Source organism: Allostigmatella hybrida (assembly GCF_020103775.1).
GTDB classification, from domain to species: Bacteria; Myxococcota; Myxococcia; order Myxococcales; family Myxococcaceae; genus Hyalangium; species Hyalangium aurantiaca.
Map to the genome: position 1 here is coordinate 1 of NZ_JAHXBH010000009.1, position 57,501 is coordinate 57,501.

Sequence of the window (57,501 nt, forward strand, 5' to 3'; positions counted from 1 at the left end):
CAAAGCGCGAGGCCACCAGCAGGCTCCGCTGCGACACCAGCCCTATCTTCGTGCCCGGTGTGACCGATCCGGGCTAGACTTCCTCGAACCTCGTGCCGGTGGCGCCCATGTGCTCCAAGGCCCCCTTTATCTCCGCGGAGACGATCAGCGGGCCTATCCACCCTTCGCAACGGAACACGTTGGCGCTGCCCGCCTTGGCCTTGTCGATACGCATGTCACGCACGGAGGCATAGCGACCGACCATATGAGGGGCTCCGTCCTCATGGGTCCAGAGCCGGATTCGAGACGCTGTTTCGTCGATGCAGCGGATGAGACGTGTGGCCACGAGGATGAGGTACTGATCTGGTTGGCTCTCCACATCCATGGGGATCAGTTGAACATCATCCGGGGCCAGCTCCGCAAACATAGACGCGACCCTGACATGGACCACCGGGATGCCGATGCCCGCTTGAGTGAAGTCCAGCGCCTTGCCAGCGATCTCGACAGGGACTCTCAAGCGCCCCTGCTCGTGGATGGGTACCCCGCGCATGAATAGCGCCTCGTCCACCTTCTGGCCGTGATTGGTCGTCGGCGAGGCCAAGTGCCAGCGGTGCGGGACGTTTACATCGTCGGCGAGCTCAAAGAAACGATTGGACATGGGCTCCCTTTAGCGCGGTGACTGCCGGGTGACGAGTTGGTTTAGTTCTGTTCCCGGGGTGGCAATTTCCTTCGCCAGAGCCTTGAGGGCCCGTGTCAGCCCGTCGCGGCACTCGACGACGCTATGACAGTTCACTGTTCCGTCGAGCAGCTCCTTGTAGACGAGTTGGTGATACCGCTCAGGGTGCGGTCCGTAGTGCCCCGGGAGGGGCATCTTGTTCGCCGGGTCCTCCAGCGTCATCCCAGCTCTGGCGAAGATCGCCCGGAATCTCGGCGACCACGTGCCCCCGCGCGCGGTGGACTTGTCGTTGCAGATGGTGGCGATGTGGTGCATCTCGACGCAGGGGCTATTGCCACGACTGGGCCTTGCCGTCATGGCCACCGCGTTCGCGGGAAGCGTGATGCTGACGCCCTCGGCACTGACCGCGATTTCCTCCACCGTCCCCAGCGCGGGCAGCCAGATTCCTGCCTCACCCTCGGCCTGCATGGCCACCTGCGCCGAGCCGGGTAACGTCGGCACCTTCGCCGCGAACCGGTGCGCCGTCGAGCCAATGGCCGCCACCAGCAGCATGGCGAACGCGCGCGCGGCCTCTCGCCCAATGATTTTCCCGAACCTCTCACCCGCCTCGCGGATCTCCTCGAAGGTGATTGCGACCTTCGCCGCCTCAGTCAACTCGGCCCAGCCCGTCACGAGGTTGCGGAGCGTGTCGTAGCCCACATACAGGAGCATCCCGACGCCCAAGACCGCCACCAGCGCCGGAGCCACGGGATTGAGGAGCATGATCAGCAGCATGGAACCCAACGTCCACAGGGCAGCGCTGATCAGCGCGCGGAATTCCACCATCTCTCCGAGCGCCTTCTTCATCTCGGCCAGCACCGGGCTCTTGCTCATCGCCAGCGCCCAGACGTAACGGCCTTGCATGTCCAGGTAGCGCCCTTCCACCAGCGCGCCTCCGAGACAGTCTCCATAAAAGTGGTAGGCGCTCCGGCACCAGAGCCGATAGCGTTCCGCCAGAGCAAGATCCTCTTTCGTCAATGTGCCGTCCCAGGGCTCGCCGCCTGCTGGCACCAGCTTCCTATCCCGCTGAAGGTAGAGGTAATGGCCGCTCTGCGGGTCTATCTGAAACGCATTCTCCGCCGTCTGGCGCGGCGTACCTGTCAGCCGCACCTCGCGCGCAAGGCGCCTCACGGCCTGCTGGAATTCCCCTTCCTCTAGTTTCACCGGTTGCAGGTCCGCCGTGCGGGGAACGTGGACGACGGCTTTGCCCTGGCCGGTGTCCTCCACCAGGGGGATCCGAGGGACATTGGCGCACCCCACGAGCAACGCAAGGAACAGCGCTTCGGCCTTCCAGAGCATCCGCCACGGCAGCATGTGTCAGCCCTTCTTGCGAGGAGGTGGCGAGCGGCGCCGTCCTTCAGCTTCGGATACCCTGCGGGGAGGGGCTCCTGCCCGACGCTGACGTCTGGACACTCGCAGCCTCCCTGCTCCCTCCCCAAGTGGCGCTGCGCCGCTGCGACGGTCCTGCCTGCTGGGTCTCTCGCTACGGGCGTCGAGCATTCCCATCTGCTCGGCCCACTGCGTGGAGTGCGCCCGTGCGGTGTCGACGTGCGGGTTGAGCCGAGCGGGATGGGGAACGTAGAACTCGGGCAGCTCGAACGGATGGGTGCTCATGGCGCCTCCAACAGGGGGAGAACTCATTAGACGTCCTGCCCCCGGGATTACCACCTCTTCACCTCTTCGAAGCCACGGTGAGAACGGCGGGAAGGCTCCGCGGATGACGCCGTTCTAATTCGGCCAGATCAGCGGATTGCTGCCGGTGGGATCCGAGTAGACGATCTTGCCGTTGTGCACGGTGTAGAGCACCTTCACGGTGGAGAGGTCCGTCGCAGGGTTCAGCGGGTCGGCCGAGAAGACGACGAGGTCGCCCGCATACTGATTCTGCAGCGACCCGATGGGCGTGACGCCCTTGCTCGGCGCATCACGGTTGTACAGCCACGCCGCATCGCTGGTGTAAGCCTTGAGAGCCTGCAAGCGCGAGATGAGCTGGTTGGACCGGTTCTGTTGGCACTCCGGGAGCAGGGCGGGCATCCACGCCGGTGCCTGGACGCTGCGGGACGAGGCAACCCACATGCTGAACAGCGGCGACGGCGGCGTGACAGGGGTATCCGAGTGCAGGCCCACGCGGAGGCCGGAAGAGGCAGCCCACGCCGCGGGGTACATGTTGGCGGTCCCGGACGGCTGGAGCAGCTGCTCGCAGAGCGGCTGGTAGTAGTAATAGAAGTCGTTCATCAGGAAGGTGACGCCGATGGTGCCGGCCTTCGCGACGCTCTGGACCTGCTCCTGGGTGGGCATGGTGAAGTGGACGATGACGTCGCGGATCCCGGCCTGCGAGTTCCCGGTCAGCGCGGTGAGGGAGTGCGCCTGCGCCAGATTGCCGTTCGTGTGGATGAAGACGGGCAGTCCCTTCTCGTGCGACCACTGGACGGCCTGGCTGAGGCTGTTCGCGTCCATATCGGCCTGGCCGTTGTAGGGCTGCTGCGGGAAGCACGCCGTGTCGGTGAACGGCTTGTTCACGTTGGTGTACTGGACGGGGCTCGTCATCGCGCCCGTGTAGCCTTGGTTGCTGCCATCGGCGAAGAGCTTGATGCCGGCAAGGAACATGTCGGAGTGGGCAAGGCCTTCGCGCAGGTCTGCCGCGATGGCGATCTGTTTCTGGTAGGTGGAGCCGCTGAGGGGTTGCTGGATGAAATTGAGGAACGCCATGCGCACGGGCAGCGGGGCGGCTTTGGCCACAGCGAGATAGATGGCGATCACATCGGAGCTGGCAGCGCCTTCCTGGACGGTGGTGAATCCCAGCTGGCTGTACTTCTGCGTCGACTCGGTGATCAACTGCCGGAACACCGGCAGAGGATCTTCCTGGGTCCGCATGTGTGTGTTCATCAGACCAAGGATGTAGCTGACCGCATAAACCGCGAGGTCCTCGTTCAACTGGCCTTGCTTGGCGACGCACTGCTCGGCTTGGGGACTGAAGATGGGGGCGTAGCACTTCGCTGAGCCGCTGCCCGAAAGGCAAAGGTTCAGCTGCTCGAGGCCCTTCGTATTCACATAGACAATGTGGCCGGACTCGCTGGTGACCATCATGGGAACATCGTCACGGATCGCGTCCATCTGCGCCAAGGCCGTTTGGCTGTTGGCGTTCTCGAAGTTGTTCGGGCAGAGAAAGCCGTAACTTGCGTTGTTACAGGACAGGCGCGAGGGCTCATAACTCCAGCCGAGTACCCAGCCAAGGGCGTTGGGCTTGGCATTCTTGAGGACGTTGATGACCTGGTCCTGTGTGGTCATGGGAGAGAAGCACCTGTTCGACTGCACCGTGCAGTTCTGCTGCTGCGGTGGGCAGGACGGCGGCGGGCAGAGCGGCTGCAACATCACGTTGACGCTCGCGAGATTGAGCCAGAAAGGGTTCCCGGTCGAATCGTTGATGGTGGGGACGAGGAGGCTGATCGCGTGGGAGTGGCTGTCGATGAGACCCGGGTAGATGGCCGCGCCCTCGGGAATCTGGATGGCGTTGGCCGGGGGAGTGCCGGTACCGAGCCCGGAAATGACGCCGTCGGTGATGGCGACGTAGCTGTAAGTGGTCAGGTTGGCGTCCATGCTCTGAACGCTTCCCGAGGGACCGGCGAAGGCGATGGTGCCGCTCTGCGCGCCCGGGGTGTCCTGCCCGGGCCGTGGCTTCACGGAACTACACGAGGTGAGTAGAAGGATGAAGAGTAATGCCGAGAGAGCTTGTGAACGCATTGGTCCGTCTTCGTGCCTGTTTTTCATTCCGTATGCTCCTGCGCGGATCTTCAGGGAGCGACACGCTACTACTCGACCTTGCCGCCACGCTCCACCATCACATCTAGACGGTGAATAACCTTCCGGTTCTCGCGTATTTGTCCTCCCTCGGCGCAATGGAGGGCTGTCCCGAACAAGCCCGCCATCCCTCTTGGAGGCAGCACATGCACGCGAAGTGGTGAGTCAGGGCCCGATGCGCCAGGTGCCGCCCGGGCGCCGCTCACCCAGACGATCTACGCGGCGTACGATTCACGGGACGGTTGTGAAACACTGGACGTGCGCCAGCCCCGCGGTCCTTGCCTCGTGCGCGCAGCGTCCCCAGGTTTGGCGCATGGTGGACCTCTATACGGTGCTTGGGGTGGCGGCGACGGCGGACGCGAGGGACATCCGGAGGGCCTACTTGCGCCTCGTGCAGCAGTACCACCCGGACCGGGACGCGCGCCCGGAGTCCACGGAGCGCTTCCTCCAGCTCCAAGCCGCCTACGAAGAGCTGGGGGACCCGGAGAAGCGCCAGCGCTACGACGCCCGGCGTCCGGGCTTCTCGGTACCTACGTCACCGCAGCGAAGTTCCGAGGCCTCCCGAAGCACAGCGCCAAGGCCTGCGGTGCATGGCCCCTGGGCAAGCGTGAGCGTGAAGGTGCGGATCCACTGAGGTCTCCCTACTTGGGGGAAGCAGGGGGTTCCACCAGCTTCAGGTCGAGCTCGTTCAGCTTGGAGAGCACCCGGTCGAACCGGAAGGGCGGCGGTGTCTGCGGGTACACGTATCCGGAGTAAGGGTCTCCCAGGGTACGGAAGAAGGGCTCGAACACTCCCGGCGTGAGCAAGCCGACCATGCGCGTGTAGTGGCTCGTGAGCTGGTAGGCGTGGATCGTGCGGGCAGGGGCGTGGACGAAGTCCCCTGGGGCCAACGTCAGCGTCTCGTTGTTGACCCGCATCGTCATGGAGCCATCCAGGCACAGGAAGGTCTCCGTGTGCTTCTCGTGGTAGTGCGCGGGGATCATCTTCCCGGCAGGCCCCTCGGTCATGACGACGAGGAACTTGCCGTCACTGGTGCTCGAGTCCCCCAGAAACGAGAAGAGCTGGTCCCCCGCGACCAGCCGCTGACCTTCACCCGCGGCCAGCACATAGGGAACCTTCTTGTTGGGTACCGTGCCATTGCGCACGCGCTGCGCGGGGCTCTTGCCCGGTGCCTTGCCCTTGAACTGGACGTCGGCGCGGGCCTCGGCCTGCTTCAGCAGGTCCTTGGAGATTTCGGGGTTGGCGTCCGGTGGCTGCACATAGCCCGCGTAGGGCTGGCCCAGCGCCGGGTAGAGCGCACCCGCCTCGCCGCCCAGGGTCCATGAAATCAACTGGGTCCGGTGGCTGCGCATCGTGAAGGCATGCGGCGTCCCCTCGGGGATGCTCGCGTAGTCGCCCCGGATGAGGAGGTAGTGCTCCTGCCCGAGCCAGAACTCCACCTCCCCGTCGAGGACGAAGAGGGCTTCATGGGAGCGGGCGTGGGTGTGCAGCGGAAGGTTCGCGCCGCGTCCTCCCGTGAGGACCGTGGCCTCGAAGAGTTCCTGGGTGTCCTCGCCCCGGGCAATCCGTGCCGCCACCATCCCGCCCACGAGGTACCGCTCACCCTCGCCATTGCGGATGTAATAGGGCCCGGACGTGCCTGGCAGCTTGCCCTGTGGAGTCTGCGCCTGGGCGCCCCGGCTCAAGCCGAGCACCGCCACAACGAGCGCCGCCAACGTGTGTCTCATGAATTCCTGCCTTGCCGATGGAATGAGTCCGAAAAGGACAGAGCAAGAATGCGGAGCCAGACTCATCACGTCCAATCGATTAAAAAGGCTCTTTTCATCAACGGGAGTGATGAATGGAGCTGCGACACCTTCGCTACTTCGCCGTCCTGGCCGAGGAGCTGCACTTCGCCCGAGCCGCCAAGCGGCTGCGGATCGGCCAGCCCGCGTTGAGCATGCAGCTCAAGGCCCTGGAGGAGGAGCTGGAGACACGGCTGTTGGAGCGGACCCGGCGCCATGTGGCGCTCACCGAGGCGGGAAGGCTCTTCCTGGAGCAGGCCCGCCAGCTCCTGGAGCAGGCCGAACGGGCTGCCCAGATCGCGAAGCGGGCAGGGCGGGGCGAGCTGGGGCGCATCGGGATCGGCTACTCCGTCAACGCCGCCTACTCAGGCATCCTGGCCAAGACGCTCAAGGCGTTCCGCCAACGTGCGCCGGACGTCGAGCTGCTGCTCCACGAGCTGCACCCCCACGACCAGATCGAGGCCCTGCTGGAAGGCCGCATCCAGGCGGGCTTCATCACCGCCCCCAGCCAGCGCCTTCCCCCGGAGCTGACCGCCGTGAGGGTAGGGGCCTGGCCCTTGAGGGTGGCCGTGCCCTCGGGCCATCCGCTCGCCCAGCGGGACCGGGTCTCCCCCAGCATGCTGCGGGAGGAGTCCTTCATCGACTACGCCGGCTCCAAGGACGAGCAGGGGCTTCCCGCGCTGCAGCGCATCATGGGCTTTGCCCCCCACATCCGCTACCGCGGCACCAGCATCATGGCGGTGATCAGCCTGGTGGCCGCGGGGCTCGGGGCCGCCCTGGTCCCGTCCTCCATCGTCACCCTCCACCTGGATGACAACGTTGTCTTTCTTCCGCTCACCGGCGTCACCGAAATGATGGAAATGATTGTCGCGTACCGGCGCGACGAGCGGGCTCCCGCCGTCCGGGCCTTCTGTGAAATCGTTTCCGGCGCCGCACGGGCTTGACGCACGATGTCATTGAACTGTGTACAAAACAGTTTTTCGCCCCTGACGTGATAACAAGATAAGACTTTACTTCCCGGATAACCTAATCTAAGTCTGCCATTAGGTCCGCACTTCTTGATGGAAACGCCGCGCGTCGCGCGCCCGGGCCCCTTCCCACAGCCTGAAACAGTCTCACCCTGAGTCATCCCCCAAGGAGACGCCGTATGAATAAACGTTTGTCGTCCACTCTTTCCGCGCTGACCGCAGCCGCGGGCCTGTGCGCCTTCCCGCCGGGGACGGCCGGGGCGGCCACGCCAATCTCCCAGGCGAACACCACCATCTTCGGCCCCCGCGTCTACGTCTTCGATCCCGACATGGCGGCGGCGGACGTCAACAACGTCGCCAACACCGTGTTCACCAAGCAGGAGTCCAACCAGTTCGGCACGGACCGGTACGCCCTGTTCTTCAAGCCGGGCGCCTACAACGTCACCTTCAACGTCGGCTTCTACACGCACGTCGCCGGTCTGGGGCAGAACCCCGACGACGTGAACATCAACGGCGGGGTGAACGTCAACGCCAAGTGGATGCCCGCCGCCAACTCGACCTGCAACTTCTGGCGGACGTTCGAGAACTTCGCCGTCACCCCCTCCAACGGCATCACCCGCATCGCCGTGTCCCAGGCCGCCCCGCTGCGGCGCCTGCACGTCAAGGGTGAGCTGGACCTGTTCGAGTTCGACGAGAACTGGAACGCCGGCTGGGCCAGCGGTGGATTCCTCGCGGACTCGCTCGTGGACGGCGCCGTCGTGCCCGCCTCGCAGCAGCAGTGGCTCTCGCGCAACAGCAAGTGGGCCAGCTGGTCCAACGCCGTGTGGAACATGGTGTTCGTGGGCAGCGTGAACACGCCCTCCGGCGCCACCTTCCCGGAGCCGCCCTACACGGTCATCGACCGGACGCCCATCATCCGCGAGAAGCCCTACCTCTATACGAGCGGCGGCCAGTACTACGTCTTCGTCCCGGCGCTGCAGACGAACACCCAGGGCATCAGCTGGGCCAACGGCCCCACGCCGGGCCAGTCCCTGCCCATCTCCCAGTTCCACATCGCCCGCCCGGAGACGGACACCGCCGCCACCCTCAACACCGCGCTGTCCCAGGGCAAGCACATCGTGTTCACCCCGGGCGTGTACTCACTCAATGACACCCTGCGCGTCAACAACGCCAACACCATCCTCCTGGGCTTGGGCGTCCCGTCGCTGACCCCGACGACCGGCAAGGCGGTCATCGCGGTCGCCGACGTGCCCGGTGTGAAGCTCGCCGGCCTCATCCTCGAGGCGGGCGCGGTCAACTCCCCGAGCATCCTGGAGGTCGGCCCCACGGGCAGCTCGGCCGACCACTCGGCCAACCCCACCTTCCTCTATGACTTGACGGTCCGCACCGGCGGCTCGTGGGTGGGCCGCAACGACGTGGGCATCAAGATCAACAGCAACCACGTGGTGGGTGATCAGCTCTGGCTGTGGCGCGCGGATCACGGCGAGGGCGCCGAGTGGACCACCAACCCCACGAAGAACGGCCTGGTCGTCAACGGCCGGAACGTCACCATCTACGGCCTCTTCAACGAGCACCACAACGAGTACCAGACGCTGTGGAACGGCAACGGCGGCCGCGTCTACTTCTACCAGTCGGAGATCCCCTACGACATCCCCAGCCAGGCGGCCTGGATGAACGGCTCGTCCAACGGCTACGCCTCGTACAAGGTGGCCAACAACGTCACCAGCCACGAGGCGTGGGGCGTGGGCGTGTACTCGTACTTCCGCGACGCGCCCGTCAAGCTGAGCACGGCCATCGAGGTGCCCAATGTCACGGGCGTGAAGATCCACCACATGACCACCATCTGGCTGAACGGCGTGGCCGGCAGCGAGATCACCTCCGTCATCAACGGCACGGGCGGCCGCGTCTACGGCAGCACCCCCGCCACCGCCATGCGGCAGACCGTCTCCGAGTTCGCGGGCACCGGCAACCCGGTGGTGGACACCCAGGCGCCCACCACACCGGCGAACCTGTCCGCCACGGCCAGCTCCAGCAGCCAGATCAACCTCACCTGGAGCCCCTCGTCGGACAACGTGGGCGTGACGGGCTACACCATCTACCGCGGCGGCACAGCGGTGGGCACCTCCGGCTCGGCGTCGTACAGCGACACGGGGCTGGCGGCCTCCACGGCCTACAGCTACACCGTCCGGGCGCGGGATGCGGCCGGGAACACCTCGGGCGCCAGCAACACCACCAGCGCCACCACGCAGGCGGGCGGCGGCACCAACCCCCCGGGCACCGAGTTCACCACCGGCGCGGTCAACGTGAACTCCACCCAGGCGCTCTTGTGGTTCAAGACGGCGGGCTTCACGGCCAGCTACGTCATCCTGCACTACAGCTACCCGGGCCTCGGCCAGCAGAACCTCAACGCCACGTACAACAGCGGCACGGGCCGCTGGGAGTACACCGTGCCCAACCTGAGCGCGGGCAAGGTGCTCACGTACTCGTTCACCTACAACAAGAGCGGCGCGCAGTACGACACCCCGAACTACACCTGGACCAAGCCCTGAGCGCTTGAAGGCGTCCTGAGGTGAGCGGCCCTCTCTCCCGGCGATTGGCGGGGGAGGGGGCCGTTGCCTTTTCAGGGGTGCCGCTGGGTGCCCCAAAGACAACGGGCGGGCTCCCCAAGGGAACCCGCCCGCGTCACATCCAGAGGCTTCCGGGAGGCCTAGTTGCGGTTCTCGCCCGCCCGGATCTCCGGAGCGTTGCCGTCCGCCGGGGTGGCCGGCAGCGGCGTCTGGGGCTGCTCGCCGCCCGAGGAGGAGCCCGCCGGGGTCTTGAACGGAGGCGTCTCCAGCGCGGCCTTCAGCACGTCATCCATGTGGGTGACGAAGATGAACTCCAGCTCCTTCTTGGCCTGCTCCGGCACGTCGATCAGGTCCTTGCGGCAGCGCTCGGGCAGGATGACCCGCTTGATGCCAGCGCGGTGCGCCGCGAGCACCTTCTCCTTGATGCCGCCCACCGGCAGCACCAGGCCGCGCAGCGTGGCCTCGCCCGTCATCGCCGTGTCACTGCGCACCCGGATGCCCGTCATGAGGCTGGTGAGCGCCGTGAGGATGGTGACGCCGGCCGAGGGGCCGTCCTTCGGGATGGAGCCCGCGGGGAAGTGCAGGTGCAGGTCCGTCTTCTCGAGGAAGTTCGGGCTGATGCCCAGCGCGTCCGCCTTGCTGCGCAGGTAGCTCAGGGCCGCCGCGGCGCTCTCCTTCATCACGTCGCCGAGCTGACCGGTGAGAGTCATGCCGCCCTTGCCGGCCATCTTCGTCGCCTCGATGAAGAGCAGGTCGCCACCGGCCGCCGTCCAGGCCAGACCCGTGGCCACGCCCGGAACCTCGGTGCGCTCGGCCACCTCGGAGTAGTAGGTCTCGGGCCCGAGGATCTCCTTGACGCGCTCGGCGTTGACGGTCTGCTTGTCCATCTTTCCACCGGCCACCTCCACCGCCACCGCGCGGCACAGGTCCGCGATGCGGCGCTCGAGGTTACGCACACCGGCCTCGCGGGTGTACGAGGTGGTGAGCGTGAGCAGCGCGTCGTCGGTCACCTCGATGTGGTCCGTCGACAGCCCGTGCTCCTTGAGCTGCTTGGGCACGAGGTGGATGCGCGCGATGCTCTGCTTCTCCTCGAACGTGTAGCCGGTCAGCTCGATGATCTCCATGCGGTCCCGGAGCGGCCCGGGGATGGGATCCAGCTGGTTGGCGGTGGCGATGAACATCACCTTGGACAGGTCGAACGGCACATCCAGGTAGTGGTCGCTGAACGTGTTGTTCTGCTCCGGGTCCAGCACCTCCAGCAGCGCCGCGCTCGGGTCGCCGCGGAAGTCCGCGCCCAGCTTGTCGATCTCGTCCAGCATCATGACCGGGTTCTTCATCCCGGACTTCTTCATGCTCTGGATGAAGCGGCCCGGCAGGGCGCCGACGTAGGTGCGCCGGTGGCCGCGGATCTCCGCCTCGTCACGCACGCCGCCCAGGGACAGGCGAACGAACTTGCGGCCGGTGGCCTTGGCGACGCTCTGGCCGAGCGACGTCTTACCGACACCCGGGGGGCCCACCAGACAGAGGATGGGGCCGCGCATGTCGTTCTTCAGCTTGCGGACGGCCAGGTACTCCAGGATGCGCTTCTTGACCTTCTTGATGCCGTAGTGGTCCTTGTCCAGGACCTGGCGCGCGTTCTCGATGTCGAGGTTGTCCTCGGAGATCTTCGCCCACGGCAGGTCGGCGATCCAATCGAGGTAGGTGCGCGCGACGGTGTACTCGCTGGAGGCCGCCGGAATCGTCTTCAGGCGGTTGAGCTCCTTCTGGGCCACCTTCTCGACTTCAGGGGGCAGGCCGGCCTTCTTCAGGCGCTCCTGCAGCTCGTCGAGCTCCTCCTCCTCCTCGCCCATCTCGCCGAGCTCTTCCTTGATCGCCTTGAGCTGCTGGCGCAGGTAGTACTCGCGCTGGGTCTTCGACATCTCGCCCTTCACGGCGGAGTCGATCTTGTTGGAGAGCTTGAGGATCTCGCGCTTGCGGTTGAGCAGCTCCAGCACGAGCTTCATGCGCGCCTTGAGGTCCACCGTCTCCAGGACGGCCTGCTTCTCCTCGATGGGCACGTCCACGTTGGCGGCGATGAGGTCGGCCAGGTGGCCCGGGTGGGTGATGGACTCCACCAGCTCGGTGGCCGCCGCGGGCAGCTCCGGCATCAGCTCGATGACTTCGCGCGCCAGCTTCTTCAGGTTGATGCCGAGCGCCTCGACTTCGACGTTCTCCGCCGACGTCTTGTCCTCGACCGCGTCCACGCGGGCCTTGAGGTAGGGGGCCTCCTGCACCAGCTCCAGCACGCGGAAGCGCGCCAGGCCCTGGACGACGAGCGAGTAGTTGTCCTCGCCCATCTTCAAGAGTTTCACGATCCGGGCGACGGTGCCCATCGTGTAGAGATCAGAAGAGCCCGGATCCTCTTCCTCGGCGCGGCGCTGGGTGACGACGCCGATGACCTGGTCATCGCGCACCGCGTCCTTGATGAGCGCGATGGTCTTCTGGCGGCCGACCGCCAGCGGGAGCACGCCGCCGGGGAAGAAAACGGAGTTGCGCAGGGGGAGGATGGGGAGAACCTGGGGAATGTCCTCCTTGTTGATGAGGCCCGGGGGGGCCATGGCCGTCGGCATGGCGCTGGCCGATGCGCCTTTCTTCTTGTCGTCAGACATTCGGTTCGTTCCTCAAAGCGTCCGATGGGGTATCGGACTGTTGAACACCTTAGATGTTCTTCTGTGACGGTTGACCCAACGTAGCAACCAAAACGCTCATGGCAAACGCGGCGTGCATTTTTCCACCCTGGCGTCGGGTGTCAGACGGTTGTTCGCTGCCGGATGGCAGGTGGGGCATGCTTCCGCGCCACCATCTTTCTTAATGCGGCGCGTCCATTCGCGCCGCCCTGCCGGAGGAGCCCACGTGAGGGTCCACAAGCCTGCTCGAATCGTCCTGTTGTCCGCCCTCCTGGGATGGGGGGCGGCGTGTGACTCCCCGGTGGATCGGCCCGGCTCGGGTGTTCCCGGCCGCTGCCAGGCCGAGGCACCCGTCATCCCCCCCCAGAAGACGGACATCCTCTTCGTCATCGATAACTCGGGCTCGATGTCCGAGGAGCAGGCGGCCATCGCCACCGAGCTGCCGGCCTTCCTGGAGCAGCTGCGCCAGGGCGGCGGGGTAGCCCAGGACTTCCGGGTGGGGGTCATCACCACGTCCGTGTATCTGCGGACCCGGGGAGGGGTCGACTACTTCCCGGAGGAGGGGGGGCGCCTGAGGACCGTTCCCCCCCGCCCGGGCGGTGAGCCCATGGCCGAGAAGTACATCGAGGGCACGGATCCGGAGCTGCTGGAGAAGTTCCGCCGGTTGGTGGTCCAGGGGATCAGTGGCAGCGGCCAGGAGACCCCCTTCGAGGCCGTCCGGTTGGCGGTGGCCGACCCGGCGCTGGCCGATCTCCCGCTGGAGCAGGGGGGGAACAAGGGGTTCCTGAGGGACGGAGCCCGGCTGCTCGTGGTGGTGGTGACGGACGAGGAGGACTGCAGCTCCACCCAGCGTCCGCCCCCGGTCATCCTCACGGCGGATGCTTCGAAGGACCTGTGCTCGGAGCAGGCGGATCAGCTCACGTCCGTGGGCGAGTACTTCGACATCTTCCAGTCGCTCAAGGACGGGCGGGGCGCGTCGCGGGAGGTGCTGTGGGCCACCATCGGCCCGGTGGGGCTGAGCAACAAGGAGGTCGGGCTGATCCAGGTCACCACGCCGCAAGGGGAAGCCCACGTGAGCAACGTGGACTGTCCGACCTCCTACGGGCCGGGCTTCCGTCAGCGCGCCATGGCCGAGCGCTTCAACCGCTCGCTGGCGAACCTGGACTCCATCTGCAAGCCGAACTACCGCGAGTCGCTGGTGTCCATCGCGGCGCTGGCCGCCATCTCCCAGAGCGTGGAGGTGATGAACATCCCGGATCCGATGCTGGCCCAGGTGCGGGTGACCCGGCAGGACGGCACGGTCCAGACGTGCAGCGTGGCCGGGGGAGACCTGCGCTACGACGCCTCCGGCGAGGACCGGCCCGCGCGCCTCTTCTTCCTGGGCAGCTGCCTGCGTCAGCCCGGAGACCAGGCGGTGGAAGTCAAACTTTTGTGCGCCGAATAACCGCTCCGGCGGGGTGATCCACGCCGTTTGGAGCGCAGATCCACCGTGAAAGGTTGGCCTGTGCTTCCCCCGGGCCCGTGATCCCGCACGGATCCCGTGAGCCCCCCTGGATTCTCGCAGGACCACCGCCGTGGGTCCTTCGAGGCGCTTGTCAGATCCCCGAGCATACTGAACGAGCGTGTAGGCGCTGGGTTCCAGGTTCGTGGAGGAGGGGAGATGAGCGCGGCAGCGGAGGAGCGGACGGGGGCGGTGGTGGAGCAGCTGCGCGAGCGGATCCGCCAGCTCCAAGCGGCGCCGCGGGGCTCTCTGGCCACGCTGCGCACTGGGGTCGCGGAGGTTGACGCACTCTTGCCCTCGGGGGGCTTTCCCCTGGGCCAGGCCCTGGAGCTGTGCGGGGAGATGGCTTCCGGGCGCACCAGCCTGGCGCTGCGCGCGGTGGCGGCGGCGCACCAGGAGCGCCGGTTGTGCGCCTGGGTGGATGGCCCCAAGGAACTCTATCCCCCCGCCGCGGCGGCGATGGGGGTGGACCTGTCGCGGCTGCTCATCGTGCGTCCCAAGGTACCGGCCCAGTTGGCCTGGACGGCGGTGCAGCTCGCCCGGAGCGGGGCCTTCGCCTGCGTGGTGCTGGACCTGTCCCAAGGGCTGGCGGCGGGGGGCACGGGGAAGGCGCCGGGCGTGCGCCTGTCGTTGGCGGAGGGCAAGAAGCTGGCGGACGCCGCCTTCCGGGGGGGAAGCCTCCTGCTGTTGCTGTCCTCTCCCAGCGCCCCGGCGGATGGCGTGACGCGGCTCCGGACCGAGTCCGAGGGGGCCGAGCGGCTCTCGGTGGAGGTGGTGCGCAGCCGGCAGGGGGGCCTGGGCACCCGGGCCGTGTTGCCATGGCAGGCGCTCTACCCGGCGCTGGGGACGGAGGAGGCCGCGGCCCTGCGGCTCGCGGAGGAGCTGCCCACCGGCGAGGAGGACCGCATGCCGGAGTTCTACCGGGGACGGTCCTGGGAGCGCCGCAACGGGGTATGCGGCATCCAGGGACAGCGCCCGGGGCGGGATGCGGCGATGCCTTCCTTCCGCTCGCGCCTGGGCGGAAGCCCGCCGTCGAGCTGAGGGGCTGGGCTCATGCGGTGGGGATACCTGCACTTCACGCGCTTTCCGGCACAGCGGAAGGTCATCGAGTCGCCCAGCCTGGCGGGCAAGCCCTTCGTGCTCGTGGAGGAGGTGCGCGGCCAACGCAAGGTGGCCTTCGGCTCCACGAGCGCCCTGAAGGCGGGGGTCCGGCCGGACATGACGCTGACGGCCGCCAGCGCCCTGGAGCCCTCGCTTCAGCATTTTCCCTACCGCGCCGAGGAGGAGGCGAGGGCGCTGAGCTCACTGGGGGAGGCGCTGCTGTGTGTCGCCCCGGCCTTTCAGCTCGCCTCGCCCGAGGGCCTGTGGTTCGACGCGGGCGCCGCGCACCTGTTTGGCGGAGAGGAGGGCCTGTGCGCCAGGGCCCTGGAGGTGTGCTCGGATCACGGGTACCGGGGCCGGGCGGTGGTGGCCTCGGAGCTGTTCACCGGCCAGGCCCTGGCCCATCATGGCAAGAGCCCCGTGCGGGTCATCCCCGAGGGCGGGAGTGCCGCAGCGCTGGCCCCGCTGCCCCTCCTGTCCCTGGAGGCGTCGGCTCGCGCCCCCTTCCTGGCGCTCGGCTTCAGCACCCTGGGCGAGGTGGCGGCATTGCCCGTGGGGGCGGTGACGGCGCGGGGTGGGGCCGCCAGCCTGCGCGCGCACCAGCTGTGCCAGGGCCGGGATGACACGCGCTTCGTGGCGGCGGTGCTGGAGGAGGTGCTGGAGGAGCGCATGACGCTGGAGTGGCCCGCCGAGTCCTTCGAGCCCCTTCAGTTCGCACTCAAGACGGTGCTGGACCGGCTCTGTGCGCGGCTCGCCGGGCGGCGCCGGGCGGCGGTGCAGCTCACCTTCACCTTGCAGTTGGATCCCAGGGGACACGTCGAGCTGCCGCTCACCCTGGCCCGGCCCACGGCCCGCTCGAAACTCCTGTTGGACTTGGCCCGGCACCGGCTGTCCGACTTGAAGCTGGAGAACCCGGTGGCCGCGCTCTCCATCCGGGTGGACGAGCACAGCGAGGACCGGGGGCAGCAGCTGGCCCTGGGAGATGCCCCGGAAGGAGATGCGGCCCTGGAGGTGGTGCTGTCGCGGCTGGCCACGACGCTGGGGGAGGACGCGCTCTTCTGCGCGGCCCTGGAGACCGTCCACCGGCCCGAGCAGGCCTATGCGGCCCGGGCCTTCCGGCCGCCTCCCGCCACGCGAGCCATGGCCGGGGAGCTGCTTCCACAAGAGGAGCGGGAGGTGTCCGTGGAGGAGGCGTTGCGCGAGCGGCCCTCGCGCCTCCTGGAAGCGCCCACCCCGCTGGAGGCGGAAATCACGGAGTCTGGGGAGCTGCTCGCCGCGTGGTTGCTGGGCCGCAGGCGCCGGGTGACGGCGATGGCCGGTCCCGAGCGCTTGAGCGGGGAGTGGTGGGCGGAGACACCCTTCAGCCGGGACTATTACCGGGTGCATGTCGAAGGGCTGGGCCCCGCGTGGGTCTTCCGGGATGCGCGGGATGGCCGCTTCTATCTCCAGGGGCTCTTCGACTGACCGTGTCCGCCAGGAGGCGGAGGGGCTCACGCGCCGGTGGGCTCCCCCATGGCGGCCTTCACCTTCTGCTTCAGGGCCTGGCGGCGCTGCTTGAACTGCTCCTTCTGCGCGTCGGAGAGCTGGCCTCCGCTGGCCTGGCGCTGGGCCTTCATCTCCTCGCGGAGCTGGCGGCGCTCGGCCTTGAAGGCATCCGCCTGGGCCTGGGTGAGGCGGCCCTCCTGGACCGCGCGATCCAGGTGGCGGCCCTTGTGGCCCCACCGGCCGTGGTGCTTCTTGCCGTCCTTGCCGCCGTGGCACTCGCCCGCGGGGGCCTGCGCCGAGGGCGCGGTCTCGGCGGCAAGCACCGGGGCGGAGATCAGCAGCGACGCAACGAGGGAAGCCATCAGGGAGGACTGAATGCGCATGAACGAGGTTCCTGGGTTGGGGACGAATCGCCGTCCTGCAGAGAGAACCCCGGGGCCGGAGGAAGGTTAATTCGAAGAGGAAATCTGGCCTCCTTCCACGAGCCACCGCTCCGTGGTGCACTGGCGCGCGAAGTGTGTGTCATGTGTCACCAGCACCAGGGCCCCCGGGTAGTTGGCCAGGGCAGCTTCCAGGCGTTCGATGGAGGGCAGGTCCAGGTGGTTGGTGGGCTCATCCAGCACCAGCGCCCAGGCATGCTGTCCCAGGCCCCGGGCGATGAGCAGCTTGCGCGCCTCGCCGGGCGAGGGCTGCTCCGAGGCCAGGAGCCGCTCCGGATCCACCCCCAGCGCGGAGACCAGGGACAGCACCCGCCCGCGCTCCTCCGGGGGCAGCGCCCGCACCGCTTCGAGCGCCTCCTGGCCCTCCGCTGGGCTCACGTCCTGCGGAAGGGAGAGCACCCGGTCCGGGGGGATGCGGGCATGCGCCAACAGGGCCTTGAGCAGCGTCGTCTTTCCCGCGCCGTTGGGCCCCTCGATGCGGATGCGGCTCTCCCGGCCCACGCCCAGGGTCACGGGCCCGAGCAGCGCCACCTCTCCAGCGCGCAGGGTGAAGTCCTCCAGGGTGAACAGCCACGGATTGGGCGAGCGCACGTAGTCCACGAAGACCGAGCGCCCCAGCGTCTTGTCGGCTTGGAACTCGCCGATGGCCTCAGCGGCCCGCTCCGCCTCGTCCCGAAGCACGCCCACGCGCCGGCCCGCGCGCGCCTCCGCCCAGCCCGCGACGACCTTCGCGCCCATGGAGCGCGCGTCGTTGTCGTACTTGTCCTTGATGCGCCGGCCCGTGTGGCGTGAGGCGTTGGCGGCCTGGTGCTCCCGCCGGGCCTGGTCGAGCTGCTGGCGCACCTTCCGGTGGGCCTCCTGGGCTTGCTGCCGGCCCGCGAGTTCGCCTTCGCGCTCGGCCTCCCAGGCCTGCCGGGCCGCGGCATAAGCGCCGGGCCACAGCCGGGCCTCGCCCGCGTGAACGCGCAGCGTGTGGGTGGTCAGCGTCTCCAGCAGCTCCCGGTCGTGGGACACGAGAATGCCGATGCCCCGGAACCGGTGCAGCGCGGAGATGAGCCACTGGCGTGCCTCCGCATCCAGGTGGTTGGTGGGCTCATCGAGCAGCAAGACATCGGGCTCGCTCGCCAGCGCCGCGCCCACCTGCCAGCGCTTGCGCTCCCCGGGAGACAGGGTGGGCCAGCGCTCAAGCGCGCCCGGCTCCAGGCCGAGCTGTCCGAGCACCCGCCGCGCCACCGCTTCCCAGGATTCGGCGAAGGCGGTGATGTCACCGGTCAGGGCTTCGACGCCCTGAGGACAGAAGCACACGAGGGGCGTGCGCGGCTCGAATTGCAGATGCCCCTCGGTGGGTGTCAGCGCTCCGGCCAGCAGGCGAAGGAGGGTGGACTTACCGGCGCCATTGGCACCGACGAGACCCGTCCAGCCAGGCGAGAGGTGAAACTCCACTTCGGACAGCAGGGGAACAGCGTCTGAAAAGGCGAAGGACACGCCATGGGCGCGAAGGGACGGCATGAAGCGACTCCTGAATCCGGCCGAGCAGAACTCGGCTTGAAAAGCACCGGGGCTTTGGATTTCAGGCGTTCAGCTTCACTGGCGTTTCCGACCTCGCGTCAGGGTTTAAGCGGTTCAAAGCATACGGATGGAGCCTCCCGCGCGCAACCCGGGGGCTCCCATTTTTTCACGTGCGGCGTTGCTACTCGTCCTGGGCCGGAGAGGAACCCCGGCGCACGGGTTGGGCCTGCGGGGGCTGCATCACGCTGCGTGCCAGGGACTGGGCGCTCAGGGCCGCGGCGGACGGGGCCGGCTTGCCTGCCGGGGTGGCCGCGGTGCCTTCCTTGGCGAACAGCTCCTTGAGCATGCCCACGCTGCCCAGGGCCGCGGACGCCTCGTAGGGGACGAACACCTTGTTATCCCCCTTGCCCAGCTCCTGCAGCGTCTCCAGGTAGCGCAGCGCGAGGATCTCCGGCGTGGCCCGGCCCGAGTGCACCGCCTCGAACACCAGCCGCGTGGCCTCTGCCTTCGCCTCCGCCTCCAGCACCACCGCGCGCTTGTGGCCCTCCGCGCGGGCGACCTCCGCGTCACGCTCGGCCTCGGCGCGCAGGATGCGGGAGATCTTCTCGCCCTCGGCCTGGAGAATGGCCGCCGCCTTGTCGCCCTCGGCCTTCGTCACCTCGGCGCGGCGCTCGCGCTCGGCCGTCATCTGCTTGGCCATCGCGTCCTTGATTGCCTGCGGGGGTTCAATTTCGCGCAGCTCCACGCGCGTCACCTTCACGCCCCACTTCTCCGTGGCCTCGTCCAGCACGATGCGCAGCTTGGTGTTCACCGTCTCGCGGCTGGTCAGCGTCTGATCCAGCGTCAGCCCGCCCATGATGTTGCGCAGGTTCGTCATCGTCAGCTGCTCGATGGCCAGCGCCAGGTTCTCCACCTGGTAGAGCGTCTTCGCCGGATCGGTGATCTGGTAGTAGATGACCGAGCCCACCTCCATCGTCACGTTGTCGTGGGTGATGACCTGCACGGTGTCGAAGCCCATCACCTGCTCGCGCAGGTCCACCGTGTTGCTGCGCAGGTAGCGGTTGCCCGTGCGCATCTCGATGGCGCGGGGGCTGTCCATTAAGGGGATGAGGACGTTCAGTCCACTGTGGGCCACGTGGTGGAACCGCCCCAGCCGCTCCACCACCATGACCTTCGCCTGGGGGACGATCCGCAGACCGGTCATGAGGGCCACGCCCACCACCAACGCCGCGACAACGAGCAATACGGTCAACATCAGCCTGTCCCTTCTTCTGAATGGAGAAGAACCTCGTGCCGCGCCGTTGAACGCCGCACCCACAGCTTCAACCCTTCGATCTGCTCCACGGTGACGCGCTCGCCTTCGCCCACCGGCCCCGACAGCGAGCGGGCCGCCCACAGCTCACCGTTGATCCGCACCGTACCGCCCTGCGGGTCCATGACGGCCTCGATGACCACCGCCTCCTGTCCCAGCATGGCCTCCACCCCCGTCCGCAGCGGGGTGGCCTTGCGCATGAACGCCTTCTTGAAAAGCGTGCGCGAGGAGACGAACAGGGCGCCGGCCGTGGCGGTGAACAGCAGCAACTGCCCATTAATCCCCAGCCCCAGCGCCGAGGCGAGCGCAGCCACGAGCGCCCCCAGCGCGAACCACAGCGTCACGAAGCTGGAGAGCGACATCTCCAGACCACCGAAGACGAGCGCCGCGACGAGCCAGAGCTGCCAGGCGGTGGGGGTCAGGTCCATGCGCTATTCTGTCTGTCACCCCGCTCGCGGTCATGTCAAACCACCGGCGAGCCGTCCGAAACCCGCGAATTCTCGATGATCCGACACTTTCGGCGCATTCGAGCTGACGTCTGAACGCCCGTCCAGTAGCTTGGTGGGGTGTACGCCGAGCTGGTCTGCCGCTCCAACTTCTCGTTTCTCCGAGGCGCCTCGCACCCCGAGGAGCTGGTGGCCACGGCCGCCCGGCTGGGCCTGCCCGCCCTGGCGCTGACGGACGGAGATGGGCTGTACGGGGTGGTGAAGGCCCACCTGGCCGCCCGGGAACACGGCCTGAAGCTCCTTCTCGGCACCGAGCTGACGCTGACCGACGGCCCGCCCGTGGTGGTGTACGCCATGAACGCGGGCGGCTACGCCAACATATGCCGCCTGGTGTCCGCCAGCCGGATGGCCCACCCCAAGGGCCAGACGGGGCTGCCCTGGCGGGAGGTGGCCGAGCGCTCCGAGGGACTCCTCGCGCTGCTGCCCCATCCGGCCCCCCTCGAACAGGTGGCGGGCCTCGCCGAGGCCTTCCCGGGGCGCTTCCACGTCGGGCTGTGCCGCACCCTGTCCGCGGGGGACGGCCCCCGGGAGGCCAAGGCCGAGGCCCTGGCACGGGCGCTGGATGTGCCGCTGTGCGCGCACAACGACGTCCACGTCCACCACCGGCGCCGCCAGCCGCTCCAGGACGTGCTCACCGCCATCCGGCACAAGACGACGGTGGACAAGGCGGGCACGCGGCTGATGCCCAACGCGGAGCGGACGCTGAAGTCCCCCCACGAGATGGCGCGGCTGTTCCACGACCGGCCCGAGGCGCTGGAGCGCACCCTGGAGATCGCCGGCCGGTGCCACGCCACGCTGGAGGACTTGCGCTACCACTTCTCCGAGGAGGACTTGCCCCCGGGGCTCACCGCCATGGGACACCTGCGGGGGCTCACCGAGGAGGGGCTCACCGTGCGCTACCCCTCGGGCGTGCCCCCCGAGGTGCGCAAGCAGGTGGAGCATGAGCTGAAGCTCATCGAGGCGCTGGACTTCCCCGGCTACTTCCTGGCGCTCTGGGACATCGTCCGCTTCGCGCGCTCCCGGGGCATCCTCTGCCAGGGCCGGGGCAGCGCGGCCAACTCGGTGGTCTGCTACGCGCTGCAGCTCACCGCGATTGATCCGGTGCGCATGGGGCTGCTCTTCGAGCGCTTCCTGAGCATGGAGCGCAAGGAGCCCCCGGACATCGACGTGGACTTCGAGCACGAGCGCCGCGAGGAGGTGCTCCAGTACGTCTACGAGAAGCACGGCCGGCACCGGGCCGGAATGGTGTGCGAGTTCATCTGCTACCGGGGGCGGCTGGCGCTGCGCGAGGTGGGCAAGTCCCTGGGGCTGTCGCTCGACCAGGTGGACCGGCTCTCCAAGGTGGCGGCGGCCTCCGGCTTCGACGTCACCCCGGAGGTCCTCGTCGAGGCGGGGCTGTCCGCGTTCGACCGGCGGGTGCGGCAGACGCTCACGCTCGCCAAGGAGATGGAGGGCTTTCCGCGCCACGTCTCCATCCACGTGGGCGGCTTCGTCATCACCCGCGAGCCGCTGGTGGACCTCATCCCCGTGGAGAACGCGGCGATGAAGGGCCGCACCGTCATCCAGTGGGAGAAGGACGACACCAACGCCCTGGGCGTGCTGAAGGTGGACCTGCTGGCGCTGGGCATGCTCACCGCGGTGTCCAAGTGCCTGGCGTTCATCCGCGAGCACTTCGGGCGGGAGCTGTCCCTGGCCACCATCCCCGCGGAGGACCCGAAGGTCTACGACATGCTGTGCGAGGCGGACACCGTGGGGGTGTTCCAGATCGAGAGCCGGGCGCAGATGAACATGCTGCCGCGCCTCAAGCCCCGCACCTTCTACGATCTGGTGATTGAAATCGCCCTCATCCGCCCCGGCCCCATCGTGGGCAACATGGTCCACCCCTACCTGCGGCGGCGCAACGGCGAGGAGGTGCCCACGTACCCCACGGACGAGGTGCGGGCCATCCTCGAGAAGACGCTGGGGGTGCCGCTCTTCCAGGAGCAGGCCATGAAGCTGGCCATGGTGGCCGCGGGCTTCACGGCGGGGGAGGCGGACGGGCTGCGGCGGGCCCTGGGCCACAAGCGCGCCGAGCAGCTCCTGGAGCCCTACCGCCTGCGCTTCGTGGCGGGCGGCGTGAAGCGGGGCTACCCGTCCCCTTATATGGAGGAGCTGTTCGAGCAGTTCCGGGGCTTCGCGCACTACGGCTTTCCCGAGTCGCACTCGGCCTCGTTCGCGCTCATCGCCTATGCCTCCTCGTGGCTCAAGTGCCACTACCCCCAGGCCTTCACCGCCGCGCTGCTCAACTCCCAGCCCATGGGCTTCTACGCGCCGCACACGCTGGTGGCCGACGCGCGCCGGCACGGGGTGGAGGTGCGGCCGGTGGACGTGCGCCACTCGGGGTGGGACTGCACGCTGGAGGAGGGCGGGGCGCTGCGCCTGGGGCTGCGCATGGTGCGCGGCCTGGGCGAGGCGGCGGGCCGGCGCGTGGCGGCCTCCCGGGGCGAGGGCTACACGTGCCTGGCGGACGTGGCCCGGCGCACGCGCATTCCCCGCCACGAGCTGACGCGGCTGGCGCTGGCCGGGGCCCTGGCCTCGCTGTGCGGCTCCCGGCGGCAGGCGCTGTGGGAGATTCAAGCCCTGGGGCCGCTGGACGCGGATGACTTGTTCTTCGGGCTGCCCATGGACGGCACGCAGGTGGCGCTGCCGCCCATGAGCGTGGCGGAGCGGGTAGCCGCGGACTACGAGACGGTGGGCCTGTCCTTGGAGAAACATCCGCTGGAGCTGTTACGGCCCGCGCTGCGCAAGCGGGGGGCTGTCTCCGCCGAGGGGCTCCAGCGGGTGTCCTCCGGCCGGCGCGTGGCCGTGGGCGGCATGCTCATCTGCCGGCAGCGGCCTCCCACCGCCAAGGGCATGTGCTTCCTGTCCCTGGAGGATGAGACGGGCATCGCCAACCTGGTGGTGCCACCGGACGTCTACGAGCGTTCCCGCCGGGACATCCACGGCGCGCTCTTCCTGGTGGGGGAGGGCATCCTGGAGCGCTCGGGCAAGGTGCTCAACGTCAAGACGCAGTGGATTCACGCCCTCGAAGGGGCCGTGGGTTAATCCAGACACCCGGACGCCTGGCCTGACGCGTTGCATGGCCGTTGCGGTCTGAACGATTTTTTCCGCGCAACGCGTCAATACACGTTTGATTTGTTTTCACTGGAATGGCGGTGAAGGTTGCCCTTACCCTGCGCGCCCCGATTCCAGGCAGTTCCGGAGGTAGTCCATGTCTCTTCGTCTCAACGTGCGTGATGTGTCCCTGGCGTGTGCGTTCGCGGCCAGCGTGGTGAGCGGTTCCACGTTCGCGAGCACCATCAATCAGAACACCTCGTGGACCATCACGCGCAGCGGCTCCTCCAGCACCTACCGGGTGGTGGCTTACGGCGACTCCATCTTCGCGGGCTACAACGGGAGCCTGTTCAACGTGGCCCGCCGCGCCTCGCCCTACACCAGCGGCGAGTACCTGGCCCACAAGTGGAACGCCAACGTGGAAGTGGTCCGCCGCACCAAGTCCGGCGCCAGGGCCGACGACATCTACAACAACAAGATCATCTCCGAGCGCTCGTACATGCAGGACGCGAAGACGCGCGTCGTGATGTTCGAGATGTGTGGCAATGACTACCTGCAGGCCCGCAGCGCGTTCTCCGAGCAGACCGGCACGTGTAGCTACAGCGGGCTGGACACGGCGCTGGCCAACTGCACCACGTACATGGAGCGGGGCATGCAGGCCGTCAACCAGTACGCCACCTCCGCCAAAGCCAAGATCATCATGAACATCTACTACCCGGGCTACAACGCGGACAACGTGCAGACGGCCTGCACGGACGCGTCCACCGGGACGAAGGTGAACCGCCAGCAGAAGTTCCTGCCCTATCTGGCCAAGAGCAACTGGCGCGCGTGCAACCTGGCCGAGAAGTATGGCTTCAAGTGCGCGGACGCCTTCGCCGAGATGATGGGCTCGGACTACGACTCCAACGGCGACGGCCTGAACGACGTGGACGGGCTGCGCTACAAGAGCGGCGAGTCCGAGGCGGCCTACGTCACCCGCATCACCACCACCCTGCGCTCGACGCTCCGCGACGCCAACACGCACTACGCCAACAGCAGCACGAGCTTCGACTACATCCAGTCGGACAACACGCACCCCACCTACTTCAAGTCCACCATCGGCACGGGCTCGGGCTCGGGCGCCTCGGACTTCGCTGACAGCGCCATCTCCGGCGGCAAGCACGCCGAGTGGAACAAGTGGGGCCACGAGAAGTCTGGCTGGTCCATCTCCACGTACAACCCGGCCACGCCGTAGTCCGCACGTCCGTTTTCTGGCGGACATGGTGCAATGCGTCAGTGTTTCACACGTGTGACAAGCTGGCGCATTGCGTTAATTTCAGAAAAAGAGATTTTGACCCGCTTCTCCTGGAAAGGGGATGAAGTTCGCCGGTACCCTGCGCGGCCTCATCCCCCTTCCTAGGAACACAAAGGAGTTGGTTTCATGTCTCTTCGTCTCAGCGTGCGTGACATGTCCCTGGCCTGCGTTGCCACGGCCTCTCTGGTGAGCAGCTCCGCGTTGGCGAGCACCATCAACCAGAACACCTCGTGGACCATCAAGCGCACCAACGCCACCAGCACCTACCGGGTGGTGGCTTACGGCGACTCCATCTTCGCGGGTTACAATGGCGGCCTGTTCAGCGTGGCCCGCCGCGCCTCGCCCTACACCAGCGGCGAGTATCTGGCCCATCAGTGGAACGCCAACGTGGAAGTGGTCCGCCGCACCAAGTCCGGTGCCAAGGCCGACGACATCTACAACAACAAGATCATCGGAGATCGCTCGTACATGCAGGACGCGAAGACCCGCGTCGTGATGTTCGAGATGTGTGGCAATGACTACTTGCAGGCCCGCAGCGCGTTCTCCGAGCAGACGGGGACGTGTAACTACAGCGGGCTGGACACGGCGCTGGCCAACTGCACCACGTACATGGAGCGGGGCATGCAGGCCGTCAACCAGTACGCCACCTCCGCCAAGTCCAAGATCATCATGAACATCTACTACCCGGGCTACGACGCCGACAACGTGCAGACGGCCTGCACGGACGCGTCCACCGGGACGGCGGTGAACCGCCAGCAGAAGTTCCTGCCCTATCTGGCCAAGAGCAACTGGCGCACCTGCAACCTGGCCGAGAAGTACGGCTTCAAGTGCGCGGATGCCTTCGCCGAGATGATGGGCTCGGAGTATGACTCCAACGGAGACGGCCTGAACGACGTGGACGGGCTGCGCTACAAGAGCGGCGAGTCCGAGGCGGCCTACGTCAACCGGATCACCACCGCCCTGCGCTCGACGCTCCGGGACGCCAACACGCACTACGTCAACAGCAGCACGAGCTTCGACTACATCCAGTCGGACAACACGCACCCCACCTACTTCAACTCCTCCACCATCAGCGTGAACATCTTCTCGGGCAGCGGCTCGGGCTCGGGCGCCTCGGACTTCGCCGACAGCGCCGTCTCCGGCGGCAAGCAGGCCGAGTGGAACAAGACGGGCCACGAGAAGTCCGGCTGGTCCATCTCCACGTACAACCCGGCCACGCCGTAGTCCGCTGACGCGCACTCCGCTCCGCCGCACCCGGGCGCGCCTTGGCTTCCAGGGCGCGCCCTTCTGTTGTCAGGAGAGAAAGCGCCAAGCGAGGAGCGCGGGGATGCCCACGAAGTAGACGAGCCGGCAGATCCACTCCAGCGACTGCCGCACGCCGTGCGCCCGCGAGGGCATCAGCCACGTGAGGGCGAACGCCAGACCCTCGGCGAGCAGCCGCCAGACCCCGGCATACAGCACGAGGGTGGTGGTGAAGAGCAGCCAGTAGCCCGCGAAGGTCTTCAGGTACGAGGCCAGCCCGAACATCCGGTACTGCCCGAAGGGCCCTCCGAAGGTGATGTACTGGTGCGCCCGGAACATCACCCCCGTGGGGATGAGCGGGAACAGGCCGAACTTGATGGCCACCGAGTCCCAGAACCACCGCCGCGCATCCTGCTTGGCCTGGCTGAAGCGCGAGGGAGGGTGTGCCGCCGCCTCCGCCACACCGGGGAGTCCTTCACCGAGCGCGGCGAGCAGGGGCAACGGGCGGGGGACTTCGAGGACATGCGAGAAGAAACGCCCGGAGTTCATCCGCAACCGGAGCCCCGCGCCCGGCAGGGGGAACTTCCAGGGCTGGACGCCCGCGAGGGACTCCCGGGGGATCTCGAACCGCGCATCCCGCAGGTGCAGCACGAGCTGCTCCGGGGTCACCTCGAGCGTGCCCAGCGACAGGCGGCGCAGCAGCCGGACGAGGAGGATGGGCAGGAACGAGAACGCCACGAGCTGGAGCCCCGCGCCCAGGGGCGTCGTCAGCTCCTCGCCTTGAAAGGCGCCGAGGACGAACTGCCCCACGAGCAGGAGCAGGTTCGCCGCGCTCACGGCCTGGGCGGCTGCGGTGAGCCACCGGAGGGCAGGCTTCCAGGCATGGACGGGGAAGCGGGGGGTGGCTGCGGACATGGAGCTTGGGGCTTGGGGGAGGGCGCCCGGGTGGGGCGGTTGGCCTCGGCGAGAGGGGCCGGTACTATACGAAGCCTGGAGGTCACGAGCGAGCATGTCGGCGCAGCACCCGGCTCCTGAGCGGCGCGTCGACAGCGATGGGGTTGTCCGGATCGAACACCGGCGCCCCAGCGGAGCCTCATGGGTCCTCCGGCTCGGGCTGGTGTTGACCTGCCTCTGTCTGGCCCTGAGCGCGTGGCTGGTCTTCGACCGCCCCGCGGCCGAGAGCCTGCCGGTGTTCGCCCAGGAGGAACCACCGCCGCCCCCGCTGGCCAGCCCGGCTCCTCCGGTCCGCACGGTGCGTCCCGCGGCCCGGCCCGCCGTGCCCAAGCACCTGGAGGCCGAGGTGGGGGCCATTCCCGAGGAAGTGCTGGAGCAGATCCCCGAGGGAGTCTTCGAGATGCCCAAGCCCGGCGAGGCGCCCACCGGCCTCATGTTGTTCCCCGCTCCCGGGACGGATCCCCTCAAGAAGGGCATCCTCGTTCCGGAGGACTTCGAGCTGCCCCCGGGCTACGTGCGCCACTACCAGGCCACCGATGACGGCGAGCGCGTTCCCGCCATCCTGATGTTCAGCCCGGATGGTCCGCCCCTCGATGCGAACGGCCAGCCGATGCAGGTGACGGCGAACGGGATTGTTCCCCCCGATCTGGCGCCGCCGGGCATGCCCATCCAGCTCCTGGAGGTTCCGAAGTCCGGTGGCGGAACGGGGGAGCCGGAGCCATGAGCGCGGCGCCGTCCCTGGCGCGCCGGTCCGGGGAGATGCTCCTCGGGGCCGTGGCGGTCGCGTGGATGGTCTGGATGTATGGGCGGATGGAGCCAGGCTGGGTGTGGCTGTGCTTCGTGGCGCTGGTGCCCTGGCTGGCCGTGCTCGACCGGCTTCGCACGGCCGCGCAGGCGCTCGTGGCGGGGCTGGTGCTCAGCGCCGTCTTCACCGTGGGGGTGCTGGGGTGGTTCGCCGACTCCCTGCGCGCGTACGCCCAGTCCTCCAATGCGTGGGCCTACTGGCTCGTGCTGCTGCTGTGCTCCCCGGTGCTCCAGCCGCAGTTCATCACCGCGGCCCTGGCCCGGCACCTGGCGCGGCGGGCCGCCCCTCCGGGGGCGTTCCTGCGCGTGGGGCTGACGGCGGCCCTGGTCTACGTGGGCACCGAGTGGGCCTGGCCCAAGCTGCTCGCGGACACGCTGGGCCATGGCCTGTATGCCTCCGTCTGGTGGCGGCAGGGCGCGGACCTCGCCGGGGCGCATGGGCTGACGTTCCTTCTCATCCTCATCAACGAGTGCGTGCTCGCGGCGCTGCGCGCCTTCGCGGCCCGGGGCTGGAAGTGGCCTGGCGTCACGGCCCTGCGTGCCCCGCTGGGGGTGGCGGGGGCGCTGCTGGCGGCGCTCACGGGGTATGGCGCGCTCCGGTACCGGCAGGTGAGCGCGCAGACCGGGTCCGGCCCGGAGCTGACCGTGGGCGTGGTGCAGGCCAACCTCACCAACTACGGCCAGCTCAAGGCGGAACTGGGGACATTCGATGCGCTCCGGATGATCCTCGACACGCACTACGCGCTGTCCGATGCGCTGATGAAGGATGCCCGGCCGGATCTGCTCGTCTGGCCGGAGACGGTGTACCCGACGACGTTCCGCTCGCCGAAGAGCGCGGAGGGCGAGGCGTTCGACAACGAGCTGGCCGCCTTCGTGGGCGAGCGCCAGATGCCGCTCATCTTCGGCGCCTATGAGCTGGACCAGGCGCGTGAGTTCAACGCGGCGATGTTCCTGGGGCCCGTGGGCCGCGAGGAGGAGCGCCGCCTGGGGTTCGCCTCCTACCGCAAGACGCTGTTGTTCCCGCTGACGGAGTGGATTCCCGACGTGGTGGACACCCCTTCGCTCCGGGGCTTTCTGCCCTGGCTGGGCACCTGGAAGCGGGGGCCCGGCCCGCGCACGGTGGACTTCCCGCTGCGCGGGGGACGGGTGCTCAAGGTGGCGCCGCTCATCTGCTACGAGGCCATCTTCCCGGCCTACGTGACGCAGGCGGTGGGGAAGGGCGCGGAGCTCATCGTGACGCTCTCGAATGACTCGTGGTTCGGAACGAGCGCCGGGCCGCGGCTGCACCTGACGTTGGCGGCGTTCCGGAGCATCGAGACGCGGCTGCCCCAGGTGCGGGCCACCAACTCGGGCATCTCCGCGTTCATCACCCCCACCGGCGACATCCTCCAGGAGACGGGCGTGGGCCAGCGCACCGGGGTGCTGATGCGGGTGCCTTCCACCGGGCACCTGGGCACGCTGATGGTGACGTGGGGCAATTGGTTCGGCCCCACGGCCCTGGTCCTGGGCGTGGCGCTGCTGCTGGCACAGGCGCTCCGCGCGCGGCTCACGCCAGGAGCCGGGCGTCGTCCAGATCCATCTCCGTGACGAGGTTCACCCCGTGGCGCGCGAGCCGGCGGGCCGCGGCCATCACCTTCGGGCCGTGGCCGTGGTCCAGGCACCACTGGGCGTGCTCCACCAGCAGGGCCAGCTCCATCGTGCGGCCCAGCGTGAGCGCGAAGCGCCGCGCGCCGGCCTCCAGCCCCACGGGGCTCGCCAGGGCCTTGGCCACCCAGCCCCGGGCATGCTCCAGGGCGTCCTGCGCGGCCCGCACGCACGGCTTGAGGCCGGACTCCTTCGCCGTGGCCAGCCGGGCCTCCACGTCCGCGTGGAACACATCCAGCGTGCCCTCCTTGGCCAGGGCCCGCAGCGTGTCCAGCGAGAGCACGTTCGTCGTGCCCTCCCAGATGCTCAGCACCTGGGCGTCCGCCAACATCCGCGGCAGGCCCGTGTCCTCCACGTAGCCCGCGCCGCCGAAGCTCTCCAGTGCCTCCGAAGTCAATGCCACCGTCTGCTTGCCCGTGGTCAGCTTCGCCAGCGGCGTCACCAGCCGCTGCAACTGGAGGTCCTCCTCCGTGGCCACCTTCGCCTCCATCCGGCCCAGCAGCTCCGCGGCCCGGAACGCCAGGAGGAAGGCGCCCTCGAACTCCGCCTCCATGCCCGCCAGCGTGTCCACGTGCAGCGGCTTCTCCGACAGCTTCGCGCCGAACTGCACCCGCCGCGAGGCGTAGTCGCGCGCCAGCGCCATGGCCCGCCGCATCATCCAGACCGAGGCGATCGCGTTCCACGTCCGGGTGACGTTCAGCATGGAGGACATGTTGCGGATGCCGTCCGTCAGCCCCGCCACCGGGATGGCCAGCGTCCCGTCCAGCGTCAGCTCCGCGGTGGGCACCTTGCGCGTGCCCAGCTTGTCCTTCAGCCGGTTGATGAGGATTCCGTTCAAGAATCCATCCGGCTTGCGCGTCTCCACATAGAACAGCGCCAGCCCCTTGCCGCCCGGGCCGTTGCCCTCCGGCCGCGCCAGCGTCAGCGCCATCTGGGACGTGGTCGCCGAGGTGAACCACTTCGTCCCGTACAGCCGCCAGCCCTCCGGCGTCTGCTTCGCCACCGTCTGCGTCAGCCCCACGTCCGAGCCGCCCGTGCGCTCGGTCATCCACTGGCCCGAGGTCCAGAACTGCGCCGGATCTCTCGACGTCAGGTGGGGCAGGGCGCGCTGAATGAGTTCCGGATTGCCCAGCGACAGCAGCGTCCGCGCCGCCCCGTCCGTCATCGCCAGGGGGCACGAGTAGACGTCCAGCGACGGCTGGATGACGTAGTTGAGCGCGAACTGGTGGATCCGGCTCAGCTCGGCGCTCTTCTGCTCGTAGGCCACCGCCACCAGGCCGCGCTGGGCCGTCAATACCTCGGCCTCACGCCACAGCGGCGTCACGGCGATCCGGTCAACCCGCTGGCCCCACGCATCCCACTGCGTCAGCTCCGGCTCGTTGAGCCGGTCCCGCTGCTGGAACTCATAGAAGTACCGGCCGCTCAGGTCCCCCAGCTCCCGGAACTCACCGGTGAGGGAGCGCAGGAGCTCCTCGGGCAGCTTGCGGGCCAGGTAGCCCTGCAGCAGGGCATCATCGTCATACTGGTTTCCGAGGCGGGGCGCGTCCTGGAAGAAGCTCATGCGCCTAAAGTAACACCGGAAAGGGGCGTCGGAGAAAACCGGAAGAGTGGGGTAGGCTTGCCCCCATGCCTGAGATGAAGAGGCCGGGCGCGCCCCCAGGATTCGAGCCCCCGGAACTGGATACCGATCCCAACCGCAGCATCACGCCCAAGGAAATGCCGTCGGTCGTGGTCGAGCCCCAGCTCCCCCTGACGCCCCCTCCCGCTGCCTCTCAGCGGCTCCGCCCCCCGCCCGCCGCACCGCCGGTGCCTCCTCCCAGCGAGCCAGGCGCCGAGCGCCGTGCCCCCCTGCCTCCGGGATACGTCGGCCCGGATCGCCGGGGCACGGGCACCGCCTCCTACGCGGGCCTGGAGCGCCGCACGCCGGTCCAGGTGGCCGCCGTGCCCGAGCGCCGCGTGGGTGGCACCAGCCAGCGCCGGGCTCTCGAGCCCGCCACGCCGCCTCCCAGCCACCGCTTCTGGCCCCAGCAGCCCCGGACGCTCGAGGAGTGCGGCCTGACGGTCTCCATGGTGGAGGAGCTCATCCTCAAGGCCATCTTCTTCGCCGGCGAGATGCGGGGCATGGACATCGCCAACCGCCTCAAGCTGCCCACCCAGCTCGTGGATGAGATCATCGAGGGGCTGCGCCGCCAGAAGTACCTGGACATCCGCGGCGGCGGCGCCTCGGGCGTGGGCAAGTCCACGATGATCTACCAGCTCACGTCCTACGCCACGGACATGCTGCGGCAGATCCTCGACCGCAACCGCTACAACGGCCCGGCCCCCGTCACCGTCCAGGAGTGGGTCCAGGCCGTGCGCAAGCAGACCATCCGCGGCAACCGCATCACCCGCGAGCAGATGGAGGACAAGTTCAGCGACCTCATCATCCGCGACTACATCTTCGACGGCATCGGCCCCGCGATGAACTCGGGCCGCGCCATCTTCTTCTATGGCCCCCCGGGCAACGGCAAGACGGCCATCTGCCAGCGCATGGTCAACTGCTTCGAGGGGGACATCTTCGTTCCCCACGCCATCCTCATCGACGACTTCATCGTCCGCATCTACGACAACATCCTCCACCGTGCCATCGACGATGAGCCCGGCCAGCCGCCGTATGACCGGCGCTGGGTGCGCTGCCGCCGGCCCATGGTGGTGGTGGGCGGCGAGCTGACCATGGAGATGCTGGATCTCGTCTACTCGCCGGAGGTGAAGTACTACGAGGCGTCCTTCCAGATGAAGGCCACCAACGGCATCCTGCTCATCGACGACTTCGGGCGGCAGAAGGTGTCCCCGGTGGACCTGCTCAACCGGTGGATCGTCCCGCTGGAGAGCGACACGGACAACATCACCCTGCACACGGGCAAGAAGGTGCAGGTCCCCTTCGATGTGTTCGCCGCCTTCTCCACCAACCTGGATCCCTCGGATCTGGTGGACGACGCCTTCCTGCGCCGCGTGCGCTACAAGCTCGAAGTGCAGCGCCCGGACGAGGAGCAGTTCTTCCAGATCTTCGAGGACATCTGTCTCAAGCGGGGCGTGCCCTATGACGCGGCCATGGTGGAGTACCTCATCGACAAGCACTACCGCGCCACGGGCCGCGTGTTCGCCGCCTGCCAGCCCCGCGACCTGCTGGATCAGGTCATCGACATGGCGAACTACCTGGGCATCCCGCCCCAGCTCAACCCCGTGCTGCTGGACCGCGCCGTGCGCAGCTACTTCGTCCGCTTCGACCGGGACCCGGCCGTCTAGCTCACCCGGGCGGCGGGGCGAACGGCCCCCAGGGCGAGGGCTTCAGCCACTCGCGCACCTCGTCCAGGGGCACGTTGGACAGCACGTCCACGATGGACAGCCCCACCACGAAGCGCCCCTCGCGCCCCTGGGGGTAGGCCGGGTAGCGGAAGCGCTGCCAGAGCAGCCGCACCCCCACCTCGCGGAAGAAGCGGGGCTGGATGTACAGGGAGCCCGTGGCCGAGTAGTACGCCTCGGCCCCCACCTGCGCGCAGTACGAGGCCAGGCGCCCCGTCCGGTCCGGGTGGGAGCGATCCAGCGTGGAGGCCAGCACCACCCGGGGATTCAGGCCCAGCGGGCCGTAGAAGATCGCCATGCTGGCCAGCACCGCGCGCAGCAGCGAGCCGGGCCCGTGCGCCGCGCCCCACTCCGCATAGAAGGCCTCCAGGCCGGGCAACACCTGACTGCGGAAGTAGGGCCGCCGCCCGTACAGCGTCTGGAACGTCTGCAGGTGCTTCCGGGCCCAGGGCTGCCGCGCATCCAGCGCCAGCTCCGACAGGAGGCTGTCCCGGTGGGCCCCTTCCAGCGGGAGGGTGAGCCACTGGTACCCGGGCTCGTGGGGCGCCGGGGTGGGCACATGGGGGGGCAGGGCGATGCGGGTGCGCCGCTGCCACCCCCGCCGCAGCCACTGCACGTTGTCCAGCACCACCAGCGTCTGGGCCCTCGCCACCTGCTCGTAGAAGTCCAACCACGGCAGGTAGTGAGGCTGCTCCGCCATGACGACGCCCGGGGTGCCCGACACGCCAGGGAGTATACCCTCCGACATGGAGGGGACCCCCCAGGGCGAAAAATCACATTGGCATTGGACTTTTTCACTGTGAGCTGAAATGGTGGTGACACAACCGGCGAAGGGGGGACTTCCACAGCAATGAGAATTCTTCTCGTCACCAGCGGCGCCTACCCAGAACTCGTCGGGGAAATGACCCGGCTGGGCCATCACGTCCGCGTGGAGGCGGACCGGTTGGCCGCGGCCCGGGTGCTCGCCACGGAGGACGTGGACGTGCTCGGCGTGGAGGCTTCGCTCCTGCTCCGCGATGCGCAGTGGCTGGAGCCGCTGCGGGCCAGCGCCGCCCCCGGGGTACTCCTCCTGGGCCTGGCCCCCTCGTTGGACGAGGCCGTGCTGGCGCCCTTGCTGGCCGCCGGGGTGGATGAGTTCCTGGTGGCCCCCTTCGCACCCGTGGAGGTGCGCAGCCGGCTGGCGCTGCTGGCGCACCGGCGGGCCGCGTTCGCCCGGCAGCAGGCCCTGGGGGTCTCCAGCCGCAACGAGCTGTCGCGCCTGGCGGACGTCATCCAGATCCAGAGCGACATCATGGGCGCGGGGTTGGATCTGCACCGCGTCACGGAGCGCATCTGTGGGCAGGCCCGGGCCCTGTGCGAGGCGGAGGGCGCGGGCGTCGGCCGGCTGGAAGGCGACAGCGTGCACTACCACGTCACCGTCGGGAGCATGGCGCCGTTCCGGGGCACCCGGCTCCTGGCCAGCCAGAGCCTCACGGGTTTCAGCCTCCTGCAAGGCGAAGTCACCCTCTGTGATGATACCGAGCTGGATGCCCGCGTGGACCGGGAGACGACCCGGCGGCTGGGTATCCGCTCGATGATCACCGTGCCCATGATGGCGGGTGGCCGCGTGGGCGGCGTGCTCAACATCGTCTCCTCGCGGCCCCATGCCTTTGGCGAGCAGAGCCGGCGGGCCCTGGAGCTGCTGGCGGTGATGCTCGGGGCGGCCATGGCCAACGCCGCCGAGTACGAGGCCAAGCAGAAGCTGGTGGCCGAGCACAGCGCCGCGCTCTCCGCGCTCCGGGACACGCTGCGCATGTTCACGTCCTTCATGGACAACAGCCCCGCGCTGGCCTTCGTGAAGGACGCCGAGGGCCGGCGCGTCTGGGCCAACGAGCCCTACCGGCGCTTCTACGGGCTGGACATGGAGGCGCTGCACCACGTCCGGGACGAGGAGCTGATGCCGCCGGCCATGGCCCAGCGGATGCGCCAGCAGGATCTCGAGGTGCTCCAGACGGGGCGCTCCTCCGTGACGGAGGCGATGATTCCGGGCCGGGACGGCACCGAGTGCCATTGGATCACCTACCGCTTCCTCCTGAAGGACGACGAGGGCCAGACGATGCTGGCCCACGCGGCGCTGGACATCACCGAGCACACCCGGGCCGAGGTGGCGCTGCGCAACTCCGAGGAGAGCTTCCGCTCGCTCATCGAGCGCTCGCCCGAGGCCATCTTCGTCCACCGCGGGGGCCCGCTCGTCTACGTGAACCCGTCGGCGCTGGTGTTCCTGAAGCAGCCCGCTTCCCGGGTGGAGGGCGCGTCGCTGCTGGACTTCGTGCACCCGGAGGATCGCGCCCTGGCCCAGTCGATGCTGGGGCCGCCGGGGCGGGGCCTGGCCGGCGCGCGGGAGCTGCGCTTCCTGAGCGCCAACGGCCGGGTGCTGACGGCCGAGGTGAGCTGCCTGAGCCTCTCCTTCCTGGGGCAGCCGGCCACCGTCATCAGCGCGCGGGATCTCACCGAGCGCCGGCAGATGCAGACGCGGCTGGTGCTCTCGGACCGGCTCGTGGCCATGGGCACGCTGGCGGCCGGCGTGGCGCATGAAATCAACAACCCGCTCGCCTTCGTGGTCTCCAACCTCAACTTCATGGCCTCGGAGCTGCAAGCGGTGGCGCGCGAGCTGCCCCCGGGGCGCGTGGCGGAGCTGGAGGAGGTGCTGCGCGAGGCGTCCATGGGCACCACGCGCATGCGGCAGATCGTCGGGGACTTGAAGATGCTCTCCCGCGCGGACGACGAGGCGCGGGCCCCCGTCAACCTGCAGCACGTCATCGAGTCGGCGCTCACCATCGCCCGCGCCGAGCTGCGCCCCCGGGCCCGGGTGGTGCGGGACTACGCGGACGTGGCCTTGGTGGAGGGCAGCGAGGGCCGCTTCGCGCAGGTGTTCCTCAACCTCTTCATCAACGCGGCCCAGGCCATTCCGCAGGGGCAGCCCGAGAGCAACGAGATCCGCATCACGCTGCGCGCGGCCCAGGAGCACGTCATCGCCGAGGTGAGGGACACGGGCGCCGGCATTCCTTCGGAGCTGCGGGCCCGCATCTTCGATCCGTTCTTCACCACCAAGCCGGTGGGGGAGGGCACCGGGCTGGGCCTCTTCGTCTGCCAGGGCATCGTCACGCGCTTCGGCGGGGAGATCTCCGTCGACAGCGAGGTGGGCCACGGGACGACGTTCCGGCTCATCTTCCCCGCCGCGAAGGGCGCCCGCGAGCAGCCGCCTCAGTCCTCCTTGTCCGAGCGGCCGTCGTTCGTCCCCAGCGCCTGACGGAAGACCGGAGGAAACACCCGGGGCGCCTTCTTCTTGCGCACGCAGCGCGTGCTGGCGCTCATGTAGCAGACGGAGAAGGCCCGGCGGCGCTGGCCGGGCCGCCCCCGGCCGGAGCGGTGCCAGACGTGGTTGTGCACGAGCAGCACCTCACCGGCCCGCACCGGCAGGAGCACCCGGTGCGCCTCCGCCTGCCGGGCGGCCACCTGATCCGGGGGGATGACGCCGCCCAGGGCGGTGACGAGCCCCTGATGGTGGGTGCCCGGCACCACCTCCAGGCAGCCGCCGTCCTCGGGGGCATCGTCCAGGGCGGTCCAGATCTGCAGCTCCGGCTCCTGGGTGATGCCCCACAGCTTGCCGCCATCCTGGTGCCAGGGCAGGTTGCTGCCCCCCGCCTGGCCCTTGTGAAAGAGGATGGAGCGGTAGAGGACGATGTCGCCGGGGATGCGGGCCCGGGCGATGCGCTCGAAGAGCGGGTTCTCCAGCCACGCGCGGAAGAGGGGATCCAGCTCCAGCTTCTCCAGCTTCCGGTAGTCCAGCGAGGGCCCCTGCCAGCCCAGCCCCAGGGGCGCATCCTCGTAGCGGCCCGTGGATGCATCGAGCTGGAAGAAGAGCCCCGGGTAGCTCACCTGTCCGAGCATGAGCGCATCGGCGCGCTCGCGCAGGGCGGCGAGGCCCTCCTCGCTGAGCAGTGCGCCCAGCCGCGCGTAGCCGTGCCCGGCATAGTGCGCGAGCGCCGTGTCCACGTCGAAGTGAAGCGGGTTCACGCTCAGCACGGTCACCTCGCGTAGCGCGCGTCCGTGCCGGTGAATGCCTGGAACAAGTCCTCCACGCGCGCGAGCGTGTCCGGGGACAGGACCCGTGTCTGGGCCTCCAGCGCGGCGTCCAGGTGCTCGACGGAGCCGGGCCCCACCAGCACGGAGTCCACGCCGGGCCGGGCCAGGAGCCACGCGTAGGCCAGCTCCACCCGCGTCATGCCCCCGTCCGAGGCCACGGCCCCCAGGGCCTCCACCTGCGCCAGCAGCCGCTCCGAGCCATAGCGGTTCTGGTACAGCCGGTTCGTGCCCAGCCGGGAGCCCCGGGGCGGCGCGGCGCCCAGAGCGTAGCGGCCCGTGAGCACGCCGCCCGCGAGCGGATTGTAGACGGTGGTGTGCACGGGGTAGCGGCGGGTGAAGGGCAGGTACTCCAGCTCAATCTGGCGCACGAGCAGGTTGTACATCACCTGGGAGACGGCGGGCCGGGGCATGCCACGCGCGTCGCACAGCGTGTTCAGCTCCAGCACCTGCCACGCCGCGAAGTTGGACACCCCCCAGTGCCGCGCCTTCCCCGCGCGCAGCAGCCGCTCCACGGCCCCCAGCGTCTCCTCGAGCGGCACCGCCGGGTCCGGCTGGTGGAGGTAGAAGAGGTCCACGGCATCGGTGCCCAGGCGCTCCAGGCTCTGCTCCAGCGCGCGCTCCACGGTGGCGGCGGCGAGCCCCTCGGGCTTTCCCTGCACCCGCGCCAGGCCCGCCTTGGTGGCGATGCCCACCTGCGCCCGCCGGCCCTTCAGGGCCTGTCCCAGGATGCGCTCGGATTCGCCCGAGCCGTAGGCATTGGCCGTGTCGAACCAGAGGATGCCGCGCTCCTGGGCCCGGTGGACGATGCGGTGGGCGTCGGGGGCCGGGGTGCGCGCGCCGAAGTTCATCGTCCCCAAGGACAGGACCGGGGGACGAGGGGCCCCCTCGGGACGGGGGGCCAGCCAGGGGGCAAGAGGAGAATCCGCGAGGCGCATGGGCCCACTCTGGGTGGCCCGCGCCACGGCGTCCAGGGGAACGGCAGCCCGGGATGAGCTTGCGCGCCTGGAGGGCATGCACCATGTATGGGGCGATCCCATGTCCTACCGCCGCCTCACCCGCTTCGTCGTTGCCCCGGATGGGAGCCGGATCGCCTACCACACGCACCACGGCAAGCTGCCCAGCGAGACCTTTCTGCAGGAGATGGCCGGCTGGCCGCCGGTTCTGTTGACCAACGGAATTGGTTCCTCGGAGAACTTCTGGCGCCACATCGTGGCCAACCTGGAACAGGACCACCGGGTGGTGCACTGGAACTACCGCGGCCACGGCGAGAGCGGCGACTCGCTGAGCGGGGACTACGGCATCCCCACGCATGTGGAGGACCTGGAGCGGGTGACCGAGACCATGATGGCGGAGGGCAACGGCCGGGCGCCCCACCACATCGCCTTCTCCATGGGGGTGCGCGTCGTGCTGGAGCTGTACCGCCGGCGCCCCGAACTCGTCCCCGCCATGACGCTCATCGCGGGGCCCGCGGGCGCCACCGGCGGGCAGGATGCGCGCTGGACCGGCCGGCTGGGGCAGGGGGCCCTGAAGCAGGTGCTGCGCGCGGCCACGCCCCTGGTGCCCCTGGCCTCCCCGGCCGTGCGCCTGTTCCTGGGCAGCCCCCTGGCCTATCCCATGGGCCGGCTCACCGGAGCCCTGCGTGCCCGGGCGCCCCGGGAGGACATTCAGGAGCTCTTCGTCGCGGTGCGCCAGATGAACCCCACCGCCTACTGGCGGACGCTCCAGGGGCTGCTGGAGGGGGATGCCTGGGATGTGCTGTCCACGGTAAAGGTGCCCGTGCAGCTCATCGCGGCGGCCAATGATTTGATCGTCCCCCTGCGCGAGATGGAGCGCATGCGGCGGCACCTTCCCCACGCGCACTGGCTGCTGGTGGAGGACGCGGGCCACGCGGGGCTCGTGGAGGCCGGGGACGAGATCGCCAACGCGGTCCGGACCTTCCTCGTGGACCACTGTCTGGAACCCGCCGCTGGACCCGGCCGGCCAGACGCGCCATAAGGCTCGCGGACTCCCATGAACACCCTTCTTTCCGTCTGGACGTGGTTCGAAATCGGGCTGGTGACGCTGCTGGGGTTCATCCTCCAGGTGGCGCTGGCCCTCGTGACGTGGCCGTTCGACCGGCGCCGGTACGTCACGGGACGGTGCCTGCGGCTCACGGGGTGTATGGCCGCGAAGCTGACCCCCTTCTGGCGCTTCGGCGTCCATGGCCCGCTGCCCAAGCAGCTCTCCCCGCGCACCGTGGTGGTGAGCAACCACGAGTCCAACGCCGATCCGTTCCTCATCTCCCACCTGCCGTGGGAGATGAAGTGGCTGAGCAAGGCGAGCCTCTTCAAGATTCCCGTGGTGGGTTGGGGCATGTGGCTCGCCGGGGACATTCCGGTGACGCGCGGGGACCAGGGGTCCGCCAAGGGCGCCATGGCCCGGTGCGCCCAGTGGCTCGGCCGGGGCATGCCGGTGATGATCTTCCCCGAGGGCACGCGCTCGAAGACGGAGGAGTTGCTGCCCTTCAAGGATGGGGCGTTCCGGCTGGCCATCGAGCAGGGCGCGGACATCCTGCCCCTGGCGGTGAGCGGCACGCACCGGGCCCTGCCCAAGCACTCCTGGCGGTTCGCCACCTCGCGGGGGCTGGTGACGGTGGGCACCCCCATCTCCACGAAAGGCATGACGCTGGCGGACGTGGAGCGGCTCAAGGGCATGGCCCGCGAGCAGATCCTCGCCCTGCGGAGCACCCTGGCGCCGCTCACGGCCGTGGGCGGGACCCCAGCGCTGCGCGCCCCCTGAGCCCGGAGCGGGGCGCTACTTCGTGTGCTCGTAGAGGTGGACGGTGAGCACGGGACAGTGGGCCCGGGCGACCACCTTCTGCGCCACGCTGCCCATCAGCAGGCGGGGCAGGCCCCGGCGGCCATGGGTACCCAGGATGATGAGATCGTGCTTGCCCTCCTCGGCGGCGCGCAGGATGGCCGTGGCCGTTTCCCCCACCACCACCCGGTACTGGAGCGCGCCGGGCGGCTGGCGCGCCTGTTCCGCCAGCGCTACCAGGCGCTTGTGGGCGGTGTCGACGGCCACCTTCTCCAGGGATTGGGAGTCCCACCCCGGCGCGGCCACGAGCAGATCCGGCGCCACGTACTGCGGGGGCTCCCAGACGTGGATGAGCTCCAGCGGGGCACTGAACGCCTGAGCGTAATGGAGGGCGTACTGCACGAGCGCCAGCGCCTCTTCCGAGAGATCCACGGGAACCAGGATGCGAGACAGAAAGGGCATGGGCTTTTCCTCCTTAAGAGGAAGGTGCGCAGCTTCACTGCAAGCTCACAGCCCCCACTCAGGGGGTGTCGAATGAGTCCCAGCGCCCGTGTCCTTGCCTGCTGAGTAGGGAGGGAAAGGCCATGCGAGGAGCGAGGGCGGGGGTTTAGCTTTGGGAGCCCCAGGGCCCAGGCCGGGCGGGCCCCCATTGGCTTCGGAGGAGCGCATGCGTCCCCCCATCGACTTTGGAACCATCTTGATCACCGGAGCCTGCTCGGGCCTGGGCCGGGAGCTTGCCCGCCAGCTCGCCCACCGGGCGAGGACGCTGGTGCTGGTGTGCCCTCATGCCGAGCGGCTCGGCGCGCTCTCCGAGGAGCTGCAAGCCCACAACCCCACGCTGGGGATGGTCCTTCTGCCCGCGGACCTGTCGCGGCCCGGCGAGGTGGACCGGGTCATGGCGGAGCTGTCCCAGCACTACATCACCCCCGGGGTGCTGGTGAATGCGGCCGCGGCGGGGACCCAGGCCTCCTTCACCCAGCAGTCCTGGGAGGACATCGAGCAGACCCTCCAGGCGCACCTGGTGGCCCCGCTGCGGCTCGCGCACCGGCTGCTGCCGGCGATGATCGCGCGCAAGAGCGGGGGCATCCTCCACGTGGGTTCGGGCCTGTCCCAGTTGTTCACGCCCGGCCTCGCGGCGGCGGCGGCGGCCCACCGGGGGCTGGACGGATTCTTCGAGTCGTTGCGCCTGGAAGTGGAGGGCTCGGGCGTCGTCATCACCTACGCGGCCCCGGGTCCCCTCCAGGTCCTGTCCGAGGGCACGGACGCCACCGAGGACTCCGCCCCCTTCTTCCGCATCTCCGTCCAGCGGTGCGCGCACGAGCTGCTCGCGGAGTTCGGCCGGGGAGTGCCCCTGGTGTACCCGGGCACCGGACACGCATGGGTGATGGGGCTCCTGCCCTGGCTTCCCCGGGCCCTTCGCAGGGCCCTGGGGCGGTTCGCCGCGGGCCCCCGGCCGGGGAAGGAGCCCCAGCTGGAGGCCCCCCCGGAGCAGCTCTTGCTCGCCCCGGGGTGGGTGGGGCTCAGCCGATGATCATGTCCTCGCGCTCCAACCGGCCCGAGGTGAAGCGGCGCAGGTTGAAGCGCTGGAAGAGCTCATCGCCCTCGTCCTTCGTCATCCAGGCCGCCATCCGCTCGGCGACGGCGGGGGCCATCATGAAGCCGTGGCCCACGAAGCCGGACATCTGCAGGAGGTTGTCCAGCCCCGGCGTGCGGCCCAGCACGGGGTTGTTGTCCGGCGTCACGTCGTAGCAGCCGGCCCACTGCCGCAGCACCTTCACGTGGCCCACCTGGGGCAGTTGCTCCAGGAGCGCCTGGGAGAAGCGTGCGACGAAGCGCAGGGTGGAGCCCATGTTGAGCCCAGTGGGCTCCTTGGGGTCTCCCATGCCGCCGACAATCTCTCCGCGCATGGACTGGCTGAAGTACAGGCCTGAGTCCAGCACCGACACCAGCGGCCCCAGGAAGGGCTTGAGGGGCTCGGTGCTGAGGATCTCGTGGCGGTGGGGCTCGTTGGGCAGCTTCACCCCGGCGAGCTGGGCGATCTCCGGGCTCCAGGCGCCCGCGGCGAGCACCACCTGCTCACAGGCGATGTCGCCCCGGTCCGTCTTCACCTTGCGCACCTGGCCGTCCGAGATGTCGAAGCCCGTCACGTTCGTGAAGGTCTCCACCCGGATGCCCTTCTTGAGGCAGCGCTGCGCGTACCCCCAGAGGAACGCCCAGGGGAAGATGACGCCGTCCTCCGGGTTGTACGAGGCGCTGACGATGCCCTTGAGCGTCAACCCAGGGACGATCTCCCGGGCCGCTCCCGGGGTGATGATGCGCGTGGGAACGCCGTGCTTGTTGTGGAGCGCCACGTTGCGATCCAGGCGCTTGGCCACCGCCTCGGTGCGGGTGAGGAACAGGTAGCCCCCCTGGCGCAGCCAGACGTTGATGCCCAGATCCCTGGCGAACTGCTTCATCAGGTCGATGGAGCGCTTGGCCAGCTCGATGTTGGAGGCGGTACCCCACTGCATGCGCACGCCGCCGCCGTTGCGGCCCGAGGCGCCCGCGCAGAGGTAGCCGCGCTCCAGCACCACCACGTCCGTCTCGCCGCGCAGGCTCAGGTTGTAGGCCAGCGCGAGCCCCATCACCCCGCCACCAATGATGACCACCTTGGCCTTCTGAGGCAGCTCCGTGGTGGGCCGCAGCGCGGAGGGGAAGGTGCCCAGCTCCTGGGGCACGCCCCCCACGGGCGGCTGGGACTCGTCCACCGGGACACTGGCGAACAGGGACATCTCGGTGGGGTAGAGGGGGGGCCGGGGCGTGAAGGGCAGAATCCCCGGGGACTTGAGCGGCCCCTCCTTGGCGAGCAGCGCCGCCACGGCGGACTGGCAGCTCTTACCCTGGCAGATGCCGGTGCCGAAGCCCGTGTAGCGCTTCACCGACTCGATGTCGCTGTAGCCCCGGGACAGGGCATGCCGGACATCGTCGACGGTGACGTCCTCACAGGAGCAGACGATCGACTTGCTCATGACAGACCTCCGATGAGGGCCTCGGCGGCCCGGGCGCCCGAAGCGGCTGCCTCCTGGGCACTGCCGCCGCCGGTGATGTCTCCGGCCACGAAGACCTTCGGGGAGGCCGTGCGGCCATCCGCCTGCGCCTCCACCACGAAGAGGCCCCGCTCCGGGTCGAACCGCACGTGCGCGCCGCCCTGCCGCGCCAGCTCGAAGCTGGGGCTGACAGGAATCGAGACGAGCACCGCCTCGCAGCTCACCTTCTCCCGCCGGCCCTCGCGGGTGAAGCTGAAGGCGCCCACCTGCTGGAGGCCATGCGCCTTGGGCTCCGAGCCCACGCACGCCCCAGCGGGGGCCCCGGCGGGCACCGGGCCCCGGAGATCCACCAGCGCCACCACCCGGGTGCCCCGGGATTCGAGCAGCCGCGCCAGGGCGTAGAGCTCCTCGCCCCAGCCCACCAGCGCCGCCCGCGCGGGAGCGACATCATGCTCGCGCAGGAGCTGGCTGGCGGCGCGCCCCGCGTAGACGCCGGGCAGATCATTGTTCTCGAAGGGGAGGAACGGCGGGTGCCCTCCGGTCGCCAGCAGGAAGCGCTCGGCGTACACCTTGGAGAGCTGCAGCCCCTCCGGCCCCTGCAATCCCACCACCAGGAAGGGCCCCTCCTCGTCATCGAAGAGGCCCAGCGCCTGGGCCCGGGTGAGGACACTCCCAGACGGGAAGGACGCGGCATCGGCGGCGGCAGGGTCCCCCGCCTGCGGGGCGCCCCGGACGAGCCGTCCGCCCAGGCGGGCCTCGCGCTCGATCAGGAGGAACGGGGTGCCCTGGGTGGCCAGCACGCGGGCCGCCGCGAGTCCCGCCGCGCCTCCGCCCACCACCGCCACCTTGGTGCGGACGGTGCGGGGCGGGGGACGGGCCGGGGCCTCGCGATCCGGCAGCAGGCCCAACCCCGCGAGCTGCCGGGCGACCTTGGCCATCACCTGCTCGGCGATGGGCACGCCCGCGAACATCTCGTGGTGATCCAACCCTCCAGGGAAGAACCAGTCGATGGTGGCGAACACGTCCACCTTGGTGGAGGGGAAGGCGTTCTGGCGCTCCAGCTTCATGCCGTCCCGCGCGGGGGTGCGGCAGGTGTAGATGTTGGGCTGGCCGTCCACGCGCATCAAACAGTGCGAGCAGGCGGCGGAGAAGCAGTAGGCCCCACGGGGGCGGTGGTACTTGATGGAGCGGGCAAACATGGCCTCGCCCGCGGCGATGAGGGAACAAGCCACCGGTTCGCCCTCGATGGCGGGGATGGTTTCGCCCTCGAGGTCCACGGTGATGGCCTTACCGCGGGGGGAGGCATCAGGGAGGCGTCGCATGGATGCGGCGCAACTTGGCCCAACTGCCTCGAACGGTCAAAGGGTGGAGTGCGGCGAGTACGGTTCGGGCATGCTCCGGGTCCTGCTGCCGAACCGGGTGCGGATGACCGCCCCGAAGGCCACGAGCACCGCCAAGGCCATCACCAGCCAGCCGAGCACCGGAATGGCCCCGACGCCCAGCAGCACGAGCAATCCCAGTGCCAGCACGGCCGCCTGCGTCTTCCGGCCGCGCAGGAAGGGCAGCCGCATTCCAATCTCGCTGGCCACGGCCGCCAGGCCCAGGGCAGCCGCCAGGGGGATGACGAGCCACATCAACACCAGCACCGGGATGCCCACCAGGGTGATGGCCAGAATCACGGAGATGGGGATGAGGGCCACGGCGCCCAGGAGCCCCGTCAGGCCGCTGTTGACGGGCTGCGCCTTGATTTCCGCCGCCAGTTCCTTCATGCGCGTGGGGAAGAGGAGCTGTCCCAGGAACCCCAGCCCGAAGAGCGCCGCGAACTTGAGGAGGAAGGCCGGGAAGCCGCCGCCCGAGTCGTCCTCCTCCTCGGTGGCCTCGGACCGCTCCGAGTCCGCCTCTTCCGAGCGCTTGAACTCCTTCTGGAGGCTGTCCTTGACCTCCCCGAGCACCATGCTGCCCAGGGACGTGCCCTCCATGGACTCGATGTCGCCCTCGACATGGGCGCCCTCGGCCTGGATGACCTGCCCGCCGATGGCCGAGGCCTCGCCTTCCACCCGGGCGCCCGGGTGCAGGGTGACGGTGCCCCCGAAGGCATGGACGTCCCCATCCACCGAGCCGAAGACGTCCAGGTTGCCGCCGAAGACGACCGCGTCCTTCTCGACGTGCCCCCGCACCACCATGTTGCCGCCGTAGACGACGGCGTTGTCCACGCTCTCGCCCTCTTTGACTTCGAGGGACTGGCCCCGGGCCACCACGTCCTGGTCGCCGCGGGAGCGGCGCTGGGCCTTGCGCATCTCATCCCGGATCCGCTTGCGGATCTCCCGGGGCGACGGCCCCTCGGACGGCGCCTCGGGGAGCGCGGGCGGAGAGACGGCCACGACGGGCGGCGCGGGAACCGGCAGGGGAGCGGTGTCCCCGGTGGCCTCCTCCAGCTCCTCGGCCTCCTCGGCGGCGCGCCGCTCCGCGTCCGTCATGGGCCGCAGGGTGTAGATGGAGTTGTCCTGGCGCAGGCGCAGCGAGTAGGTCCGCGCGATGGTCTTCAGAGCCTGGTCAGCGGTGATGCCCCGGAGGTGGACCTCCACGGCGGTGTCCAGGTTGCCCGTGGCGACCACGTTGAGCCCGCCCTGCTCGGCGATCTGCTTGAGCGCATCGCGGAGCGTGCCGCGGAAGTTCACGTCAATGGGCTTGGAGGCGGGCGCCTGGGCCGCGGGGGCGGCATCCGGCGCGGCCAGGGCCAGGGGGGCACCGAGCAGCAGGGAGGGCAGCAGCAGGTGGGAAGCGATCTTCATGGGGGACACTCACGCTTCGGTCAGGGAGGGAGGGGGGCCCGCGAGCCGCTTGAGCCCGAACAGGCAGACAGAGAGCACCACGAGGAGGATGGCGGTGATGGGGCCCGCCGCGATGTTCCAAAGCGCGCTTCCACCATTGGCAAGATCCAAGGCGAGCGCCTTTCCATCCGAGACCAGGGCAGCCAGGGCGAGGCCCAGCCGCGACAGGGCCCGGTCATTGGAGATCAACAGCCCCAGCCCCACCGAGAGCGAGACGGCCAGGATGCTCACCCCCGCCCAGAGCTCGCGCCGCAGGGGAGGGGGCGCGGTGGCCACCCGGGCCATCACGTTGACGACCAGAGAGGGGGGCGGCAACGGGTCCGCCAGCCGGTAGAGATCCTTCTCGAGCTGGCGGTGCTCCTCCAGCACGGCGCTGCACAGGGGACAGGCAGCGGCATGCTCCAGCGAGGGCCCTTCGCCGAGCTCCAGCTCGGTGAACAGCACTTCCAACTCAGGGCACTGGGACGTAGGAGTCATGTGAGCGCCTCCGTGGGCATCCGCTTGCGCAGCTTCTCCCGCGCCCGGAACAGGCGCGCCATGATGGTACCGGGAGCACAGCCCATGATTTGGGCGATCTCCTTCGTGGTGCGCTTCTGGACGTAGTAGAGCGCGAGCACCTCCCGGTCCTCCACGGACAGGGTGGCCATCGCCTCCTCGAGCGACTGACGCTCCTGGCGCGCGATGGCCCCCTCTTCCAGGGAGGCCTCCCCGCTGGGGAGCACTTCCTTCATGGGCTCCAGCTCCTCGGTGCGCACCTTGGTGCGCCGCCGGAGCAGGTCCAGACAGAGGTTGCGGGTGATGGCCATCACCCACACATCGAACGGGCGGGAGTCGTCGTAGCGGTGCAGGTTCTGGTAGGCGCGCAGGAAGGCCTCCTGCGCCACCTCGGCGGCCTCGGCCTCGCTGTTGAGCAGGCGCAGCGCCAGGCCATACACGGCGCGCTGGACGCCGCGCACCAGGGCCTCGAAGGCGTTGGGGTCCCCCCGGCGGGCGGCCTGCACGTCCGCCTTCCAGGGGAGCGCAGGGGCCTCCTCAGCCATCAGGGAACCGATGGCCAGGGGGATGTCGCCGAAGGGATGGAGAGCGTAAGCGGTCACGCTCTGTTCTACGTGGCCCGGAGAACCCCATTGCACCCCCACCCCGTACTACTTTTTCTTTTGTGATTTCGGGGCCTTGGCGGCCGACTCCGCCCGTGCGCGGACCTTGTTGTCCTTCTTGAGCCGCTGCCTCTCGCGGAAACCGGGGGAAGGCTCGGGCGCCGGCTCGGGCGGGCGGACGGGCGCCTCCACGACAGGCTCCGCACGCCGGGAGGAGGGCCGGGCACGCCCGGGGGCCGCGCGCTCGGAGGAGGGGCGGGACGGCGGCTCACGATCGGCGGACACCCGGGAGCGCGAGGAGGAGGCCCGGGGGCCTTCCTGGGCTTCCTGAGCCTCGATCTCGGTGAGCCGGGGGCGCTGGGAGGCGCGGATGTCCGCGGGGCTGTCCTCGCGCCAGGAGAAGTGGAACAGGCGCTTGACGACGAGGGTGGCGTAGGCGCCCGGGGGCAGGGTGAAGGCGACGTTGCTCTTGATGGACCCGCGGTTGAGCTCGTCCCGCTGCGGGCGGCCCAGCACCAGCTTGTGCGGGAAGACGAGCACGGGCCGCTCCTCGCTCTTGAAGAAGAGCAGCCGGGGCGACTCCTCGATGCGCAGGTCCTTCAGCGCGAGCTTCTCGCGGCCCAGCACCCACTGGACGGCCTCCTCCACCTGGGGATCCTTGAAGGTGGAGTCCGGCCCCAGCAGCGGGAACGAGGCCTCGCGCAGCTTGCTGAGCACCGCCGGGCTGGCGTCCCGGTGGAACAGCAGCGTGCCGGCCTGGTAGCGCAGGGGAAAGAGGTGCTCGCGCGGCAGCAGGATCTGGAGGTAGCGCCGCACCCCCTCGTTCCACAGGTAGCTCTGGTAGGTGAACAGCAGCATCGCGCGGTAGTCCGCGTCGATCTGCAGGAAGGCCCGCACGTAGTCGCCGGGGTAGTCCCGGAGCGAGCGCAGGATGCGGTGGTACTTCCTCGAGCCCTCGAAGGGCACGCGCGCGTCCCACCGGCCCCAGTTCTCCCGCCAGAACTGCTTCACCTTGGCGTCCTCGGTCCGGTCCAGCTCCGAGGGCTTGGCGAAGTAGTTGCGCAGGGCCGCTTCGAAGTCCCCGCGGATGAGATCCTTGGCGATGAAGCCCTGGCCGTGCTTGAGCGAGCCGAAGCGCTGGCTGTCGAAGTAGTTCACCACCCCCAGCCGGTTCACCTCCGCGGCGGCGCCGTTGAGCGGCCCCAGCACGGACTCGTCCAGCGAGCGCACGGTGACGGCGAAGCGGTTGGAGGTGATGTTGGCGGCCGACAGGGGCTTGCCCGCGCGGCCCAGGTACTTCAGGCGCAGGTTGGGCTCCTGCACGTCCACATCCGAGCCCTCCACGGCGATGATCTGCTCGGTGCGCCCCTGCTTGTCCTTGAGGCCGCAGAAGCTGATGGCGCCGGGCTTGAGCCCGAAGGCATCGCGGATGCGGTCCACCGCCTCGAAGGTGGACAGCTTCTGCTTGTCCATCAGGTAGACGCGGTAGAGACCGCCGGGCACTTCGTCGAAGCGGTAGGACTCCTTGACGGAGAAGTCCTCGGGCCTTTGCTTGATTCGCACCGCGCTCCCTTAGCAGCGCGAGCGCTCGGAGTGAAAGAGTTCCGTCCCTGCCGGCGCGCGGGCCCCGGAAACCGGAAATCCCAGGCCCGGCGGCTGCTCGGCCGTGCAGGCATCCGCAGGGGGGCCTCTCATGGGGTGCGTCCAGGCGTTCCCCCCGCCCAAGGGGCTCTGGTAAGGTCGCTCCGGTGAGGTCTGCCGAGTGACCCAAGTTTCTGCTTCTCCTTCCCCGCCCAAGTCCCTGAAAGGGCCGCGCCTGTCCGGCATGTTCGCCGACGGCTCGCTCGGGGAGTTCCCGCTCGGCGCCAAGACGACGCTGGGACGGCATCCGGCCAACACCCTGCGTCTGGTGGACCGGGAAGTCTCCAAGGAGCACGCCGTCATCGAGCAGCACGGCCGGGACTTCATCGTCCGGGACCTGGACTCCTCCAACGGCACCTTCGTGAACGGCCGCCGCATCAAGGAAATGCGGCTGAAGGACGGGGACGAAATCACCCTGGGGGGCTCCAAGTTCACCTTCCACGGGGGCGATGCGCCCTCCATCCCCTCGGCGCCCGCGGGCGTCACCGTGGTGGCCAACCCGCGCTCCATCCCCGCGTTCCTGGCGCAGATGGACCAGGGGCCGCAGAACTTCCGCCCCGCGGACGAGCTGGGCGACATGGAGGCGCTGCGCCGGGATTACGAGAAGCTGCGCATCGCGCACGAGTTCCACCGCCAGGTGAGCCTTGCGGGCACCCAGCAGGAGCTGTTCGATCAGATCATCCGCGTGGCCTTCCAGCTCTTGCCCGCGGACAACGGCGTCATCCTCACCCCGGGCGCGGACGGTGAGTTCACGGCCGTCACGGTGCACCACCGGCAGGGCAAGGTGATGAACGTGATGGTGTCCGACACGGTGCTGCGCCGGGTGGTGGAGACGGGCAAGGCGGTGCTCACGGCGGATGCCATCATCGACGAGCGCTTCTCGGCCGCCGAGAGCATCGTCGCCCAGGGCATCCGCTCCGCCATGGCGGTGCCGCTCACCATCAACGGCACCGTCAAGGCGGTGCTGTTCCTGGACAGCCGCCAGCGCATCAACGCCTTCTCCGAGAACGACCTGGCCATCCTGTCGGGCATCGCCGCCCAGGCGGGCATCGCCCTGGAGAACGCGGCGCTGGCCGAGCAGATCCGCACCGAGGCCGTCACCCGCGCCGAGCTCAGCCGCTTCCTGTCCAAGGCGGTGGCCGACGCGGTGATCAAGGGCGAGACGGAGGACCTGGGCCAGAGCCGGCTCACCGAGGTGTCGTGCCTGTTCGCCGACATCCGGGGCTTCACCACGCTGGCGGAGAATGACTCGCCGCAGGAAATCGTGGAGATGCTCAACGAGTTCTTCACCGCCATGGCCAACGTGGTGTTCCGCCACGAGGGCAACCTGGACAAGTTCATCGGCGACTGCGTGATGGCGGTCTGGGGGCCCCCCTTGTCTCATCCGGATGATCCCGCGCGCGCGCTGCAGGCCGCCCTGGAGATGCAGGACGCGGTGGACGACCTGAACGAGCAGCGCAAGGCCAAGGGCCGCCAGCCCATCCAGGTGGGCATCGGCGTGAACACCGGCCAGGCCGTCGTGGGCTACATGGGGAGCCTGGAGCGCCACGAGTTCACCGCCATCGGCGACACCGTCAACACGGCCTCGCGGCTGTGTGGCCTGGCGCGGGGCGGCGAGGTGCTCGCCACGGAGACGACGGTGAGCAAGGCGGGCCAGGGCTTCCTCGCGGAGGCGCTGCCCGTCGCGCAGGTGAAGGGCAAGGAGAAGGGCGTCCCGACCTTCCGGGTCACCGGTTCCGAGCGCACGATCGTCCGCGACACATGATTGCCCAGCCCTGTCCCAACTGTGGCCGCACGCATGACGTCGGCGTGTACGTGACGGGCCAGCGCATGCTGTGCCAGTGCGGCATCCGCTTCGACGTGCGCCGCGGGGATGCCGTTGCCGCCACAGCCGCGGCCGCCGCCATGCCCTACGAGGCCCGGGGAGGGGACACCACCGTGGGGCCGCCCCGGCGCGGCGTGGCCTCCCATGCCCAGCAGCCGGTGGCCGCGGACATGGTGGGGGCCACGGTGCTGCGCGGCTCCCAGCCGGACTCCGGGCGCGGCGAGGCCCCGGGGCCTCCGGGCGGCCCTCACGCCGAGCACCCGGTGGAGCTGCCGGGCTTCGAGCTGCTGCGGGTGATTGGCCGGGGGGGCATGGGCGAGGTGTGGCTCGCCCAGCAGCAGTCGCTCAAGCGCACGGTGGCGGTGAAGCTCCTGCCGCCCCGGCTGGCCAAGGACGCGGAGTTCGTCTCCCGGTTCGAGAAGGAGGCCACGGCGCTCGCGGCCCTCAGCCACCCCAACATCATCCAGATCTTCGACCGGGGCGTGGCCGGGGAGCACTACTACTTCGTGATGGAGTACGTGGAGGGCCGCTCCCTGCGCGATGCGCTGGGGCTGAGCCGGCTGCCCTTCCAGCAGAGCCTGCGCATCATCCGCCAGGTGGCGAGCGCCATCGAGTACGCGCACGACCAGGGCATCATCCACCGCGACCTGAAGCCCGAGAACATCCTCCTGGATGCGCGCGGGCACGTGAAGGTGGCGGACTTTGGCCTCGCGGGCATCCGGCGCCCCGGCTCCGAGCAGCACCTCACGGCGACCTCGGTGGCCATGGGGACGCTCAACTACATGGCCCCCGAGCAGCGCCGGGACGCGAAGAACGTGGACCGGCGCGCGGACCTGTTCTCGCTGGGGGTGATGTTCTACGAGCTGCTCACCGGCGATGTGCCCGTGGGGCGCTTCCGGCTGCCCTCCGAGCGGATCGAGGAGCTGGACCCGCGCGTGGACGCGGTGGTGGAGCGGCTGCTGGAGAACGAGCCCGAGGCGCGCTACGCCACCGCCGGCGAGGTGTGCGCCGCGCTGGATCCGCTGATCGACTCCTCCTCGGGCACCACGCCCCTTCCGGGCAACACGCCCGTGCCCTTCCGGTCCTTGCGCACCACGCGTCCCCCCCGTGGGAGCCTCCTGTCGCAGCGGCTCGACGCGGGCTGGGCCAAGGTGCGCAAGGGCGTCTCCGTGGTGGGCAGCCTCATGCTCCTGGGCTACGCGGTGCGCGCCTTCGTCGGGCCGGTAGACCTGCAAGTGGGCGGCGTCACCATCGGCACCTCGGGCATCACCTTGAAGCCGGACCCGAAGCCGTGGCCCGCGAACACCGATGACGAGCTGTTCGTCTCCTCCAAGCTGGAGCTGCTGGAGCTGCCCGGGAGCCTCTCGCGCCTGTCGATGGACTTCGTGCCGGGCACGGAGGAGCTGAACGCCTGGTCGGGCCAGTGGAAGCTGAAGGACGGAAAGCTGGAGGTGCGCCAGGGCGGCAGCGACATGGGGACCAGCGACCGCTTCCGGCCCCGCACGTACGTGGCGCAGCGCTACTTCTCCAGCAACGACTTCTCGGCCGAAGTCGACATGGCGGTGATGCCGCTGGGCCCCGAGTTCCCGGACGAGCCCGATGCGCAACACTTCGGCGAGCTGACGTTCCGCATCAAGGATCTCCAGGTGTCCGCGTTCGCCATCCCCGGGGTGGGCATGCGCCTGTCCTGGCGCTACCTGCTGGAGGACGGCCAGGAGATCGTCGGCAACAGCGCCCAGGACCTGGAGAACCTCACCGCCGATGAGATGCCCGTGCCCGCCCTGGGCTCGTTCCGCGTGCGCCTGACGATGAAGCGGCGCAAGAACGGGGTGATGGTGGAAGGCTTCGTCAACAACCGGCGCTTCGCCTACAAGATGCTGCCGGGACTGGAAGACCGGGTGGGCAAGGTGGCCCTGGGCTGCCGCAACCTGGCCTGTACCTTTGACAAGCTCTCCGTGCAGGGGCTCCTGGTGGAACGGCCGAGGAACCGGCCCCAGCAGGCCGTTGGCGCCCAGGAGTGAACGGCCGTCCGTTCCTGAACGGTCCACTCCTCGACGCACGCCTGCTGGCCGCTTCGCGCAAGCCCTTGCATGGCCATTGCAGCATCCCCACCCTCGTGGTGCTCGACGTGAGCCTGAGGCCCACGTTCCATCAGCGGCGGGGGAAGGGATGGATGTGCGGATGTTGCTGGCGCCGGTGTACGCGGCAGCCCTGAGTGCGCTGGTCGTGGCGGCCTTCTCCTTCGGGCGGAAGGACGCGCAGGCGTTCATGCCTCGCTGGCCGCTCATGTGGTTCGGCCTGCTGGCCACCGTGTGCCTGCTGTTGCTGACGGACATCGTGCCCTCGGTGGCGTTCCTCTCCGGGGCCGCGGTCAGCCAGGGCCTGGGGTTCGTCCTGCTGGCCGGGGCGGCGGCGCTCGCCTTGCTGGGCTCCCGGGCCCGGCTGCGCGCCGACACCCTCCGGGGCACCGCGCCCAAGAGCCTGGATGAGGCCATCCAGGAGCTTCGGGCCGGCGGCTCGCCCGGTTGGGGCGTCTACCGGGGCCGCCTGGGAGCAAGCGAGCAAGTGACGTCCCCCAGCGGCGTGGTGTGCGCCTTCTACGATGCCGAGCTGCGCTCGGTGGGCGACCAGGGCCGCAAGGGGGCACTGATTTCCCAGGATCGCGGCTATGCCCTCGTCATCACCCTGCGCGGGGAGCGCTCGGAAGCGGCGGTGAGCTTCGCCCCGTCCACGACGATGGCCCCGGTGCGCGTGCTGCGCTGCCAGACGGATCCCCGGCTGGTGGAGCCCGAGGCGGGGGAGCTGGCCCAGGGGCAGCCCGTGGAGGAGGTGCTCTCCTACGAGCGCGTGGGGAAGCTCGGGGAGACGTGCCTGGTGGTGGGAGAGCTGCAGCGAGGCCCGTCGCCCGGCTCCTACGTGCTGCGCGGCCGGCAGGGCGGGCCCGCCATGCTGGTGCTGGGCAACGAGACCCAGGGCACGGGCCATGAGCTGGCGCGCAAGGCCTGGAGCTTCTTCGCGGCGGCGGGGGCCGTGTCGGTGGCGGCGGCTTTCGTTCTCTCGCGCACCTTATAAGGGGACGGCCTCTCTCTGGAATTGATGGTGGGGAAGGGCGGGGCTAAGTCATCCCCCTCCCATGACCGACACATCCGGATTCGACTTGGCCAAGTTCCAGGAGCTGGTCGCTCAGCTCCGCCAGGAGGCGCAGCGTCCCGCGGCAAACCCCGTGGCGGACCTGCCCGCGCTCGCTGCCTCCGAGTTTCAGTCCATGCCCACCCCGGGCAGTGCGCTCCATGCCGAGTGTGTCCGGCTGGGCGAGGAAGCCCTGCGGCGGGGAGAAATCGCCTCCATCATCCTGGTGGGCGGCGCGGCCACCCGCTTTGGCGGGGCGGTCAAGGCGCTGGTGCCGCTGCTCGATGACCAGACCATCCTGGACTTGCGGCTGGAGGACATCCGCCAGGTGGGCGCGCGCTGTGGCAAGCCCGTCCCCGTGGCGCTGATGACCTCGCCCATGACGCACAAGGAGATCTCCGCGTACGTCTCGCAGAAGGGGCTCGAGCGGGACATCCTCCTGTTCCAGCAGCGGATGCTGCCCCGGCTGACGCCGGGCTGGGAGCTGTTCCGGGGCGCCAATGGCCAGCTGTCCGAGGCGCCATCGGGCCACGGGGACTTCTTCCGCGCCCTGCGCGAGAGCGGGGTGGGGGAGCAGCTGCGCCAGCGCGGCGTGCGCCACGTGTTCTTCTCCAACATCGACAACATGGGGGCCACGTTGGATCCGGTGGTCGTCGGGCTCCACGTGAAGCTCGGCAAGGCGATGACGGTGGAGGTCACCCCGCGCCTCAACCCCAGCGGGGCGCTGGACACGGGCGCCGCGCCGGTGCGCATCGGAGAGCACCTCCAGCTCATCGAGCACGTGGACTCCAAGAAGCACCCGCTCATCTCCACCAACAACATCGCCTTCGAGCTCGGCGCCATCCTCGACAAGGAGATCCCGGTGCCCTACCGGATCGCCCGCAAGAAGGTGGAGGGCCAGGAGGTGCTCCAGATCGAGCAGATCACCGGCGAGGCCAGCACCCTGGTGGCGCCCGGCGGGGGCCCTTTGCTGCCCGTGGCCTTCATCGAGGTGCCCCGGAAGGATGCGCTCACCTCGCGGTTCGAGCCCCTCAAGGCCCCCGAGGACATGAACTACGTCGTTCCCCGTCTCCGCGAGCGGCTCCAGGCCCGAAAGAACACCCCATGAGCACCGTCAACGCTTCCGAACTCGACGTGAAACTGGCCCGCGTCCGGGCCCTGCTGGCCCAGAAGGGGCTGGGCGCGGTGCGCCTGCGCGGGGTGGACTGGTTCGCGTGGGCCACCTGCGGCGGCTCCAACGTGGTGCTGCTCACCACCGACACGGGCGTGGCGGAGGTGCTCATCACCCGCACGGGCGCCTGGGTGCTGACGGACGCCATCGAGGCGGCCCGGCTCGAAGAGGAAGAAGTCCCAAAGGGGCTGCCCATCTGGTCCGCCCCCTGGGCGGACAAGACCCGCCGCGAGGCCTTCGTCGAGACCCAGCGCGAGGGGGCCCCGGTGGCCTCCGACCGGCCCACGGGCAGCGAGGTGCCGCTGCCCACCGAGCTGGTGCAGTCGCGCTGGGCGCTGCTGCCACAGGAGCTGGAGCGGTACCGGGCGCTGGGCCGCGAGTCGGCCGAGGCGATGACCGAGGTGATGCAGGCGGCGCGCCCGGAGTGGACCGGGTGGCAGCTCGCGGGCGCCGGGGCCGAGGCGCTCTGGGCCCGGGGCATTCACCCCGCGCTGACGCTGGTGGGCGAGGAGCGCCGCCTGCCGGTGCACCGGCACGCCACGGCGAGCCACGAGAAGCTGGGCGCGCGCGCCATGCTCGTCTTCTGCGCCCGCCGGCACGGCCTGTTCGCCAACCTCACCCGGTTCGTCTACTTCCGGGAGCCCACGGCCGCCGAGCGCAAGCTCGCCACGGACGTGGCCCACGTGGAGGCCGCGGCCTTCCGGGCCTCCCGGCCGGGCGCGTCCCTGGGCAAGGTGTACGCGGCCCTCGTCGAGGCCTACGCGGCCCAGGGGCACCCGGGCGCCGAGGCCTTCCACCACCAGGGTGGCTCCTGCGGCTACCTCTCGCGGGATCTCGTCGCCCTGCCGGGCATGGAGGCAGTGCTCCAGCCGGGCAACGCGGTGGCGTGGAACCCCTCGCTGCCCGGTGCGAAGATCGAGGACACCGTCGTGACGGGCGACGGCGGCCTGGAGATCCTCACGGCCGACCCGCGCTGGCCCACCGTCCAGGTGGACGGCCGGGCGCGGCCGGATCTGCTGGTGCGCTGAGCCTTCCCAGCTCACTGCGTTCCTGCCAGGGCGTTCGTTCCATGCGCCTCCCAGTTTGTATGCGCGGCGCATGGAAAGCCCCGCCGGCCGGGGCGCTTCGCGTTCAGCGCCCGGATGCGTCGAGTTCCTCGAACGGGCACTCGACGCAGGCGGCGTAGTCACAGAGCCGGCAGACCTTCACCGTCATACTCGCCCGCGGAACGGACTGCTCGAGCAGCTTGCTCACGAGCCGCCCCAGGAGTTCCTGCTCCCCCGGGTCCAGGACGTGGAGCGCGCGTGCCAGAGCCTCGGCGCGCCGCTCCGTCGCGGCCTCGGCGAACCCGCGGCCTCGGCGCGTCAGACACAACGCGACCGTGCGGGCATCCTCGCCCATGCGCCGCTCCACATATCCCTCTTGGGCGAGCCGGTCGACGAGCCGGACGCACCCGGAATGCGACAGCCCGAGGGGTGCCCTCAAGCCCTCGATCGAACGGCCGGGATACTTCGATAGGAACGACAAGGCGCTCACCTCGGCGAGGTTCAAACCCGCCGAGGAAACAGCGCTCTCCACCTGCCCGGTGACCCACTCCGCCAGGGCGCCAAGCACGTTACCGACGTTCTCGGAATTCATTCTCAAATTGTATGCGTGCCGCATATACACCGCAAATGGGCTGTAACCTTCTTTTTCCGGCAGGCGTATGGGGGGCATGACCCTTCCCTCGCTCCCCTCCGCGCAGTCCGTGGCCGTCCCCTCCCAGAGCAGCACCGGCCCCTTCACGCCGGCCCGCCTCCAGTTACTCCAGGCGGTGGCCATCGGGCTGCTCCGCCATGGGCTCGTCTTCCTCCTCCTGCTGTTCGGCACGTTCAAGTTCTTCGCGTTCGAGGCCGAGGCCATCAAGCCCCTGATCGAGCACTCGCCGCTCATGTCTTGGCTGTATGTGCTGTTCAGCGTGCGCACTGCGTCCGCGCTCCTCGGGATGTTCGAGGTTGGCATCGGCCTCCTCATCGCCATGCGGCGATGGGCGCCGAGACTCTCGGGACTCGCGAGCCTCGCCGCCTCGGGCATGTTTCTCACCACCCTGAGCTTCCTCGGCACGACGCCGGGCGCGCTGGAGCCCACCAGCCCTATCGGCGGCTTCCTGATGAAGGACTTGATGCTCCTCGGCGCGGCGCTCTTCACGGGCGCTGAGGCGTTGCTCGCGGCGAACTCGCCGCGGCAGGAACGGCGCACAGCCGCCGCTGGAGCAGGCGGCTCAACGCCCCCTTCGGCTCCGGGGACCTAAGAGGCAGGGGCCTGGGGCACCAGGATGGCCGGGCGCTGGCCGGACTGGTCCGCGTAGCGTCCGGCGATCCGCGCGGCCACGGCCGCCCCGGTGCCCTCGCGGGCCAGCATGACCACCGAGCCGCCGAAGCCGCCGCCCGTGAGGCGCGCGCCGTAGACGTCCGGATCGGCGCGCCCCAGGTCCACGAGCAGATCGATCTCGGGCACGGAGACCTCGTAGTCGAGGCGCTGCGAGTCGTGCGAGGCGTAGAACAGCTCGCCCAGCTTCGGCAGATCCGCCTTGCGGAGCGCCTCCACGGTGGCGAGCACGCGGGCGTTCTCCGTGACGACATGCCGCACGCGGCGGCCGAGCGGATCCGGCAGCTTCTCGGCCCGGGGCAGGTCCGCCTCGGTCAAGTCCCTGAGCATCTTCACGCCCAGCAGCTCCGCGGCGCGCTCACACTCCGCGCGGCGCACCCGGTAGTCGCCGGCCGAGTGGTTGTGCGCGACGCCCGAGTTGATGACGATGGGGTCCACGCCCGGGGGCAGGGGAACCCGCTCGTAGCGCATCTCCCGCGTGTCGAGGAACAGGGCGACGCCCACGGTGGCGATGCTGGTGGCCATCGGATCCATCACGCCCACGGGCGCGCCCACGAAGTCCACCTCGACCTGCTGGCCCAGGAGGGCGACCTGGACGTCATCCAGCTTCAGCGAGAACAGCTGGCGCAAGCCCTTGAGGAGGGCCACGTCCAGCGAGGCGCTGGAGGACAGCCCGCTGCCCAGCGGCACCTCGGAGGAGATGCGGACCTCGAACCCCGACAGGGTGTGCCCCGCGCGCCGCAGCACGGAGGTGACACCCTGGAGGTAGTCGATCCAGCCCTTGCGCCGCTC

At 69.3% G+C, this 57,501-nt stretch carries 45 protein-coding genes (1 of these 45 only partly in view); 22 read left to right on the top strand and 23 right to left on the bottom strand.

Annotated features, from left to right (window positions below; all coding sequences use genetic code 11):
• Positions 1-73: 73 nt before the first annotated feature.
• From KY661_RS16810 to KY661_RS16820, 3 genes are all read right to left on the bottom strand, one after another.
• Positions 74-637 (bottom strand): imm11 family protein, encoded by a 564-nt coding sequence (locus KY661_RS16810; RefSeq protein ID WP_225411157.1) that lies wholly within the window; start codon positions 635-637, stop codon positions 74-76.
• 9 nt (positions 638-646) lie between these two features.
• Entirely contained in the window at positions 647-2,008 is a 1,362-nt protein-coding gene (locus tag KY661_RS16815; RefSeq protein WP_225411158.1) for an AHH domain-containing protein, read from the bottom strand.
• A gap of 414 nt (positions 2,009-2,422) precedes the next feature.
• A complete protein-coding gene (locus KY661_RS16820; RefSeq protein WP_225411159.1) occupies positions 2,423-4,288 on the bottom strand; it encodes an amidohydrolase in 1,866 nt (621 codons plus the stop codon).
• A gap of 514 nt (positions 4,289-4,802) precedes the next feature.
• Between KY661_RS16820 and KY661_RS16825 the strand changes: the two genes are divergently transcribed.
• On the top strand, positions 4,803-5,123 hold the full coding sequence (locus KY661_RS16825) for a J domain-containing protein (protein ID WP_225411160.1): 321 nt from the start codon (positions 4,803-4,805) through the stop codon (positions 5,121-5,123).
• A 7-nt stretch (positions 5,124-5,130) separates the two neighbouring features.
• Here the strand turns inward: KY661_RS16825 and KY661_RS16830 are convergent, their stop codons facing one another.
• Complete coding sequence (locus KY661_RS16830; RefSeq protein WP_225411161.1) at positions 5,131-6,216, bottom strand: quercetin 2,3-dioxygenase; 1,086 nt, start codon at positions 6,214-6,216, stop codon at positions 5,131-5,133.
• A 113-nt stretch (positions 6,217-6,329) separates the two neighbouring features.
• Here KY661_RS16830 and KY661_RS16835 point away from each other — a divergent pair, with 113 nt between their 5' ends.
• Both KY661_RS16835 and KY661_RS16840 read left to right on the top strand, forming a co-directional pair.
• Entirely contained in the window at positions 6,330-7,217 is an 888-nt protein-coding gene (locus tag KY661_RS16835) for a LysR substrate-binding domain-containing protein (protein ID WP_225411162.1), read from the top strand.
• A gap of 203 nt (positions 7,218-7,420) precedes the next feature.
• Positions 7,421-9,790 (top strand): fibronectin type III domain-containing protein, encoded by a 2,370-nt coding sequence (locus KY661_RS16840; RefSeq protein WP_225411163.1) that lies wholly within the window; start codon positions 7,421-7,423, stop codon positions 9,788-9,790.
• A gap of 158 nt (positions 9,791-9,948) precedes the next feature.
• Here the strand turns inward: KY661_RS16840 and lon are convergent, their stop codons facing one another.
• Entirely contained in the window at positions 9,949-12,456 is a 2,508-nt protein-coding gene (gene lon / locus KY661_RS16845) for an endopeptidase La (RefSeq protein WP_225411164.1), read from the bottom strand.
• Positions 12,457-12,700: 244 nt separating this feature from the next.
• On the opposite strand from lon, the gene KY661_RS16850 reads away from it, so the two are divergent.
• The 3 genes from KY661_RS16850 to KY661_RS16860 all read left to right on the top strand — a co-directional run bounded on the left by KY661_RS16850 (position 12,701) and on the right by KY661_RS16860 (position 16,540).
• Complete coding sequence (locus KY661_RS16850) at positions 12,701-13,918, top strand: VWA domain-containing protein (protein WP_225411165.1); 1,218 nt, start codon at positions 12,701-12,703, stop codon at positions 13,916-13,918.
• Positions 13,919-14,134: 216 nt separating this feature from the next.
• Entirely contained in the window at positions 14,135-15,016 is an 882-nt protein-coding gene (locus tag KY661_RS16855) for an ImuA family protein (RefSeq protein ID WP_225411166.1), read from the top strand.
• A 12-nt stretch (positions 15,017-15,028) separates the two neighbouring features.
• Positions 15,029-16,540, top strand: a complete 1,512-nt coding sequence (locus tag KY661_RS16860) for a Y-family DNA polymerase (RefSeq protein ID WP_225411167.1) — start codon at positions 15,029-15,031, stop codon at positions 16,538-16,540.
• Positions 16,541-16,566: 26 nt separating this feature from the next.
• Here KY661_RS16860 and KY661_RS16865 read toward each other — a convergent pair whose 3' ends face one another.
• The 4 genes from KY661_RS16865 to KY661_RS16880 form a co-directional block, all read right to left on the bottom strand.
• Entirely contained in the window at positions 16,567-16,944 is a 378-nt protein-coding gene (locus KY661_RS16865) for a hypothetical protein (RefSeq protein ID WP_075005339.1), read from the bottom strand.
• A 66-nt stretch (positions 16,945-17,010) separates the two neighbouring features.
• On the bottom strand, positions 17,011-18,510 hold the full coding sequence (locus tag KY661_RS16870; RefSeq protein WP_225411168.1) for an ATP-binding cassette domain-containing protein: 1,500 nt from the start codon (positions 18,508-18,510) through the stop codon (positions 17,011-17,013).
• 181 nt (positions 18,511-18,691) lie between these two features.
• Positions 18,692-19,765 (bottom strand): SPFH domain-containing protein, encoded by a 1,074-nt coding sequence (locus tag KY661_RS16875; RefSeq protein ID WP_225411169.1) that lies wholly within the window; start codon positions 19,763-19,765, stop codon positions 18,692-18,694.
• Positions 19,765-20,250: an NfeD family protein gene (locus KY661_RS16880; RefSeq protein WP_225411170.1), complete on the bottom strand. Its 486-nt coding sequence runs from the start codon at positions 20,248-20,250 to the stop codon at positions 19,765-19,767. The genes KY661_RS16875 and KY661_RS16880 overlap by 1 nt, the downstream gene beginning before the upstream one ends.
• Before the next feature lie 138 nt (positions 20,251-20,388).
• Between KY661_RS16880 and KY661_RS16885 the strand changes: the two genes are divergently transcribed.
• From KY661_RS16885 to KY661_RS16895, 3 genes are all read left to right on the top strand, one after another.
• Positions 20,389-23,412, top strand: coding sequence for an error-prone DNA polymerase (locus KY661_RS16885; protein ID WP_225411171.1), 3,024 nt, complete (start codon positions 20,389-20,391; stop codon positions 23,410-23,412).
• A 166-nt stretch (positions 23,413-23,578) separates the two neighbouring features.
• Entirely contained in the window at positions 23,579-24,655 is a 1,077-nt protein-coding gene (locus KY661_RS16890; RefSeq protein ID WP_225411172.1) for an SGNH/GDSL hydrolase family protein, read from the top strand.
• Between the two features lie 186 nt (positions 24,656-24,841).
• Entirely contained in the window at positions 24,842-25,939 is a 1,098-nt protein-coding gene (locus KY661_RS16895) for an SGNH/GDSL hydrolase family protein (protein WP_225411173.1), read from the top strand.
• A gap of 69 nt (positions 25,940-26,008) precedes the next feature.
• Here the strand turns inward: KY661_RS16895 and KY661_RS16900 are convergent, their stop codons facing one another.
• A complete protein-coding gene (locus KY661_RS16900) occupies positions 26,009-26,872 on the bottom strand; it encodes a hypothetical protein (RefSeq protein ID WP_225411174.1) in 864 nt (287 codons plus the stop codon).
• A 94-nt stretch (positions 26,873-26,966) separates the two neighbouring features.
• Here KY661_RS16900 and KY661_RS16905 point away from each other — a divergent pair, with 94 nt between their 5' ends.
• Positions 26,967-27,635, top strand: coding sequence for a hypothetical protein (locus KY661_RS16905; protein ID WP_225411175.1), 669 nt, complete (start codon positions 26,967-26,969; stop codon positions 27,633-27,635).
• Positions 27,632-29,302 (top strand): apolipoprotein N-acyltransferase, encoded by a 1,671-nt coding sequence (lnt, locus tag KY661_RS16910; RefSeq protein WP_225411176.1) that lies wholly within the window; start codon positions 27,632-27,634, stop codon positions 29,300-29,302. The genes KY661_RS16905 and lnt overlap by 4 nt, the downstream gene beginning before the upstream one ends.
• On the opposite strand, the gene KY661_RS16915 is transcribed toward lnt, so the two are convergent.
• On the bottom strand, positions 29,262-30,920 hold the full coding sequence (locus KY661_RS16915) for an acyl-CoA dehydrogenase family protein (protein WP_225411177.1): 1,659 nt from the start codon (positions 30,918-30,920) through the stop codon (positions 29,262-29,264). The genes lnt and KY661_RS16915 overlap by 41 nt on opposite strands.
• A gap of 65 nt (positions 30,921-30,985) precedes the next feature.
• On the opposite strand from KY661_RS16915, the gene KY661_RS16920 reads away from it, so the two are divergent.
• Positions 30,986-32,644, top strand: a complete 1,659-nt coding sequence (locus KY661_RS16920) for an ATPase (protein ID WP_225411178.1) — start codon at positions 30,986-30,988, stop codon at positions 32,642-32,644.
• 1 nt (position 32,645) lies between these two features.
• Here KY661_RS16920 and KY661_RS16925 read toward each other — a convergent pair whose 3' ends face one another.
• On the bottom strand, positions 32,646-33,425 hold the full coding sequence (locus KY661_RS16925; RefSeq protein WP_225411179.1) for a WbqC family protein: 780 nt from the start codon (positions 33,423-33,425) through the stop codon (positions 32,646-32,648).
• A 126-nt stretch (positions 33,426-33,551) separates the two neighbouring features.
• Here KY661_RS16925 and KY661_RS16930 point away from each other — a divergent pair, with 126 nt between their 5' ends.
• Complete coding sequence (locus KY661_RS16930) at positions 33,552-35,990, top strand: ATP-binding protein (protein ID WP_225411180.1); 2,439 nt, start codon at positions 33,552-33,554, stop codon at positions 35,988-35,990.
• On the opposite strand, the gene KY661_RS16935 is transcribed toward KY661_RS16930, so the two are convergent.
• Both KY661_RS16935 and KY661_RS16940 read right to left on the bottom strand, forming a co-directional pair.
• On the bottom strand, positions 35,945-36,757 hold the full coding sequence (locus KY661_RS16935; protein ID WP_398577202.1) for a phytanoyl-CoA dioxygenase family protein: 813 nt from the start codon (positions 36,755-36,757) through the stop codon (positions 35,945-35,947). The two genes, KY661_RS16930 and KY661_RS16935, sit on opposite strands and share 46 nt — an antisense overlap.
• 11 nt (positions 36,758-36,768) lie before the next feature.
• The gene (locus KY661_RS16940; RefSeq protein ID WP_225411182.1) at positions 36,769-37,761 is read right to left on the bottom strand and encodes an aldo/keto reductase; all 993 of its coding nucleotides are present in this window, start codon (positions 37,759-37,761) and stop codon (positions 36,769-36,771) included.
• Positions 37,762-37,861: 100 nt separating this feature from the next.
• Here KY661_RS16940 and KY661_RS16945 point away from each other — a divergent pair, with 100 nt between their 5' ends.
• Both KY661_RS16945 and KY661_RS16950 read left to right on the top strand, forming a co-directional pair.
• Positions 37,862-38,821 carry an alpha/beta fold hydrolase gene (locus KY661_RS16945; protein ID WP_225411183.1) on the top strand — a complete coding sequence of 320 codons (960 nt, stop codon included), beginning with the start codon at positions 37,862-37,864 and terminating at the stop codon, positions 38,819-38,821.
• 15 nt (positions 38,822-38,836) lie between these two features.
• Positions 38,837-39,604 carry a lysophospholipid acyltransferase family protein gene (locus KY661_RS16950; protein ID WP_225411184.1) on the top strand — a complete coding sequence of 256 codons (768 nt, stop codon included), beginning with the start codon at positions 38,837-38,839 and terminating at the stop codon, positions 39,602-39,604.
• Positions 39,605-39,619: 15 nt separating this feature from the next.
• Here the strand turns inward: KY661_RS16950 and KY661_RS16955 are convergent, their stop codons facing one another.
• Positions 39,620-40,084: a universal stress protein gene (locus KY661_RS16955; RefSeq protein WP_225411185.1), complete on the bottom strand. Its 465-nt coding sequence runs from the start codon at positions 40,082-40,084 to the stop codon at positions 39,620-39,622.
• A gap of 205 nt (positions 40,085-40,289) precedes the next feature.
• Here KY661_RS16955 and KY661_RS16960 point away from each other — a divergent pair, with 205 nt between their 5' ends.
• Entirely contained in the window at positions 40,290-41,153 is an 864-nt protein-coding gene (locus KY661_RS16960; RefSeq protein WP_225411186.1) for an SDR family NAD(P)-dependent oxidoreductase, read from the top strand.
• On the opposite strand, the gene KY661_RS16965 is transcribed toward KY661_RS16960, so the two are convergent.
• The 6 genes from KY661_RS16965 to truD all read right to left on the bottom strand — a co-directional run bounded on the left by KY661_RS16965 (position 41,143) and on the right by truD (position 48,139).
• Positions 41,143-42,630, bottom strand: coding sequence for an FAD-dependent oxidoreductase (locus KY661_RS16965; protein ID WP_225411187.1), 1,488 nt, complete (start codon positions 42,628-42,630; stop codon positions 41,143-41,145). The genes KY661_RS16960 and KY661_RS16965 overlap by 11 nt on opposite strands.
• Positions 42,627-43,970 (bottom strand): 2Fe-2S iron-sulfur cluster-binding protein, encoded by a 1,344-nt coding sequence (locus tag KY661_RS16970; RefSeq protein WP_225411188.1) that lies wholly within the window; start codon positions 43,968-43,970, stop codon positions 42,627-42,629. The genes KY661_RS16965 and KY661_RS16970 overlap by 4 nt, the downstream gene beginning before the upstream one ends.
• Before the next feature lie 36 nt (positions 43,971-44,006).
• Positions 44,007-45,440, bottom strand: a complete 1,434-nt coding sequence (locus KY661_RS16975; protein WP_225411189.1) for a bactofilin family protein — start codon at positions 45,438-45,440, stop codon at positions 44,007-44,009.
• A gap of 9 nt (positions 45,441-45,449) precedes the next feature.
• Positions 45,450-45,956, bottom strand: coding sequence for an anti-sigma factor (locus KY661_RS16980; RefSeq protein WP_225411190.1), 507 nt, complete (start codon positions 45,954-45,956; stop codon positions 45,450-45,452).
• Positions 45,953-46,519 carry an RNA polymerase sigma factor gene (locus KY661_RS16985; protein WP_143101329.1) on the bottom strand — a complete coding sequence of 189 codons (567 nt, stop codon included), beginning with the start codon at positions 46,517-46,519 and terminating at the stop codon, positions 45,953-45,955. Before KY661_RS16985 ends, KY661_RS16980 begins: the two co-directional genes overlap by 4 nt.
• 105 nt (positions 46,520-46,624) lie before the next feature.
• Positions 46,625-48,139: a tRNA pseudouridine(13) synthase TruD gene (gene truD, locus KY661_RS16990; protein ID WP_225411191.1), complete on the bottom strand. Its 1,515-nt coding sequence runs from the start codon at positions 48,137-48,139 to the stop codon at positions 46,625-46,627.
• A 262-nt stretch (positions 48,140-48,401) separates the two neighbouring features.
• Between truD and KY661_RS16995 the strand changes: the two genes are divergently transcribed.
• The 5 genes from KY661_RS16995 to KY661_RS17015 all read left to right on the top strand — a co-directional run bounded on the left by KY661_RS16995 (position 48,402) and on the right by KY661_RS17015 (position 55,370).
• Positions 48,402-49,982 carry an adenylate/guanylate cyclase domain-containing protein gene (locus KY661_RS16995; RefSeq protein ID WP_225411331.1) on the top strand — a complete coding sequence of 527 codons (1,581 nt, stop codon included), beginning with the start codon at positions 48,402-48,404 and terminating at the stop codon, positions 49,980-49,982.
• Positions 49,979-52,063 carry a serine/threonine-protein kinase gene (locus tag KY661_RS17000; RefSeq protein ID WP_225411192.1) on the top strand — a complete coding sequence of 695 codons (2,085 nt, stop codon included), beginning with the start codon at positions 49,979-49,981 and terminating at the stop codon, positions 52,061-52,063. Before KY661_RS16995 ends, KY661_RS17000 begins: the two co-directional genes overlap by 4 nt.
• Positions 52,064-52,223: 160 nt before the next feature.
• Entirely contained in the window at positions 52,224-53,114 is an 891-nt protein-coding gene (locus KY661_RS17005; protein ID WP_317987270.1) for a hypothetical protein, read from the top strand.
• A gap of 61 nt (positions 53,115-53,175) precedes the next feature.
• A complete protein-coding gene (locus KY661_RS17010; RefSeq protein WP_225411194.1) occupies positions 53,176-54,279 on the top strand; it encodes a UTP--glucose-1-phosphate uridylyltransferase in 1,104 nt (367 codons plus the stop codon).
• Entirely contained in the window at positions 54,276-55,370 is a 1,095-nt protein-coding gene (locus KY661_RS17015; protein ID WP_225411195.1) for a M24 family metallopeptidase, read from the top strand. Before KY661_RS17010 ends, KY661_RS17015 begins: the two co-directional genes overlap by 4 nt.
• A gap of 103 nt (positions 55,371-55,473) precedes the next feature.
• On the opposite strand, the gene KY661_RS17020 is transcribed toward KY661_RS17015, so the two are convergent.
• Positions 55,474-55,980 (bottom strand): MarR family winged helix-turn-helix transcriptional regulator, encoded by a 507-nt coding sequence (locus KY661_RS17020; protein WP_225411196.1) that lies wholly within the window; start codon positions 55,978-55,980, stop codon positions 55,474-55,476.
• A 76-nt stretch (positions 55,981-56,056) separates the two neighbouring features.
• Between KY661_RS17020 and KY661_RS17025 the strand changes: the two genes are divergently transcribed.
• A complete protein-coding gene (locus KY661_RS17025) occupies positions 56,057-56,632 on the top strand; it encodes a DUF417 family protein (RefSeq protein WP_225411197.1) in 576 nt (191 codons plus the stop codon).
• Here KY661_RS17025 and galK read toward each other — a convergent pair.
• Positions 56,629-57,501, bottom strand: partial view of a galactokinase gene (gene galK / locus KY661_RS17030; RefSeq protein WP_225411198.1) — the 3' portion only. It continues 237 nt past the right edge of the window; 873 of the gene's 1,110 nt are visible here — the last part of the coding sequence; its start codon lies beyond the right edge, outside the window; it ends in the stop codon at positions 56,629-56,631. The genes KY661_RS17025 and galK overlap by 4 nt on opposite strands.

Coding starts and splice junctions, on each gene's coding strand:
- KY661_RS16810 (WP_225411157.1), bottom strand. CDS start 637: ATGTCCAATCGTTTCTTTGAGCTCGCCGACGATGTAAACGTCCCGCAC.
- KY661_RS16815 (WP_225411158.1), bottom strand. CDS start 2,008: ATGCTGCCGTGGCGGATGCTCTGGAAGGCCGAAGCGCTGTTCCTTGCG.
- KY661_RS16820 (WP_225411159.1), bottom strand. CDS start 4,288: ATGGACGCCAACCTGACCACTTACAGCTACGTCGCCATCACCGACGGC.
- KY661_RS16825 (WP_225411160.1), top strand. CDS start 4,803: ATGGTGGACCTCTATACGGTGCTTGGGGTGGCGGCGACGGCGGACGCG.
- KY661_RS16830 (WP_225411161.1), bottom strand. CDS start 6,216: ATGAGACACACGTTGGCGGCGCTCGTTGTGGCGGTGCTCGGCTTGAGC.
- KY661_RS16835 (WP_225411162.1), top strand. CDS start 6,330: ATGGAGCTGCGACACCTTCGCTACTTCGCCGTCCTGGCCGAGGAGCTG.
- KY661_RS16840 (WP_225411163.1), top strand. CDS start 7,421: ATGAATAAACGTTTGTCGTCCACTCTTTCCGCGCTGACCGCAGCCGCG.
- lon (WP_225411164.1), bottom strand. CDS start 12,456: ATGTCTGACGACAAGAAGAAAGGCGCATCGGCCAGCGCCATGCCGACG.
- KY661_RS16855 (WP_225411166.1), top strand. CDS start 14,135: ATGAGCGCGGCAGCGGAGGAGCGGACGGGGGCGGTGGTGGAGCAGCTG.
- KY661_RS16860 (WP_225411167.1), top strand. CDS start 15,029: ATGCGGTGGGGATACCTGCACTTCACGCGCTTTCCGGCACAGCGGAAG.
- KY661_RS16865 (WP_075005339.1), bottom strand. CDS start 16,944: ATGCGCATTCAGTCCTCCCTGATGGCTTCCCTCGTTGCGTCGCTGCTG.
- KY661_RS16870 (WP_225411168.1), bottom strand. CDS start 18,510: ATGCCGTCCCTTCGCGCCCATGGCGTGTCCTTCGCCTTTTCAGACGCT.
- KY661_RS16875 (WP_225411169.1), bottom strand. CDS start 19,765: ATGTTGACCGTATTGCTCGTTGTCGCGGCGTTGGTGGTGGGCGTGGCC.
- KY661_RS16880 (WP_225411170.1), bottom strand. CDS start 20,250: ATGGACCTGACCCCCACCGCCTGGCAGCTCTGGCTCGTCGCGGCGCTC.
- KY661_RS16890 (WP_225411172.1), top strand. CDS start 23,579: ATGTCTCTTCGTCTCAACGTGCGTGATGTGTCCCTGGCGTGTGCGTTC.
- KY661_RS16895 (WP_225411173.1), top strand. CDS start 24,842: ATGTCTCTTCGTCTCAGCGTGCGTGACATGTCCCTGGCCTGCGTTGCC.
- KY661_RS16900 (WP_225411174.1), bottom strand. CDS start 26,872: ATGTCCGCAGCCACCCCCCGCTTCCCCGTCCATGCCTGGAAGCCTGCC.
- KY661_RS16905 (WP_225411175.1), top strand. CDS start 26,967: ATGTCGGCGCAGCACCCGGCTCCTGAGCGGCGCGTCGACAGCGATGGG.
- lnt (WP_225411176.1), top strand. CDS start 27,632: ATGAGCGCGGCGCCGTCCCTGGCGCGCCGGTCCGGGGAGATGCTCCTC.
- KY661_RS16915 (WP_225411177.1), bottom strand. CDS start 30,920: ATGAGCTTCTTCCAGGACGCGCCCCGCCTCGGAAACCAGTATGACGAT.
- KY661_RS16920 (WP_225411178.1), top strand. CDS start 30,986: ATGCCTGAGATGAAGAGGCCGGGCGCGCCCCCAGGATTCGAGCCCCCG.
- KY661_RS16930 (WP_225411180.1), top strand. CDS start 33,552: ATGAGAATTCTTCTCGTCACCAGCGGCGCCTACCCAGAACTCGTCGGG.
- KY661_RS16940 (WP_225411182.1), bottom strand. CDS start 37,761: ATGCGCCTCGCGGATTCTCCTCTTGCCCCCTGGCTGGCCCCCCGTCCC.
- KY661_RS16945 (WP_225411183.1), top strand. CDS start 37,862: ATGTCCTACCGCCGCCTCACCCGCTTCGTCGTTGCCCCGGATGGGAGC.
- KY661_RS16950 (WP_225411184.1), top strand. CDS start 38,837: ATGAACACCCTTCTTTCCGTCTGGACGTGGTTCGAAATCGGGCTGGTG.
- KY661_RS16955 (WP_225411185.1), bottom strand. CDS start 40,084: ATGCCCTTTCTGTCTCGCATCCTGGTTCCCGTGGATCTCTCGGAAGAG.
- KY661_RS16960 (WP_225411186.1), top strand. CDS start 40,290: ATGCGTCCCCCCATCGACTTTGGAACCATCTTGATCACCGGAGCCTGC.
- KY661_RS16965 (WP_225411187.1), bottom strand. CDS start 42,630: ATGAGCAAGTCGATCGTCTGCTCCTGTGAGGACGTCACCGTCGACGAT.
- KY661_RS16970 (WP_225411188.1), bottom strand. CDS start 43,970: ATGCGACGCCTCCCTGATGCCTCCCCCCGCGGTAAGGCCATCACCGTG.
- KY661_RS16975 (WP_225411189.1), bottom strand. CDS start 45,440: ATGAAGATCGCTTCCCACCTGCTGCTGCCCTCCCTGCTGCTCGGTGCC.
- KY661_RS16980 (WP_225411190.1), bottom strand. CDS start 45,956: ATGACTCCTACGTCCCAGTGCCCTGAGTTGGAAGTGCTGTTCACCGAG.
- KY661_RS16985 (WP_143101329.1), bottom strand. CDS start 46,519: ATGGCTGAGGAGGCCCCTGCGCTCCCCTGGAAGGCGGACGTGCAGGCC.
- KY661_RS16995 (WP_225411331.1), top strand. CDS start 48,402: ATGTTCGCCGACGGCTCGCTCGGGGAGTTCCCGCTCGGCGCCAAGACG.
- KY661_RS17000 (WP_225411192.1), top strand. CDS start 49,979: ATGATTGCCCAGCCCTGTCCCAACTGTGGCCGCACGCATGACGTCGGC.
- KY661_RS17005 (WP_317987270.1), top strand. CDS start 52,224: ATGTTGCTGGCGCCGGTGTACGCGGCAGCCCTGAGTGCGCTGGTCGTG.
- KY661_RS17010 (WP_225411194.1), top strand. CDS start 53,176: ATGACCGACACATCCGGATTCGACTTGGCCAAGTTCCAGGAGCTGGTC.
- KY661_RS17015 (WP_225411195.1), top strand. CDS start 54,276: ATGAGCACCGTCAACGCTTCCGAACTCGACGTGAAACTGGCCCGCGTC.
- KY661_RS17020 (WP_225411196.1), bottom strand. CDS start 55,980: ATGAATTCCGAGAACGTCGGTAACGTGCTTGGCGCCCTGGCGGAGTGG.
- KY661_RS17025 (WP_225411197.1), top strand. CDS start 56,057: ATGACCCTTCCCTCGCTCCCCTCCGCGCAGTCCGTGGCCGTCCCCTCC.